General features: G+C 37.9%; 57 protein-coding genes, 2 pseudogenes and 1 other annotated feature (1 of these 60 running past the window's edge). Of the genes and pseudogenes, 45 read left to right on the top strand and 14 right to left on the bottom strand.

All coding sequences use genetic code 11. The features are described 5' to 3' along the window. The 17 genes from cymR to ACI6MV_RS06940 all read left to right on the top strand — a co-directional run. Positions 1-419, top strand: partial view of a cysteine metabolism transcriptional regulator CymR gene (gene cymR / locus ACI6MV_RS07020; RefSeq protein ID WP_407269547.1) — the 3' portion only. 1 nt of this gene lie to the left of the window's left edge; 419 of the gene's 420 nt are visible here — the last part of the coding sequence; its start codon straddles the left edge of the window (only 2 of its three bases are visible, at positions 1-2); its stop codon occupies positions 417-419. Positions 420-595: 176 nt separating this feature from the next. Beyond that, the gene (locus ACI6MV_RS07015; protein ID WP_407269546.1) at positions 596-1,741 is read left to right on the top strand and encodes a cysteine desulfurase family protein; all 1,146 of its coding nucleotides are present in this window, start codon (positions 596-598) and stop codon (positions 1,739-1,741) included. Between the two features lie 18 nt (positions 1,742-1,759). Further along, the gene (gene mnmA / locus ACI6MV_RS07010) at positions 1,760-2,872 is read left to right on the top strand and encodes a tRNA 2-thiouridine(34) synthase MnmA (protein ID WP_407269545.1); all 1,113 of its coding nucleotides are present in this window, start codon (positions 1,760-1,762) and stop codon (positions 2,870-2,872) included. Between the two features lie 116 nt (positions 2,873-2,988). Beyond that, on the top strand, positions 2,989-3,645 hold the full coding sequence (locus ACI6MV_RS07005) for a tetratricopeptide repeat protein (protein WP_407269544.1): 657 nt from the start codon (positions 2,989-2,991) through the stop codon (positions 3,643-3,645). Between the two features lie 34 nt (positions 3,646-3,679). Beyond that, positions 3,680-6,001 carry an SF1B family DNA helicase RecD2 gene (gene recD2, locus ACI6MV_RS07000; RefSeq protein WP_407269543.1) on the top strand — a complete coding sequence of 774 codons (2,322 nt, stop codon included), beginning with the start codon at positions 3,680-3,682 and terminating at the stop codon, positions 5,999-6,001. 103 nt (positions 6,002-6,104) lie between these two features. Further along, positions 6,105-6,293, top strand: a complete 189-nt coding sequence (locus ACI6MV_RS06995) for a hypothetical protein (RefSeq protein WP_407269541.1) — start codon at positions 6,105-6,107, stop codon at positions 6,291-6,293. Positions 6,294-6,316: 23 nt separating this feature from the next. Continuing rightward, positions 6,317-6,472, top strand: coding sequence for a DUF3918 family protein (locus ACI6MV_RS06990; protein WP_407269540.1), 156 nt, complete (start codon positions 6,317-6,319; stop codon positions 6,470-6,472). A gap of 129 nt (positions 6,473-6,601) precedes the next feature. Then, entirely contained in the window at positions 6,602-7,669 is a 1,068-nt protein-coding gene (locus ACI6MV_RS06985; protein ID WP_407269538.1) for an AI-2E family transporter, read from the top strand. A 107-nt stretch (positions 7,670-7,776) separates the two neighbouring features. Further along, positions 7,777-7,989, top strand: a binding site (T-box leader). 54 nt (positions 7,990-8,043) lie between these two features. Next, on the top strand, positions 8,044-10,680 hold the full coding sequence (gene alaS / locus ACI6MV_RS06980) for an alanine--tRNA ligase (protein WP_407269537.1): 2,637 nt from the start codon (positions 8,044-8,046) through the stop codon (positions 10,678-10,680). Positions 10,681-10,777: 97 nt separating this feature from the next. Further along, complete coding sequence (locus ACI6MV_RS06975; protein WP_407269536.1) at positions 10,778-11,050, top strand: IreB family regulatory phosphoprotein; 273 nt, start codon at positions 10,778-10,780, stop codon at positions 11,048-11,050. Further along, positions 11,047-11,463, top strand: coding sequence for a Holliday junction resolvase RuvX (gene ruvX, locus ACI6MV_RS06970; protein ID WP_407269534.1), 417 nt, complete (start codon positions 11,047-11,049; stop codon positions 11,461-11,463). The genes ACI6MV_RS06975 and ruvX overlap by 4 nt, the downstream gene beginning before the upstream one ends. Positions 11,464-11,479: 16 nt before the next feature. Next, a complete protein-coding gene (locus ACI6MV_RS06965; RefSeq protein ID WP_407269532.1) occupies positions 11,480-11,764 on the top strand; it encodes a DUF1292 domain-containing protein in 285 nt (94 codons plus the stop codon). Between the two features lie 152 nt (positions 11,765-11,916). Continuing rightward, a complete protein-coding gene (mltG, locus tag ACI6MV_RS06960) occupies positions 11,917-13,074 on the top strand; it encodes an endolytic transglycosylase MltG (RefSeq protein WP_407269530.1) in 1,158 nt (385 codons plus the stop codon). 81 nt (positions 13,075-13,155) lie between these two features. Further along, positions 13,156-13,791: an O-methyltransferase gene (locus tag ACI6MV_RS06955; protein WP_407269529.1), complete on the top strand. Its 636-nt coding sequence runs from the start codon at positions 13,156-13,158 to the stop codon at positions 13,789-13,791. A 23-nt stretch (positions 13,792-13,814) separates the two neighbouring features. Further along, complete coding sequence (gene udk, locus ACI6MV_RS06950; protein ID WP_407269528.1) at positions 13,815-14,450, top strand: uridine kinase; 636 nt, start codon at positions 13,815-13,817, stop codon at positions 14,448-14,450. A gap of 373 nt (positions 14,451-14,823) precedes the next feature. Beyond that, positions 14,824-15,300, top strand: a complete 477-nt coding sequence (gene greA / locus ACI6MV_RS06945; protein ID WP_407269527.1) for a transcription elongation factor GreA — start codon at positions 14,824-14,826, stop codon at positions 15,298-15,300. Positions 15,301-16,065: 765 nt separating this feature from the next. Further along, entirely contained in the window at positions 16,066-17,778 is a 1,713-nt protein-coding gene (locus ACI6MV_RS06940) for a peptidoglycan D,D-transpeptidase FtsI family protein (protein ID WP_407269526.1), read from the top strand. A 25-nt stretch (positions 17,779-17,803) separates the two neighbouring features. Here ACI6MV_RS06940 and ACI6MV_RS06935 read toward each other — a convergent pair whose 3' ends face one another. Continuing rightward, complete coding sequence (locus ACI6MV_RS06935) at positions 17,804-18,052, bottom strand: hypothetical protein (RefSeq protein ID WP_407269525.1); 249 nt, start codon at positions 18,050-18,052, stop codon at positions 17,804-17,806. Positions 18,053-18,360: 308 nt separating this feature from the next. Between ACI6MV_RS06935 and ACI6MV_RS06930 the strand changes: the two genes are divergently transcribed. The 3 genes from ACI6MV_RS06930 to ACI6MV_RS06920 all read left to right on the top strand — a co-directional run bounded on the left by ACI6MV_RS06930 (position 18,361) and on the right by ACI6MV_RS06920 (position 20,269). Beyond that, the gene (locus ACI6MV_RS06930) at positions 18,361-19,119 is read left to right on the top strand and encodes a YrrS family protein (protein WP_407269524.1); all 759 of its coding nucleotides are present in this window, start codon (positions 18,361-18,363) and stop codon (positions 19,117-19,119) included. Between the two features lie 50 nt (positions 19,120-19,169). Continuing rightward, positions 19,170-19,865, top strand: a complete 696-nt coding sequence (gene mtnN / locus ACI6MV_RS06925) for a 5'-methylthioadenosine/S-adenosylhomocysteine nucleosidase (protein ID WP_407269523.1) — start codon at positions 19,170-19,172, stop codon at positions 19,863-19,865. A gap of 164 nt (positions 19,866-20,029) precedes the next feature. Then, the gene (locus tag ACI6MV_RS06920) at positions 20,030-20,269 is read left to right on the top strand and encodes a YrhC family protein (RefSeq protein WP_407269522.1); all 240 of its coding nucleotides are present in this window, start codon (positions 20,030-20,032) and stop codon (positions 20,267-20,269) included. A gap of 61 nt (positions 20,270-20,330) precedes the next feature. Here the strand turns inward: ACI6MV_RS06920 and ACI6MV_RS06915 are convergent, their stop codons facing one another. The 9 genes from ACI6MV_RS06915 to sda form a co-directional block, all read right to left on the bottom strand. Continuing rightward, a complete protein-coding gene (locus tag ACI6MV_RS06915; RefSeq protein ID WP_407269521.1) occupies positions 20,331-20,537 on the bottom strand; it encodes a hypothetical protein in 207 nt (68 codons plus the stop codon). A gap of 87 nt (positions 20,538-20,624) precedes the next feature. Continuing rightward, positions 20,625-21,326 carry an RNA polymerase sporulation sigma factor SigK gene (sigK, locus tag ACI6MV_RS06910; RefSeq protein ID WP_407269520.1) on the bottom strand — a complete coding sequence of 234 codons (702 nt, stop codon included), beginning with the start codon at positions 21,324-21,326 and terminating at the stop codon, positions 20,625-20,627. Positions 21,327-21,459: 133 nt separating this feature from the next. Next, positions 21,460-21,834, bottom strand: a complete 375-nt coding sequence (gene mnhG / locus ACI6MV_RS06905; protein ID WP_407269519.1) for a monovalent cation/H(+) antiporter subunit G — start codon at positions 21,832-21,834, stop codon at positions 21,460-21,462. Further along, positions 21,815-22,120 (bottom strand): monovalent cation/H+ antiporter complex subunit F, encoded by a 306-nt coding sequence (locus ACI6MV_RS06900; protein ID WP_407269518.1) that lies wholly within the window; start codon positions 22,118-22,120, stop codon positions 21,815-21,817. Before ACI6MV_RS06900 ends, mnhG begins: the two co-directional genes overlap by 20 nt. Next, positions 22,117-22,593, bottom strand: a complete 477-nt coding sequence (locus ACI6MV_RS06895) for a Na+/H+ antiporter subunit E (RefSeq protein ID WP_407269517.1) — start codon at positions 22,591-22,593, stop codon at positions 22,117-22,119. Before ACI6MV_RS06895 ends, ACI6MV_RS06900 begins: the two co-directional genes overlap by 4 nt. Before the next feature lie 6 nt (positions 22,594-22,599). After that, entirely contained in the window at positions 22,600-24,078 is a 1,479-nt protein-coding gene (locus tag ACI6MV_RS06890; RefSeq protein ID WP_407269516.1) for a Na+/H+ antiporter subunit D, read from the bottom strand. Beyond that, entirely contained in the window at positions 24,071-24,418 is a 348-nt protein-coding gene (locus tag ACI6MV_RS06885; RefSeq protein WP_407269515.1) for a Na(+)/H(+) antiporter subunit C, read from the bottom strand. The genes ACI6MV_RS06890 and ACI6MV_RS06885 overlap by 8 nt, the downstream gene beginning before the upstream one ends. A gap of 3 nt (positions 24,419-24,421) precedes the next feature. Then, positions 24,422-26,755 (bottom strand): Na+/H+ antiporter subunit A, encoded by a 2,334-nt coding sequence (locus tag ACI6MV_RS06880; protein WP_407269514.1) that lies wholly within the window; start codon positions 26,753-26,755, stop codon positions 24,422-24,424. Positions 26,756-26,961: 206 nt separating this feature from the next. Next, a complete protein-coding gene (sda, locus tag ACI6MV_RS06875; RefSeq protein WP_407269513.1) occupies positions 26,962-27,102 on the bottom strand; it encodes a sporulation histidine kinase inhibitor Sda in 141 nt (46 codons plus the stop codon). 426 nt (positions 27,103-27,528) lie between these two features. On the opposite strand from sda, the gene ACI6MV_RS06870 reads away from it, so the two are divergent. Genes ACI6MV_RS06870 through ACI6MV_RS06835 form a run of 8 tightly spaced genes read left to right on the top strand, consistent with a single transcriptional unit; the run spans position 27,529 to position 32,577 of the window. Next, positions 27,529-28,044: a YqeG family HAD IIIA-type phosphatase gene (locus ACI6MV_RS06870; RefSeq protein WP_407269512.1), complete on the top strand. Its 516-nt coding sequence runs from the start codon at positions 27,529-27,531 to the stop codon at positions 28,042-28,044. Continuing rightward, a complete protein-coding gene (gene yqeH, locus ACI6MV_RS06865; RefSeq protein WP_407269511.1) occupies positions 28,032-29,147 on the top strand; it encodes a ribosome biogenesis GTPase YqeH in 1,116 nt (371 codons plus the stop codon). The genes ACI6MV_RS06870 and yqeH overlap by 13 nt, the downstream gene beginning before the upstream one ends. 17 nt (positions 29,148-29,164) lie before the next feature. Further along, entirely contained in the window at positions 29,165-30,004 is an 840-nt protein-coding gene (gene aroE / locus ACI6MV_RS06860; protein ID WP_407269510.1) for a shikimate dehydrogenase, read from the top strand. A 2-nt stretch (positions 30,005-30,006) separates the two neighbouring features. Further along, positions 30,007-30,297 carry a ribosome assembly RNA-binding protein YhbY gene (yhbY, locus tag ACI6MV_RS06855; RefSeq protein ID WP_407269509.1) on the top strand — a complete coding sequence of 97 codons (291 nt, stop codon included), beginning with the start codon at positions 30,007-30,009 and terminating at the stop codon, positions 30,295-30,297. Positions 30,298-30,307: 10 nt separating this feature from the next. Continuing rightward, entirely contained in the window at positions 30,308-30,877 is a 570-nt protein-coding gene (locus ACI6MV_RS06850; protein WP_407269508.1) for a nicotinate-nucleotide adenylyltransferase, read from the top strand. After that, positions 30,864-31,466: a bis(5'-nucleosyl)-tetraphosphatase (symmetrical) YqeK gene (gene yqeK, locus ACI6MV_RS06845; protein ID WP_407269507.1), complete on the top strand. Its 603-nt coding sequence runs from the start codon at positions 30,864-30,866 to the stop codon at positions 31,464-31,466. The genes ACI6MV_RS06850 and yqeK overlap by 14 nt, the downstream gene beginning before the upstream one ends. Then, a complete protein-coding gene (rsfS, locus tag ACI6MV_RS06840; RefSeq protein ID WP_407269612.1) occupies positions 31,456-31,812 on the top strand; it encodes a ribosome silencing factor in 357 nt (118 codons plus the stop codon). Before yqeK ends, rsfS begins: the two co-directional genes overlap by 11 nt. A 6-nt stretch (positions 31,813-31,818) precedes the next feature. Next, positions 31,819-32,577, top strand: a complete 759-nt coding sequence (locus ACI6MV_RS06835) for a class I SAM-dependent DNA methyltransferase (protein ID WP_407269506.1) — start codon at positions 31,819-31,821, stop codon at positions 32,575-32,577. 533 nt (positions 32,578-33,110) lie between these two features. On the opposite strand, the gene comER is transcribed toward ACI6MV_RS06835, so the two are convergent. Further along, on the bottom strand, positions 33,111-33,935 hold the full coding sequence (gene comER / locus ACI6MV_RS06830) for a late competence protein ComER (protein WP_407269505.1): 825 nt from the start codon (positions 33,933-33,935) through the stop codon (positions 33,111-33,113). An 81-nt stretch (positions 33,936-34,016) separates the two neighbouring features. On the opposite strand from comER, the gene ACI6MV_RS06825 reads away from it, so the two are divergent. The 3 genes and pseudogenes from ACI6MV_RS06825 to ACI6MV_RS06815 all read left to right on the top strand — a co-directional run bounded on the left by ACI6MV_RS06825 (position 34,017) and on the right by ACI6MV_RS06815 (position 37,589). After that, on the top strand, positions 34,017-34,622 hold the full coding sequence (locus tag ACI6MV_RS06825) for a helix-hairpin-helix domain-containing protein (protein WP_407269504.1): 606 nt from the start codon (positions 34,017-34,019) through the stop codon (positions 34,620-34,622). Positions 34,623-34,826: 204 nt separating this feature from the next. Further along, positions 34,827-35,267, top strand: a pseudogene (locus ACI6MV_RS06820) (ComE operon protein 2); the annotation flags it as partial. Between the two features lie 39 nt (positions 35,268-35,306). Then, positions 35,307-37,589, top strand: a complete 2,283-nt coding sequence (locus tag ACI6MV_RS06815) for a DNA internalization-related competence protein ComEC/Rec2 (protein WP_407269503.1) — start codon at positions 35,307-35,309, stop codon at positions 37,587-37,589. 75 nt (positions 37,590-37,664) lie between these two features. Here the strand turns inward: ACI6MV_RS06815 and ACI6MV_RS06810 are convergent, their stop codons facing one another. Further along, positions 37,665-37,799: a YqzM family protein gene (locus tag ACI6MV_RS06810; RefSeq protein WP_407269502.1), complete on the bottom strand. Its 135-nt coding sequence runs from the start codon at positions 37,797-37,799 to the stop codon at positions 37,665-37,667. 312 nt (positions 37,800-38,111) lie between these two features. On the opposite strand from ACI6MV_RS06810, the gene holA reads away from it, so the two are divergent. Next, positions 38,112-39,170: a DNA polymerase III subunit delta gene (gene holA, locus ACI6MV_RS06805; protein WP_407269501.1), complete on the top strand. Its 1,059-nt coding sequence runs from the start codon at positions 38,112-38,114 to the stop codon at positions 39,168-39,170. A 549-nt stretch (positions 39,171-39,719) separates the two neighbouring features. On the opposite strand, the gene rpsT is transcribed toward holA, so the two are convergent. After that, on the bottom strand, positions 39,720-39,986 hold the full coding sequence (rpsT, locus tag ACI6MV_RS06800) for a 30S ribosomal protein S20 (RefSeq protein WP_407269500.1): 267 nt from the start codon (positions 39,984-39,986) through the stop codon (positions 39,720-39,722). 165 nt (positions 39,987-40,151) lie between these two features. On the opposite strand from rpsT, the gene gpr reads away from it, so the two are divergent. The 13 genes from gpr to deoC all read left to right on the top strand — a co-directional run bounded on the left by gpr (position 40,152) and on the right by deoC (position 57,108). After that, positions 40,152-41,249, top strand: a complete 1,098-nt coding sequence (gene gpr, locus ACI6MV_RS06795) for a GPR endopeptidase (RefSeq protein WP_407269499.1) — start codon at positions 40,152-40,154, stop codon at positions 41,247-41,249. 568 nt (positions 41,250-41,817) lie between these two features. Then, entirely contained in the window at positions 41,818-43,008 is a 1,191-nt protein-coding gene (gene spoIIP, locus ACI6MV_RS06790) for a stage II sporulation protein P (RefSeq protein ID WP_407269498.1), read from the top strand. A 14-nt stretch (positions 43,009-43,022) separates the two neighbouring features. Then, positions 43,023-43,370: a DUF3679 domain-containing protein gene (locus ACI6MV_RS06785; protein WP_407269497.1), complete on the top strand. Its 348-nt coding sequence runs from the start codon at positions 43,023-43,025 to the stop codon at positions 43,368-43,370. A gap of 167 nt (positions 43,371-43,537) precedes the next feature. Then, entirely contained in the window at positions 43,538-45,349 is a 1,812-nt protein-coding gene (lepA, locus tag ACI6MV_RS06780) for a translation elongation factor 4 (protein ID WP_407269496.1), read from the top strand. A gap of 703 nt (positions 45,350-46,052) precedes the next feature. Beyond that, positions 46,053-47,210, top strand: a complete 1,158-nt coding sequence (gene hemW, locus ACI6MV_RS06775; RefSeq protein WP_407269495.1) for a radical SAM family heme chaperone HemW — start codon at positions 46,053-46,055, stop codon at positions 47,208-47,210. Between the two features lie 81 nt (positions 47,211-47,291). Next, complete coding sequence (gene hrcA, locus ACI6MV_RS06770; protein WP_407269611.1) at positions 47,292-48,314, top strand: heat-inducible transcriptional repressor HrcA; 1,023 nt, start codon at positions 47,292-47,294, stop codon at positions 48,312-48,314. Between the two features lie 276 nt (positions 48,315-48,590). Then, positions 48,591-49,169, top strand: a complete 579-nt coding sequence (grpE, locus tag ACI6MV_RS06765; protein ID WP_407269494.1) for a nucleotide exchange factor GrpE — start codon at positions 48,591-48,593, stop codon at positions 49,167-49,169. A gap of 31 nt (positions 49,170-49,200) precedes the next feature. After that, complete coding sequence (gene dnaK / locus ACI6MV_RS06760; RefSeq protein WP_407269493.1) at positions 49,201-51,036, top strand: molecular chaperone DnaK; 1,836 nt, start codon at positions 49,201-49,203, stop codon at positions 51,034-51,036. Positions 51,037-51,385: 349 nt separating this feature from the next. Further along, positions 51,386-52,513 carry a molecular chaperone DnaJ gene (gene dnaJ, locus ACI6MV_RS06755; protein WP_407269492.1) on the top strand — a complete coding sequence of 376 codons (1,128 nt, stop codon included), beginning with the start codon at positions 51,386-51,388 and terminating at the stop codon, positions 52,511-52,513. Positions 52,514-52,572: 59 nt separating this feature from the next. Beyond that, complete coding sequence (gene prmA / locus ACI6MV_RS06750) at positions 52,573-53,511, top strand: 50S ribosomal protein L11 methyltransferase (protein WP_407269491.1); 939 nt, start codon at positions 52,573-52,575, stop codon at positions 53,509-53,511. 17 nt (positions 53,512-53,528) lie between these two features. Next, positions 53,529-54,284 (top strand): 16S rRNA (uracil(1498)-N(3))-methyltransferase, encoded by a 756-nt coding sequence (locus ACI6MV_RS06745; protein WP_407269490.1) that lies wholly within the window; start codon positions 53,529-53,531, stop codon positions 54,282-54,284. A 5-nt stretch (positions 54,285-54,289) separates the two neighbouring features. Next, on the top strand, positions 54,290-55,642 hold the full coding sequence (gene mtaB / locus ACI6MV_RS06740; protein ID WP_407269489.1) for a tRNA (N(6)-L-threonylcarbamoyladenosine(37)-C(2))-methylthiotransferase MtaB: 1,353 nt from the start codon (positions 54,290-54,292) through the stop codon (positions 55,640-55,642). Between the two features lie 794 nt (positions 55,643-56,436). After that, positions 56,437-57,108 carry a deoxyribose-phosphate aldolase gene (gene deoC / locus ACI6MV_RS06735; protein WP_407269488.1) on the top strand — a complete coding sequence of 224 codons (672 nt, stop codon included), beginning with the start codon at positions 56,437-56,439 and terminating at the stop codon, positions 57,106-57,108. A gap of 208 nt (positions 57,109-57,316) precedes the next feature. On the opposite strand, the pseudogene ACI6MV_RS06730 reads toward deoC, so the two are convergent. Then, positions 57,317-57,671: pseudogene (locus ACI6MV_RS06730) on the bottom strand (IS4 family transposase); the annotation flags it as partial.

The following is a 57,671-nucleotide window of genomic DNA, read 5'->3' as shown; positions in this document are numbered from 1 at the left end:
TGAAAATTTCTACAAAAGGACGTTATGGATTAACAATTATGATTGAATTGGCTAAGCATATGGGAGATGGACCAATCTCATTAAAAACCATTGCAACGGATAATAATTTATCGGAGCATTATTTAGAGCAGTTGATTGCACCATTGCGAAATGCATCTTTAGTTAAAAGTGTTCGTGGTGCATACGGAGGGTACATGTTAGCAAAAGATCCTACAGAAATTACTGCAGGCGATATTATTCGTGTTCTAGAAGGACCGATAACCCCTGTTGAAGGAATCGAGGACGAAGAGCCAGCAAAACAAGCCCTATGGATGCGTATACGAGATGCAGTCAAAGATGTTCTTGACACGACAACCTTGGATGACTTACAGAAGCATGGGGATGATGATAGCCAGGAGCCTTACATGTTTTACATTTAAAGAGGTTGTTCAAAAAGGTGCCAAATAATCAGCGGCGAACTCTAGAGTTGGTTTGTCTATCCGGTCCTCATGTAGGAAAAGCCTACACTGCGGTCCTCTAGACTTCACCGCCTCGACCTTCTTGCTGCTAATTCGTCACCTTTTTGAACACGCACTTAAACGAAGGAAGGATCACGATGAAACCAATCTATTTAGACCATGCAGCGACTACTCCTGTTCATCCGGAAGTAATTCAAGCGATGATACCAGCACTTGAGGATATATACGGAAATCCTTCCAGTGTGCACCATTTTGGTAGAAAAGCACGTCAATTACTTGATCAGGCAAGAACAGTGATGGCTAAAAGCATTCACGCTACCGAAAAAGATATAATATTTACGAGTGGTGGCACAGAAGCTGATAATATAGCATTAATAGGTTCTGCGATGGTTAATAAGGATAAGGGAAATCACATTATCACAACAACAATCGAACATCATGCAACGCTTCATGCTGCTGAATATTTAGAAAAACAAGGATTTAAGGTTACTTATCTACCTGTCAATGAGGAAGGGCAAGTAAGTGTCAAGCAGCTAGAAGCAGCGTTAACCGATGATACGATCGTTGTATCAGTCATGTATGTAAATAACGAAACAGGTGTCATTCAGCCTATTAAAGAAATAGGTGCTGTCTTGAAAGAACATCAAGCATATTTTCATACCGATGCTGTTCAAGCATATGGCACGTTGGATATAGATGTAAAAGAACTAGGTGTTGATTTACTATCCGTGTCTTCTCATAAAATAAACGGACCAAAAGGAATTGGATTTCTTTATGCAAGAGAAGGCATAAAAGTACAATCTTTATTACATGGTGGGCAGCAGGAACGAAAGCGTCGTCCCGGGACGGAGCATGTTGCGGGAATTAAAGGCTTTCAGCATGCGGTTGAAATAGCTGTAAAGGAAAGACAAGAAAAAGTTAATACGTACCGCAACTATAAGCAATTATTTATCGATCACTTAGAAAAAGCAGGAGTTAATTTTGCTGTTAATGGAAATCTAGAAAAAATAGTTCCAACTATTATTAATCTGAGCTTTCCCGGTACAAATGTAGAAGCCTTGTTAACAAACTTTGATTTGTCTGGAATTGCAGCGTCCAGTGGCAGTGCTTGTACAGCTGGTTCTGTGGAGCCTTCGCATGTATTGTCGGCAATGTACGGTTCAGAAGATCGTAGAACGGTGAACTCGATTCGATTCAGTTTTGGATTAGCCAATACAGAAGAAAATGTTGTTGAAGCAGCAGAACGGGTAACTAAAATTGTTAAACGATTAACAAAGCATTAATCTAGGAGGTGAATCACCATGAAAGATAATAAAGATACAAGAGTAGTTGTTGGGATGAGTGGCGGTGTTGATTCATCTGTTACTGCACTACTATTAAAGCAACAAGGCTATGATGTTGTAGGAATATTTATGAAAAACTGGGATGATACAGATGAAAACGGCGTTTGTACAGCAACAGAAGATTTTGATGATGTTGTGCGCGTATGTAATCAACTGGATATTCCTTACTACGCTGTTAATTTTGAAAAGCAATACTGGGATAAGGTATTCACGTACTTTTTAAATGAATATAAAGCAGGTCGCACGCCGAATCCGGATGTTATGTGTAATAAAGAAATTAAATTCAAAGCATTTCTAGAGCATGCATTATCCTTAGGTGCGGATTACTTAGCTACTGGTCATTATGCACAAGTGAAAAAAGTTGGTGACCATTATGAAATGCTTCGTGGCGTTGATGACAATAAAGACCAAACGTATTTCTTAAATCAATTATCACAAGATGTGCTTGCGAAAGTAATGTTTCCATTAGGTGAAATCCCGAAGAAGGAAGTAAGAAAAATCGCTGCTGAACATGATTTAGCAACCGCACATAAAAAGGATAGCACGGGTATTTGTTTTATTGGGGAACGCAATTTCAAAGAATTCCTTAGTGAGTACCTTCCCGCACAACCAGGTAAAATGAAGACTTTATCAGGTGTTGAAAAAGGTAAGCATGAAGGACTGATGTACTATACGATTGGACAACGTCAAGGTCTTGGGATTGGTGGACCAGGTGATCCTTGGTTTGTCGTAGGTAAAAACTTGGAAGACAATGTTTTATATGTGGAGCAAGGTTATCATAATGATTATTTATTTTCAGATGAACTAATTGCTACGGACTTAAATTGGATTAATGGTAAGCCGGAGAAAGAAGAGTTCACCTGTACGGCAAAATTCCGCTATCGTCAAAATGATAGTAAAGTTACCATTAACCTATTAGCAGATGGAAAAGTACGTGTTACTTTTGCTGAACCGGAAAGAGCGATCACACCAGGGCAAGCCGTTGTCTTTTATCAAGGAGAAACATGCTTAGGTGGCGGTACGATAGATGAAATTATTAAAAACGATAAGTATTTAGATTATGTCGGGTAGAATCACAGGCAGTAAACGTTAATCGTTTACTTTGAAGGGACAGACGTGTGCGGGAACGAGTATCCTACAATGCCGTCTGTCCTTCTATCTGATTTTAGTGCGAAAGGGTGTAAATTATGGACAAAGTAGAGCAAGGTATTGCATTAATGAAAGAACAGAAACTAGAAGAGGCTGCAAAACTGTTTAACGAGGTGATTGAAGAAGAACCGGCCAACCCAGTTGGTTATATTAACTTTGGAAACCTTCTTTTACATATGAATGATTTAGATAGAGCAGAAAATTTCTTTAGTAAGGCAATCGAATTAGATGATCAAGCAGCGACTGCTTATTATGGACTTGGCAATGTTTACTTCGAACAAGACAAATTAATTAAAGCAAAGAACAGCTTTCAAAAAGCAATTGATGTAGGCTTAGAGGAGGCAGACGTATATTTTATGCTCGGATTAACGCTACAGCATCAGGAACATGAAAAATTAGCACTTCCTTTCCTACAACGAGCGACTGAATTAAATCCTACTGATGAAATTGCATTATTTCAATATGGACTAGCACTTGCTCAAACAGAGTATATTGATTTGGCACAACAAACACTTTATCGTGTGCTTGAAATCGATCCAAGCCATAGTGATGCACATTACAATATTGGTGTGACGTATTTATTCAATGATGATGCACAACAAGCCTTGGAACATTTTACAAAAGCACTAGAAATACAGCCAGAGCATTCACTTGCAGCAAATGGTAAAGCTGCAGTAGAAGAAATGTTAAAATAAGATAAAGTATTGTCGGTGAAACGAGGTGTTAGCAATGGAAAGCGCAGCAGATCAACAAAAAGGATTTATAAAAGGAGAGCTCATTCATAACATTTTTTTTAATGAGAGTGAGCATTTTTCTATTGCTAAAATTAAGGTAACCGAGACGAACGAAAAAATAGCAGACAAAGAAATTGTGATCAAAGGGTATTTTTCTCGTTTAGAACCAGGTGAATCTTATCAATTTGAAGGCGCTTTTGAAAACCACAAAAAATTTGGCATGCAATATAACGTCACTCATTTTACTAGAGATATTCCAACAACGAGAGACGGGCTAATTGCTTATCTTTCAAGTGATTTATTTTATGGTATAGGTAAAAAAACGGCAGCTAGAATAATCGATAAGCTTGGTGAAACAGCTGTTTCTAAAATCTTAAACGATGTTGATTGTTTATTGGATGTACAAGGAATGACGAAAGAGAAAGCGGAACGATTACATCATGATTTAAAAGAACATCAAGGGTTCGAACATGTTGTTGTTAATCTTTCGCAATATGGCTTTGGATTAAAAATGGCGCAAAAGATCTATCAGGCTTACAGAGAAAAAGCGATAGACATTTTAAAAACAGATCCGTATCAATATGTGTTTGATATTGAAGGATTTGGTTTTCAACGTGCGGATGAAGTTGCTAGACAGAACGGAATTGCAATGAATAATCCGAGTCGTATTCGTGCTGCTTGTATTTATACTTTACAGCAATGCATCCAAGAAGGACATGTGTATTTGTCTTTAAAAGACCATTTACAGCGAATTGATGACTTAATCAAAGGGGAGCAATTGGATATATCGTTTGATGAAATTTCCCGAGAAATAATAGAACTACACGAGCAGCAAAAATTAATTTTCATGAATTCTCGTGTATATTTGCCATCGCTTTACTATGCTGAAACAGGATTTGTTTCCAGTGTCGAACGGATTCTTTCTCATCCGGTGGAAGATGAATCAACCGAAGCAGAACTGCTGAAAATTGTTGGTAGTATTGAGGATGAAGAAGGATTAAGTTATGGTGGCGAACAATATACAGCAATTAAACAGGCGATGGCATCGAAGTTGATGATTTTAACGGGTGGTCCTGGTACTGGAAAAACAACCGTTATTAAAGGGATTATTAATGCCTATGCGCAAATTAATAAGCTTTCCTTAGATAAAGGTGATTATAAGGATGACGCTGATTATCCATTTGTGTTAACGGCACCAACAGGTAGAGCGTCAAAGCGTATCTACGAATCTACTGGGTTACCAGCAGTCACCATTCATCGCTTGTTAGGATGGAATGGGCAGGAATCGTTTGAGAAGGATGAAAATAATCCTTTGTCAGGGAAATTGCTCGTTATTGATGAGTTTTCGATGGTTGATATTTGGTTGGCCAATCAATTATTTAAAGCGGTTCCGGATGATATGCAAATTTTAATTGTTGGTGATGAAGACCAGCTTCCTTCTGTTGGACCTGGTCAAGTCTTAGCGGATTTACTTGCAAGTGGACATGTACCGTCAGTAAAACTGACGGAGGTATATCGTCAAAAAGAAGGTTCAAAGATTATTCAAATTGCCCATGCCATTAAGCAAAACAATTGTTCGGACGAATTATTAACGAAGGATCATGATTTTAATTTTATTAATTGTTCGGAGCATCAAGTTGTTGATGTTGTCGTGCAAATTGTGAAGCACGCACATCAAAAAGGGGTAGATATTCGAGATTTCCAAGTGTTGGCACCGATGTATCGGACACATGCAGGAATCCACCGCTTAAATGAAGAAATTCAAAAGCTGATTAACCCGAAATCAAGCCAGCGTCGCGAGATTCGAACACGAGATGCGGTCTTCCGTAAAGGTGACAAAGTAATTCAATTAGTGAATCAGCCAGAAGACGGCGTGTTTAATGGTGACATTGGCGAAATCGCAGCGATCATGGAGGAAGACGAAAATGAGGACAAGACAGAGCAAGTAATCGTCCAATTTGATGAAAAAGAAGTTGCTTACGAGCGTAAAGATTTGAATAATTTAATGCATGCCTATTGTACGTCGATACATAAATCACAAGGCAGCGAGTTTCCGATTGTAATCTTACCTGTTGTCCCAGGATATCGACGTATGTTACGGAAAAATTTGCTTTATACTGCGATAACACGATGTAAAAAATCGTTAATTGTTTGTGGTGACAAACAAGCTTTTCTTCGAGGTGTAAAAGAAGAGGATACGAATAAACGAAATACAACACTATCCGAATTGATGCAGCAATTAAATGCCGATCATAAAACAGAACAGTCACAACAGACAGAGGAAGAGGAAGAACTTTCCCCTTATGATTTTATGTAATTGTCCGCACACTAAGGGTACCATTTGATTTTTGCTTATATTTTTACTAAATTTGGGCATACTTGTTAAAAACTTTTGAAAGAGCAAGGAGTTGCTATACGTTATGCACTGCCCAAATTGTAAAGGTAAGGATATTGGGAAAATTGGTAACCAACAGTTTTATTGTTGGACCTGTTTTATTGAACTGTCTGTCATGGATGGCGCGTTGGATATGCATCAAGTCGAGCCGGACGGAACGTTAAGTTCATTAAACGATCTATTTTCTGAAGAAGAGCGAAAACCTCAATGGTAATCTAAGATGGTGGTGATGATAGAATGAACAAAACTGTAACTTCGTTAGTTGCTTTAGGGATAGGTACGATGGTTTATCGTCAGGCAAAAAAGAATAATTACAATCTTGGAGATGTAATGGATAACCGTACGGTTAAACAAATGCAAAAAGGCATGCGTCGAGTGATGCGTAATTTCTAATAAGACGGACACAGATCATGATAAAAACATCTAAATTGGAAAACCTATATCTAAATCAGTTGGCGGCCCTTGACACTACGTAAGGGTCGTCTCTTAAAGTGATTCATGGATAGGAGGCGCGTGTTATATATGTTTAATCAAAAGAATTCAATGCACTACTTGTATTGGATTTTGATTGGGATATTATCGTTTTTATTTTTGTTTTTGTTAACGAAATTATTTCCATTGTATCAATCTTTCTTTTCTGTCATTTTTAAAATTTTAACACCTTTTATTATCTCAGCAGTAATTGCTTATTTGTTACATCCAATAATTGAAAAGCTCCATGAAAGTAACTTCCCTAGATGGTTCGCAATCATTTTTATTTATTTGCTTTTTTTTGGTGGCGTCGGTTTTATCTTTTACAAGGCGTTTCCAATGTTCATTCATCAATTGCGAGATTTGAATGAAAATCTTCCGCAATTTGTTGATACTTATCGTGCTTCTATTTATGGCATGTACGAACAAACATCGTATTTACCAGAAACCGTTCATGATCGGATGGATGATTTTTTGCATGAATTCGAAGAAGCGGTTACTAATATACTTACTGAAATGGTCAGACAAGCAACAAAAATTATGGATATCGTAATTGTCATTGCTGTTATACCGGTCCTCGTTTTTTACATGTTAAAAGATTTTAGTTTAATAAAATCGAGCTTATTTAAACTAACGCCAAGGAAGTATCGGGAAGATGGTAAGCAGTTATTACAAAAAATTGATAAAAGCCTAGGCGATTATATTCGTGGACAGTTATTAGTGTGTCTGTTCGTCGGGATTACCTCTTATGGGTTATTTTGGTTAATAGGAATTAAATACCCATTGTTATTAGCAATTGTTATCGGCACGACGAATATTATCCCATATTTTGGTCCGATCATTGGCGCAGTACCCGCTGTAATTATTGCTTTTACTGTTTCAATTAAAATGGTGCTTTTCGTTATTTTATCGGTATTCATTGTACAGATTATCGAGGGAAACTTACTTTCTCCATTTATTGTCGGGAAAAGCGTCAACATTCACCCAATCTTAATTATATTTGCTTTACTAGTCGGTGGTGAAATTGGTGGGATTATTGGTATGATTATTGCCATTCCAGTACTGTCCGTTATCAAAGTTGTGCTCGTCCATACGCGAGCATATAGAGCAAGTAATTGACAGGTGTGAGAATTTTGTCTATAATATCGCATAGCAAAGGTGATTTGCATTTTGTGCGAAAGCAACATAATGTGCCTTACTCAAGGCATCACTAAATAACTTTAATAACAAAATCAAAGATGATCACGAGTACATGATTTTCACTTGTCTAAAGAGAGGAATTTCCGAGGCTGGAAGAAGTTCTAGATAAGCATCATGGAAGCTAGGATCGGAGTGTGGCTAATCCCCACCGGTTTGCACCGTTACAGCGCTATAAGGTGATGGAACAAATTTGTGTTCCATAATTAGGGTGGTACCGCGATATTTCTCTCGTCCCTGCATATATGCAGGACGAGAGTTTTTTTATGTTTACATATTAAAAGGAGCTGAAATAAATGAAGCAATTATCTTCTGCAGAGGTTCGTCAAATGTTTTTAGATTTTTTTAAAGAAAAAGAACATAAGGTTGAACCGAGTGCATCGTTAGTACCAAAAGAAGACCCAACATTATTGTGGATCAATAGTGGTGTGGCAACACTGAAAAAGTATTTTGATGGTCGTGTGATACCTGATAATCCGCGTATTGTTAACGCACAAAAATCAATTCGGACGAACGATATTGAAAATGTTGGCTATACGGCACGTCACCACACGTTCTTTGAAATGCTTGGTAATTTCTCGATTGGCGACTATTTCAAAAAAGAGGCGATCGAGTATGCGTGGGAGTTTTTGACGAGTGATAAGTGGATTGGCTTTGATGCTGAGAAATTATCTGTAACTGTTCACCCTGAAGATGATGAAGCATATCAGTTATGGAAAGATGTTGTTAAATTACCAGAAGAACGGATCATCCGATTAGAAGAAAATTTTTGGGATATTGGTGAGGGTCCTAGTGGTCCAAATACAGAAATTTTTTATGATCGCGGAGAAGCATATGGCAACGATCCAACTGATGCTGAGCTGTACCCTGGTGGAGAAAATGAACGCTATTTGGAAATTTGGAATTTAGTTTTTTCACAGTTTAATCATAATCCAGATGATACGTACACCCCGCTTCCAAAGAAAAACATTGATACTGGCATGGGACTAGAACGTATGGTTTGTGTAATCCAAGATACACCAACTAATTTTGAGACTGATTTATTTTTGCCAATTATGAAAGCAACGGAAGCATATGCTAATGTGAAATACAATAGCGATAAGCAGTCAGACGTTGCTTACAAAGTGATTGCTGACCATATCCGTACGGTAACTTTTGCCGTTAGTGATGGGGCACTTCCTTCAAATGAAGGACGAGGCTATGTATTAAGAAGATTGCTTAGAAGAGCAGTAAGATACGCGAAGAATATCGGAATAGAGAAGCCGTTCATGTTCCAATTAGTAGCAACTGTAGCTGAAATCATGGAGCCATTCTACCCAGAAGTAAGGAAGAAGCAAGATTTTATTGAAAATGTTATTAAAACCGAAGAAGATCGTTTTCACGAAACGCTTAGTGAAGGACTAACAATCTTATCTGATATTCTTGAAAAAGAAAAACAAAAAGGTAGTAATGTCTTTCCAGGCGAAGAAGTATTCCGACTGTATGATACGTATGGTTTTCCTAAAGAGCTAACTGAAGAATATGTACAAGAAGCAGGATTTACGATTGATGAAGCAGGATTTGAAGCGGAAATGACAAAGCAGCGTGATCGTGCACGTCAAGCAAGACAAAAAGTAGATTCCATGCAAATACAAGACGAAGTATTTAGCATGATTGAAGCTGATAGCACGTTTGTTGGCTATGACACGCTAAATTCAGCTACGAAAGTACTAGAAATTATTAAAGTTAAAACACTAGTAGAAACTGCTACTACTGGTGATGAGGTTTATCTATTTCTAGAAGAGACACCTTTTTATGCGGAAAGTGGTGGACAGATTGCCGATAAAGGTTGGATTGTTACTGACACCGCTAAGGTTTATGTAGAAGATGTTCAAAAAGCGCCTAAAGGGCAAAATCTTCATCGTGCAATAGTGAAGGAAGGTACAATTGCAAAAGGAGCAGCGGTCTTTACGGAAGTTGATACGATTTCACGTGCATTAATTGAAAAGAATCATACAGCTACACATCTATTGCATCAAGCGCTAAAAGACGTATTAGGTGAACATGTTAACCAGGCGGGTTCTCTAGTAGCAAGTGATCGGTTACGATTTGATTTCTCTCATTTTGGTTCGATTTCTGATCAAGAGTTACAACAAATTGAACAAATTGTAAACGAGAAAATATGGGCTTCAATTAGTGTTAATACAGAATACCATTCACTTGCAGAAGCAAAGGAAATGGGTGCGATGGCACTGTTTGGGGAAAAGTATGGTGACACGGTTAGGGTTGTACAAGTAGCCGACTATAGCCTGGAGCTTTGTGGTGGGTGTCATGTAAACAATACGGCAGAAATAGGCTTATTTAAGATTTCAACAGAAACTGGTATTGGGGCAGGAACACGTCGAATTGAAGCAGTTACAGGCAAAGGTGCTTACCTTTACATGAATCAAAAGCAAGCATTACTGCAAGTAGCTGCACAAGCACTTAAAGTTGCAGTTGATAAAGTTCCAGATCGAATCGATGGCTTGTTCCAAGAATTAAAAGATGTTCAAAGAGAAAAAGAATCACTAAGTGCTAAACTTTCTAGAATGGAAGCATCTACCTTGTTAGACCATGTGCAAGAGATCAGCGGAGTGAAATTACTCGTTCAAAAAGTGGACGTCTCAGACATGAACCAATTAAGAAATATGGTAGATGATCTAAAGCAAAAAATGGGCTCAGGTATCATTTTGCTAGGCTCTGTAAACAATGATAAAGTACAGTTAGCGGCAGGAGTCTCCAAAGACCTTATGGAAAGAGATTTTCATGCCGGAAATCTTATTAAAGAAACAGCGAAACGTTGTGGTGGTGGAGGCGGAGGCCGTCCTGACATGGCGCAAGCTGGAGGTAAAAATCCTGATCAGTTAAAAGACGCGCTTCTCTATGCAGAAACCTATGTTCGTTCTAAGGTATAGTAGTTTCTGATATCATTCGGCCAAACATTATATTATAATGGCAGTAATGCAGATTATATAGAATGCAATCGGTAAAAATTTAGAATGAGGTGATTTTATGGGATCCATGGATAAAACAATGCAGTTTGATTTTTCAGACGGACCTTTTGAAGAAAATGTTAAAGAAGTATTTTTTACAGTTCACGAAGCGTTACAAGAAAAAGGGTATAATCCGATAAATCAAATCGTTGGTTATTTATTGTCTGGTGACCCAGCATATATTCCTCGACATAAGGATGCTAGAAATTTGATTCGGAGAATAGAACGGGACGAGCTTATAGAAGTGTTAGTTAAATTTTACTTAAGCCAACAAAATGAGGAACAAAATTGAAGAAAGTAGGACTAGATGTTGGGCAAAAAACAATTGGGGTAGCAGTTAGCGACGGTCTCGGATGGACAGCACAAGGCTTAAAGACGATCCGTTGGGATGAAAGAGATTATAGCACGGCGCAAGAGGAACTAAAGGCGATTATCGAAGAATATGAAATCACTCTTGCCGTTGTTGGTCTACCGAAGAATATGAATGGCACGATTGGGCCACGAGGTGAAGCTTCCCAGCAATTTGCCAAATATTTAGAAACACAATTTGGAATCGATACGGTATTATGGGATGAACGATTAACAACAATGGCTGCCGAAAGAGTTTTAATAGAGGCAGATGTAAGTAGAAAAAAACGTAAAAAAGTAATTGATAAGATGGCGGCAGTTATGATTTTACAAAGTTATTTAGACGCCAAATCTTAGGACAGGAGGCAATCAAGTGGGATTAGAAGAAAAAGAACGAATTATTATTCCTGACGAGAAGGGTGAGGAACATCTATTTGAGGTATTATTTACCTTTGATGTTGATCAAACAGAACACTCGTATATAGCAGTAGTACCAGCAGAGCAGTCAGAAGAAGAAGAAGTTGAGGTATTTGCTTTCCGCTATGAGGAAAATGCAAACGATGAAGACGATTTTTCCTTATTCCAAATTGAAACGGATGACGAATGGGAAATGGTAGAAGAGATGTTGAACACGCTAACGGAAGAAGAAGACGTCTAATTCCGAAAAATGGTGAGAAAAAACCGGCCCATAATATCTTGGGTCGGTTTTATTATTAAATGATGTAACTTTTTGTAAAAGAAAAATCAATTATTATTAGATATCATGTTATTTTTTGTAGTATAATATATCGGATGAAAGGGGGAGATACTATGACAACTTCCGGAAAAAAGGAAGACAAAAAAAATCAAGTTAACCCTAAGTATATAAAAGGTGAAGAAGCCGGCCTAGTTAGAAAAATAGTAATGATAACATTGACGTGTATTACGTTAATAATTGGGGCAGGAGCTTACTGGGGTTATTCATACATTAAAACAGCATTAGAGCCTGTGGATGCAACAGATGATACAACAACTAAAGTGGAGATACCATTAGGTTCATCAACTTCTCAAATTGCAGCTATTTTAGAAGAAAATAATATTATTAACAATGCTAAAATTTTCAGGTATTATATTAAATTTAATAATGTTACGCAATTCCAAGCTGGGGAATATGATTTTTCTCCTTCTATGACACTTGACGAAGTAATAAATAAACTTCAAACAGGTAAAGTAATGAAAGAGGCTGTTTTAACTGTCACTATTCCTGAGGGAAAAACAATAGACCAAATAGCTGAGATTTACGCGCAAAATGCAGGCATAGATAAGGAAGAATTCATCGAAACGGTAAATGATCCTGCATATATTGAACAATTGATGAATAAATACCCAGCGATCTTAACAGATGAAATTTTACAAGAAGATATACGAACACCGCTTGAAGGTTATCTATTTGCGGCTACCTACGATTTTTATGAGGAAGAACCATCGGTAAAAACGATTGTAACCGCTATGTTAGATAAGACAGAAAGCGTCTTGACGAATTATTTAAGTACAATTTTGGATAAGGATTTTTATGGAGAGAAGATGACTGTCCATGAGGCGATTACGATGGCTTCTCTTGTCGAAAATGAAGCTCGAACAGAAGAAGATCGAAAGCAAATTTCGGGAGTGTTTTATAACCGATTAGCAGATGGTATGAAGCTACAGACAGACCCAACGGTTCTTTATGCGTTAGGAAAACATAAGGATCGAGTGTTATTTGATGATTTAGAAGTGCACTCTCCTTACAATACGTATGTGGTGACGGGGCTTCCGATTGGTCCAATATCCAATTTTTCAGAGAGCTCCTTGCAGTCAGTAGTAGAACCGATTGAATCGGATTACTTGTATTTTGTTGCTGCAAGTGATGGTTCTATATACTATGCAAAAACATTTGATGAGCATAGACAAAATATTGAAACACACCAAGTAAGAGGGGACGGGGAATAGGAGATATCCTGTTCCTTTCTCTTTGTTTGTTTTACCTTTGGAGAATTAAATAATGATTATCATCAGGAGGTCTCTACCGAAGTGGAAAAGCATTTAGAACAATATTTACTAGGTACATTAGATAAACCAAAAGATTGGGTTACGAAATTAGAAGCCTACGCAAAAATCAATAATGTGCCAATAATGGAACCATTAGGTATCGATTTTCTTATGCAAATGGTGCGAATGAAGCAACCGAAGAAAATTTTGGAAATAGGTACAGCTATTGGCTATTCAGCGTTGCGCATGCTAGAGGCTCACCCACAATCAACTGTTGTTACTGTGGAGAGAGATGAACAACGATATAGCGAGGCAGTTAAAAATATACAGGAATTATCAAAACAAAATAAAATAAATGTTATATTTGGTGATGCATTCGAACAAACTAATAAGATTAAGGATCAAGGACCTTATGACATGTTATTCATCGATGCTGCCAAAGGGCAATACCAACGGTTTTTTGAGATCTTTAGTGAATTTTTGACTGAAGATGCGATTATTATCTCTGATAACGTGCTTTTCAAAGGGTTTGTTGCACATGATGTTGGAGAAAATAAGCGAATATCAAAAATAGCAAAAAAACTTCGTACGTATAATGGCTTCTTAACAGAACATCCTTTATACAGGACAACTATTGTACCGATTGGTGACGGCATTGCTGTTAGTGTAAAAAGATAATAGAAAAAGGGGATATAACTAACATGTCTATAAATAAACCAGTAGTAATCGGTGTGGCCGGTGGAACTGGATCAGGAAAAACATCAGTTACACGTTCGATAAGTAAGAGATTTTCTGAAAAAACAATCCTTGTTATTGAGCAGGATTATTATTATAAAGATCAATCACACTTACCTTTTGAGGAGCGGTTAAACACAAATTATGATCATCCACTTGCATTTGATAACGATTTGCTTATCGAGCACGTACATGCATTATTAAATAAACAAACCATCGAGAAACCTGTTTATGATTACACATTACATACACGCTCAGGAGAATTTATTTCAGTGGAATCGAAGGATGTTATCATTTTAGAAGGCATTTTGGTATTAGAAGATCCTCGCTTGCTTGATTTAATGGATATTAAAGTGTTTGTGGATACAGATCCGGATGTTAGAATAATTAGAAGGATATTGAGAGACATGAAGGAAAGAGGGCGCAGTATCGATTCTGTTATTGAGCAATACATAAATGTGGTACGTCCTATGCATCTACAATTTATTGAACCAACCAAGCGATATGCAGATATTATCATACCTGAAGGCGGGCAAAACCTTGTAGCTATTGATATAATGGCTAGTAAAATCAAGACGATCTTAGACAGTAAAGCATTTTAATCAGCTTTCAATAGAAAAGTATTGAAAAATTGTGTAAAATCTGCCATAGTATTGGTTAGTAGTTTTTATTGGTTGTCGAAAGCGCAGGGCGCCGGTTAGCGACGTACGGACTGGACTGAGCCGTAGGAGATAAAGGAAACACGACGAACGTAGTGAGTCGATGTTGACTTATCGTACGGAAGTGAGGGAAGTATCGCTAGTCGCTGGCCGTGCATTGTTATGTATCAAAGTTATCCTCAGACTCATGTTTCATTTACAGGGAATTACTCTTATGTGAATCTGATTATGAAACATCATGTTACAAAACGAATAAATATATGATTGAACTTATCTAAAGGTATTAAATCATAGTTGAATTAAAGGAGTGTTTAGCATGGCAACAGAAAAAAGCTATTACATGACTACAGAAGGTAAAGAAAAATTAGAAAACGAACTATACCTTCTAAAGACGGAAAAGCGTCAAGAAGTTGTTGAGCGTATTAAAATTGCTCGTGGATTTGGGGATCTTTCTGAGAACTCTGAATATGATGCCGCGAAGGACGAGCAAGCCTTTGTAGAATCACGAATTGCTCAAGTTGAAAACATGATTCGAAATGCAGTAATTATAGAAGCTGACAACCAAGATCCAAATAAAGTATCACTAGGTAAAACGGTTACTTTTAAAGAACTACCTGATGGTGATGAAGAGAGCTATACAATTGTTGGAAGTGCAGAAGCTGATCCGTTTGAAGGGAAAATTTCGAATGATTCACCAATTGCAAAAAGCTTGCTTGGACATGAGGTAGGGGAAACACTTAATGTCCCAACACCTGGTGGAGATATGGAAATAAAATTATTAAAAGTTGAATAGGTTAAGAATGAGATGTCTCACTTGTGGGGCATCTTTTTTAATGATAAGAAAGCATTATAAATTTGTACAAGTGTCTAGCTCCGAGCGCCAGAAACTACACGACTTCACGAATCGCCTACGATAAGTCATCATTGATTCGCAAGCTCATCATGATTCCTTTATCTTTAGTCGATTCGCTCCAGTCGCTACGTTTCTAAGCGGCGCTCTGCGCTTTTCATGTGTCTAGCTCCGAGCGCCAGAAACTACACGACTTCACGAATCGCCTACGATAAGTCATCATTGATTCGCAAGGCTCATCATGATTCCTTTATCTTTAGTCGATTCGCTCCAGTCGCTACGTTTCTAAGCGGCGCTCTGCGCTTTTCTTAATAGCAAGGGGGAATTGATTTGGCGGCCACTAGTGCACTTATTTGTGGTAATAGAGACATGATTGGAATTGTGCGGCATCAGCGCTGTTATTTTGATAAAATAGTTGCTATTGTGTCTTTTATAAGCAAATAAGGTCCCTCATGTCCGGCAAATGGTCAAAATTAGATTTGAAGACAAAATAAGGCCTCAACTGTCCGCGTAGAAGATAACTTATGGCATACTTTAGTGTCTCAAGAAAACGTAATCGTTCCAAATTAAGTTCTCGCTCAAAGCCTTACCACGGATGATTCTTGAACAAGATATGCCACATCCGCCATTCCCTTGCTAACTCTTACTGATCATTGTTTATCCTTACTAAATATTGTTGATAATGATAGTAAGGAGAGGTGAATAATAATGAAAAAAACACGTGTATATTTTTTCTCTGTATGTTTATTGATCTTATTTGTATTTATTTTATACAAGCTCGCTGACATTCAATTAATATCAACAGAGAACTATGGAGAGGAACAAGTTAATCTGTTGGATAACAGTGTAAACCAACGCACTACCGAGATTAAATTATCCAGCGGTAGAGGTGTTTTTCTTGATAATCTAGGGGTACCACTTAACAACGTTATCCAAAAAGATATCGTTGTTTTCCCATTTGTATCGACGATAGAACTTCCTGAGAAAGTGAGGGACAAGTTGTCTCATGCTGACTTAGATTGGAAAGAAAAGCTTGCCAATGTCGATGAAGCAATCTATTTATCAAAATTGCTTGATACTTCGATTCAGGAGGGATTATATACAACTGTGAAGGAAGAAGCTATTCCTGGATTAGTTGCAGTTGAACGCACGGTGCAAGGTGATCCAGAGCTTGCTAGTCATTTACTCGGAATTGTCCGATCAAATCCACAGGAATTCCAAGCACGTTACGACGATGAGAAAAATCAGCCACTTGGAATCTCAGGATTAGAGCAGACGTTTGACTCATTCCTTCAATCGAAAAATGAAGAAAAATTAATGTATCATGTCGATGCTAAGGGTTCACCATTGTTTGGTTTGTCGCTACGTTATCTAGGTCAACAAGACCATTTTTATCCGTTGAAAATCCAAACAACCATCGATGCAACAATGCAGCAAATAGCAGAGGAAGTAATCGATGAACATCAGCTAGAAAAAGGCGGTCTTGTATTGCTTGACGTCAAAACTAGAGATGTCTTGGCTATGGTTTCAAGACCCAAAATAGATTCTAATCAGCCATATATAAACAATACAGTGGAGAATCAGATGCTTGTACGACATTTTCCCGGTTCTGTGTTTAAGACGGTTGTAGCTGCGGCCGCAATAGAACAACAGCACAATAGTATCGACAAATCGTATGATTGTAATTTGGATTTATATGGTGAAGGTACAGCCAATCGTGAATTAGGAGTTCTAAATTTCGCAGAGAGTTTCGCGCAGAGCTGTAACTATACATTTGCAAAGATCGGCAATCAACTAGTAGCTACTGATCCAACAATATTGGAAACCTATGCAGATAAATTGGGGTTAATTGGAACTACAGGATGGGTAGGAGATTTGTTTCATTTTAGTGAATTTAAACAATTTCCAGAGGAAGAACAAGGAATTATATGGGGAAATGATGAGGACCGCTATGTTCCAAGAGCAATTGCCCAAACTTCTATCGGTCAAAAAGAAGTGAAGGTTACACCGCTTGCACTGGCTAATATGGCTGCAACAATTGCTCAGGATGGAAAATACAAAGAAGTAAGAGCAGTGGCTAAGATTTTATATAAAGATGGGACTACCATGGCCAATTTCCCGTCACATCAACGACCAAATCAGGGTATTAATGTAGATACAGCAAAACAGCTGCAGCAACTATTAGCTGGGGTAGTTGACAATGGTACAGGCTCTTCGTTTAGTGAATTACCTGTCGCAGGTAAATCAGGAACGGCTGAAACCGGTATTTCTGGTAATACAAATCATTGGTTTGTTGGATATTTCCCTAGAGAAAATCCACAATATGCTATGGCAGTCGTTGATCTGAAACAAACGTCGCGCCAAGCATTAAACTATAAGATTTTTCATGATGTTGTTACGAAATTGTTAGATAATCGGTAGATTAAGGCAAGGATCCCATCCCACCCTAAATGGGATGGGAAACCTTGTCTTTTATTTGTATATACGGATAGCGAGTTAATAAAATTTGTAATAAAAAATTGTCCTTATTAAGTGCTGTTAAAAAGTGGAAAATATCAATTTCTTCAACATCAAACAAATGGATCTGTGTACCGTCAAATAAATAAACTACAAATTCGCGTGCCTTGCGGTTGTAACCTACAGTGTCAAATGATGTTAAATGCCATAATTTACGATCAAATGTAGTAATTTGCAAACTTCACACTCTCCTTTTAAGTTTGTTTCATCTAGATATTTGATGTTTATGCTGATAATCCTTTCTATATGTCAAAACTAGAATTATTTCGACAAAGATTTTAATTTTTTTACAACTAAATCATTCATTGGTCCTATCCATCAATCATAGTATAATAGTAAGGACAGGCATGTACTATACATGAATGAGGGTCTTACTCATTACTTAGGAACATAGACCCGAAAAGGGCTATAAGGCGCAATGCAGAGGTTATAGCCTATGATTATCAAAATAGGAATTGCTAATACATAAGAGGGAGGATACATAATATGGCTTACGAACGTGATCCGTACACAAGAGTTAATCGATTTGAAAAGAAAAGAAAAGGTACAAAAACTATTTCATGGTTAATTGGAGTATCAAGTATATTGATTATTGCCTTAATAGCTGTATTCGTTTTTGGTAATAATGGAGAAGATGACCGTGCAGATACAGCTGCTGACCAAAACAATGGGGAGGATCAACAAGAGCAGAATCCGACTGACGATCAAGAATCATCGGATACTACTGAAGAAAATAATTCTCCATCGGATTCCGAATCGGAACCAGGATCAGAAAATGAAGCAGATGAAGTAACAGAGGAGCAAGAAAGCCCTTCTGATGAAGCAACTGATCAAAGTGATACAGAAGTAACTGAAATTGAAGTAACCGACGATGATAACGTTATTAGGGCTTATACAGGCGATTGGGAACCAGTTCCAACAGAACTTCAGGCCCCATATGCATTTTCTTGGAAGCAAGATTCACAGGATTGGCAGGATGCTATTCAAGCGGTATATCTGGCAACAGGTCTTGTTTCTGATGATATGATTACATGGCGGTTAGAAAATGGCGGAGATAAGAAGATGATTGCCACCGTGAGTAATAATGCACAAACAGAAATTTATCGTGTTTATTTAAGCTGGGCGGATGCTGGAGGCTGGCTTCCAACGAAGGTAGAAGAACTAAATGAAAACGATAAAAAAGAACCGGAAACAGATACTTCTGATGAAACAACAGATAAAAACACAGAAACTGATGCTGAATAAGTAATCAATACAGCATAGAATTTTTCAAACTTTTCTAGGAGGATTTATTAATGACTATTGGAATTATCGGAGCTATGGACGAAGAAGTAGAATTGTTGCAAAAAAATATGACAGATACGAAACAACAAGAAATTGCAGGCTGTGTTTTTACAGAAGGCTTATTAAAAGGAAAACAAGTCGTATTATTAAAATCAGGGATAGGTAAAGTAAACGCGGCGATTGCTACCACAATTTTGCACGAAATATATAAACCAGAAAAAATAATAAACACGGGATCTGCAGGTGGTTTTGCGAAAGAATTAGAGGTAGGAGATATTGTTGTTTCTACAACTGTTGTTTACAATGACGTAGATGTTACTGCCTTTGATTATGCATATGGACAAGTACCGGGATTGCCTGCTGCATTTACTGCTGATGAAACGTTAATATCACAGGCTATGAAGGCAACAGAAATTGCTACAAACTGTAAAGCTATGCAAGGAATGATAGCGACTGGTGATGCATTTATGTCTGATCCTGAGCGTGTTGAATTTATTCGGAGCAAATTTCCTACGATGATTGCTGCAGAAATGGAAGCTGCAGCAATTGCACATGTATGCCATCAATACGATACGCCTTTTGTTATCATACGTGCTTTATCTGATATTGCTGGTAAAGAAGCGTCAGTTTCTTTTGAAACATTTTTAGAAACAGCAGCTACAAATGCTGCTACGTTGATTATGGAAATGGTAAGCAATATCGATTAACACGTAACCTGCTTTTCCATCTTTTACATCCTAACTTCACGCCACTTTTATGATAGAATACTATTATAGGTTATTCAAAGAGGAGCCAAATGTCAGCGACTAATCTCATCGTTGTTTTGTCTTTTTGATCCTCATGTTATAGAAGAAGTTAGGGGGAAGTGAAAGTGGATAGTGAAATGATTAGTATGAAACAGAAGATTGAAGATTATAGTAGATTTTTAGTTACCTTATTAATTTTAAGTTTTTATCTTTATTTAGGCATGCTTATTACTGTGTTTTTTAACCCGAGTGAATTAGCAAACCTAGTCATTGGATTATTGTTAGTGTCAATTTCTATTGCTGGAGCATTTGCGTGGAAATTAAGAAGTATGCAATTTCAATATAATGAGCTTGAAAATAAATAACCCTATGATTCTACTGTTGGAATCATAGGGTTATTTATATGGTTTCCTGTTCCTAAACTAATCATACATAATTGTAATAGTAATAGCCGCCACCAAGAATTAATAATAATACAACCCCAACGATGAATAAGCCAAAACCTATTCCATTATTGGAAGCGTACCCATATCCATAGGAATCATAATATCCATAATTAGGATTGTATCCGTAGAAAGGAAAAGCTTGATTCGGACTATAGGGTTCATACGATTCATATCCCCAATAAGACATTACATTCACCGCCTTTTCAGGAGCGTTTATTACAGTTTATGATTCTAGAAATAAAAGTGTATAGGTGAATGTCCCAGATGAATCAAGTTATCTTTTCTCTTTCCGATAATATTCATGAAATACTTTCATTAAAGCACGCTTTTCAATACGGGAAACATAACTACGTGAAATTTTTAATTTTTTTGCTATTTCTCGTTGAGTTAAGTCATCCTCATTATTTAAGCCATATCTGCAACTAATTACTTCTTTTTCTCTTTCATCCAAGATGTCTAAATACTCTCTAATTTTGGCAACTTCCATGTTTAACTGAATATACTCAATAACATCATCGTTTTCTGACTGTAAAATATCAATCAGGCTAATTTCGTTACCTTCTTTGTCTTGGCCAATTGGATCGTGTAAAGATACATCCTTTTTTGTCTTTTTTAAGGCTCGTAAATGCATCAGAATTTCGTTTTCAATACATCGCGCTGCGTAGGTTGCAAGCTTCGTTCCTTTTCCGCTTGAAAAGCTTTCTATGCCCTTAATTAGTCCGATTGTACCGATGCTTATTAAATCTTCCGTGTCTTCCCCAGTATTTTCAAATTTTTTAACAATATGAGCGACTAATCTTAAATTGTGCTCAATTAATTTGTCTCGAGCGTGATCATCTCCATTATGCATTTTCTCAATGTATTTCGCCTCTTCTTCTGGTGGTAAGGGTTGAGGAAAGGCATGATTTTTAATATACGATACAAAGAATAACGCCTCTTTAATAAGTAAAGCAAGTGCGCTTAAAATACTAGACAAACACATGCACCTCCTGCAGTTTGGGCTTTTGCCTATATAATCACCTTATGAAAGAAGACGTTGTTTCGTGCACGTCCTACTGCAGAATCTAATAAAAAAACCCTTATCTGTTGATAAGAGTTTTTTGAAATTATTAATTGTTTTCTTCTTTCTTATATGCCTCAGCTAAATCATCCTTTGTATATTTGTTGCTCCAAGGCTTAATTCCAATTCGATGGGCAGAACGAGAAATCATGTGCCCGGATACAGGAGCAGTTAATAATACAAAGATAATTCCAAGAATAAGTTTACCACTGACAATTCCATGTTCAATATACAAAAAGATGAATGCACCAATCATGACTCCGGAAACCCCGAGTGTTGATGCTTTAGTAGCAGCGTGCAGTCGTGTATATACGTCAGGGAATCTTATTAATCCAATCGAACTGGAAAATATGAAAAAGGTGCCAATCAATAAACATAATATAATGACGATATCAAAAAATGCTCTAATCCACGTCTCTATCAATGATAACACCCTTTTCTAAAAATTTGGCAACCGCAATTGTACCAATAAACAACAAAATTCCTATTAAGAGGATCACATCGTTTAATTTTGTCGTTACTAATAGAATGGCAACCATGCCTGCGACAGCCATTAAATTAATTCCTGCTACGTCTAATGCCATTGCTCTGTCTGGATTAGTTGGCCCAACGATAATTCGGTATAGAAGTATAAGCAGAGAGATGGATAAAACAAAAATACAAAATATGGCCACATTATCAATCCAATCATGTAACGTATTAATGGTCATCTTGTCACCTCCATGATCGCTTTTTCAAATGTATCTTTGATTGATGTAATCATTTTTTCATCATCATCTAAATCCATCGCATGAATATATAGCACGCACTGGTCCTTAGAAACGGCAACAGATAATGTGCCGGGCGTTAATGTAATTAGATTAGCCAGCATAGTTATTTCCCAATTCGTTTTTAATTCTGTTGGTAACGCGAATATTCCTGGCTCTATATCTAGTTTTGGTTTATATACAAGCTTAACAATCTCAAGATTGGACAATAGAAGTTCCTTGAAGAATAGTAGGACAAGCTTTAATACATTTACAACTCGCCTCATGTAAAAGTAACCTGGTATAAAGCGGCGCAAAAGGAATAACAAGAGTATCCCAACTATATAGCCAGATACAAACGTTAAAAACGTGTAATCCTCGTACAAAAACATCCACATGAATGCAATACTAATGTTAATTACAATTTGAAGGGTCATTAGGCGTTACTCCTTTAAAACAGAATCAATATATACGTCAGGATCCATTAGGTAACTAGAAATATCAGCAATTGTCGGATAAATTAGTTCTGCACCAACTCCGAGCAAAACGGAAAAACAAAGTAAAAAAATGATTGGTAACGAGAATTGATTGGCAGCCTGTTTATTAACCTTAATAGGCGTTTTTTCACCCCAGAACCCACTTACAAAGATGCGCATGAGGCTAAGTAAGATTAATAAACTGCCAATTAATCCGATGATAGCAATCGCGATGTTTCCAGATTCAAAAGCACTATTTAATAATAATAACTTGCCAACAAACCCACTAAAAGGTGGAATCCCCGCAAGAACGAATGCAGCAATGAAGAAGAGCCAGCCTAATAACGGATAGTGATGAATAAAGCCCGACAGCTTTCTTAAATCAGAAGTCCCCATTAAGAAGGAGACAGCCCCAACAAGTAAAAAGAGTGCTGCTTTAATGATCATATCATGAATCAAGTAATAAACCGTTCCGCTAATCGCTGTTTCGGTAAATATTCCAATCCCCATTATCATAAAACCAACAGCAGGAATAATATTATAAGCAATAATGAGCTTTATATTGTTTGTTGAAAGAGCACCGATAACTCCAAAGATTAACGTAAACCCAGCAATCCAAATAAATAATTCATGTGCATAATTGGATTGGTCAACAAAAATTAACGTGTATGTACGAAGAATTGCGTAAATACCCACTTTAGTTAGTAAGGCACCAAACACTGCTGAAACAACCGGATTTGGTACAGTATATGGCTTCGGTAGCCAATAATATAAAGGGAATAGAGCTGCCTTTGTACCAAACACGAAAAATAACAAAATCCCTATTGTTGTTAAAATCCCACCTTGATTACTTTCCTGTACCCGCTCAGCAATTTGCGCCATGTTCACTGTTCCAACGACAGAATAAAGAAAGGAAATAGTTGTAACGAAGATCATCGATGAAAATAAGTTAATGAGTACATATTTGATTGATTCACGTAATTGTACTTTTCCACCTCCAAGGACAATTAATCCATAAGACGCCATTAATAGTACTTCAAAGAAAACAAATAAGTTAAACAAATCACCAGTTAGAAATGCCCCAGAAACACCACTAATTAACATAAAGAAGAAAGCGTAAAAATAGAATGCTTCCTGCTTTTCCGACAACGATTTCGGTGCATAGAATACACAGGCTACAGCGATAATGTTTGTCGTTAACACAAGTATAATAGAGAGCAAATCAGCAACGAGAACAATACCATACGGTGCTTCCCAACCACCTGTTTCTAAGATAATGGATCCATCGTTTATTACGGAATATGCAATGTAGGAAACAACTACTAAATTAATGATAGCGAATAGTTTAGAGATTGTCCGTACAATTTTTATTCGGTTATGTATAAATGCCACTATGATACCGAACAGCAGTGGCAATGCAATTGGTAATACTGCTAAATTACTCATCTTCGTTACTCCTTAATAAATCCATATTGTCTGTTTCGTTAACTTTTGCTGCGCGATATGCAAGCACTAACAACAAGCTTGTTACCCCAAAGCTAATTACGATAGACGTTAAAATAAGCGCTTGTGGTAAAGGGTCCGTATAATGGCTAACATCTGCATCATGACTGATAAGAATAGGCGGAATCCCGCGTCCTAGCTTACCCATCGTTAAGATAAACAAGTGAGCGCCATGCGATATTAAGGCAGTACCAATTATAATTCGCAATAACTGCTTTTGTAATAGGTTATAAATGCCGGTTGTAAACAAAATACCGGCAAGAATAGACATTAAGATTTCCATCTGTTATTTCGCCCCCTTATCACGTAAACGAATTAATCCAAAAATCGCTAACGACGCAATGCCAAGCACTGTTATTTCAAATAACGTATCAAGACCACGCATGTCAACAAGAATGACATTAACAACGTTATCACCGCCACCTAATTTATACGATTGTTCTAAGAAATAAGTAGAAATCGAATCAAACCATTTACTGCTATGTGCAGAAATTGCAATGAGTGTCATTAACGCACCGAAACTAATCGAGATCATCCAATTGGTTGTTTTATAGCCAATTCCCTCTGTTCGTTTTCTAAGTGCTGGTAAGTGATAGAAGCAAAGCAAAAATAATGCGACACTAATCGTTTCGACAACCAATTGTGTTAAAGCTAAATCAGGTGCAGAATACATCACAAACAAAATTGCTAACCCATAACCAACAACACCTAAAATGAGAATCGCTGCTATTTTATTATTAGCAAAAATCGTACCTATTGCAGCAATGGCCATCATTAGTCCAATTAGTACTTGCCCAATTGATATTGGAGCTAAATCATCCGTAGTATACGTAAAGCCATTTGTGAAAAATAAAAAGAGAAGCGTGACAACCGTCATCGTCGAAACAATTAAAGCTACATATCTTCGTAATGAACCATTCATATAGCCATTTGTAATCTTCTCTGAATATGTTTCAACTCTTACTAAGAGACCATCATAAATATCGTTAAGACTGGCTTTACCAGGAAATACAGTGTAAATACGTGTCCAGTATTTTTTAAACCAATACAAGAGAAAACCGATGCCAACAACCGCAAGTGACATGTATAACGGCGGATATTCAAAGCCATACCAGAATGAAATATGTTTATCGATCTCTTGTCCTGTAATAGCCGATGTAGCATGGGCAAGCAGTGTTTCATTAAACAAGTTTGGAATTACACCAATCACAATCACACCAGCAATTAAAATAGCCGGAGCTACTAGCATTCCAAACGGTGCTTCGTGTGGCTTCTTTGGTAGTTGGTCCAACTGTTGCTTGCCTGTAAAGGTTCCAAACAATAAATACATAGAATAAACAAATGTAAAGATACTTCCGAGTACCGCTAAGTAGGGAATCACTTGCTGCAGAATCTCAGCAGCTGCTAAGGATGTGTCAGGTAAATGAATTGCTGTATCAAAGAATAATTCTTTACTGTAAAAGCCGTTTAAGAAAGGTAATGGTACACCAGCCATAGAAAAAGTTCCAAATAGCGCGAGTGTCGCTGATATAGGCATAAGTGTCATTAAGCCACCTAGCTTGCGAATATCTCTTGATCCTGTTTCATGGTCAATGATACCTGCTACCATAAATAGACTACCCTTAAAGGTTGCGTGGTTTAAAATATGAAATACCGCAGCAAAAACAGCAGCCTTCGTACCAAAACCTAACATTGTCATGATCATACCAAGCTGACTAATCGTAGAAAACGCTAGTATACCTTTTAGGTCCGTTTGCCTTACAGCCATATAGGATCCCCAACATAGTGTGATAATACCAAATCCACTAACGACCACGAAAAACCACTCAGAAGCTGCAAGGATAAGTGAAAATCTTGCAATTAAATAAATACCTGCTTTAACCATCGTTGCAGAGTGCAAGTAGGCACTTACTGGTGTTGGAGCTTCCATTGCATCAGGCAACCATATATGAAAAGGGAATTGTGCCGATTTCGTAAATGCTCCTAGAAAGATAAATACTGCAATTAAAGGGAACAAAGGGCTACTTATAATAACATCCACTTGACTAATCATGGCTTGGATACTATTCGAGCCTGTCACAACAGACAAAAGAATAAATCCACCTAATAGACTAAGTCCACCAAAAACCGTGATAATCATTGATTTCATTGCACCATAGCGGGAGCGTTCTCTATGATCCCAATAACCAATCAACAAGAACGAAGAAATTGAGGTTAGTTCCCAGAAAGTGTATAGGACAAAAATATTGTCAGAAAGAACAACTCCTAGCATTGCTGCCATAAACATAAGTAGGTAAACATAAAAATGTCCTAGTTTTTCTGATTTATGTAGATAAAAAATTGAATAAAGTACGACCAATGCGCCAATGCCACTAATTAATAGCACGAATAGTAAGCTAAGGCCATCTAAGTATAAGGAAACATTTATATCTAATGATGGAATCCAAGATATTTGTTGAAGAACTGGTGTAAAATCAGTTCCAACAAATTTAATAAAATAGATGAAGATTGCTAATGGAACGAGAAGTACAAAATAACCTGTATGTATTTTCTCTTTATACTTGCTTAGAAAGGGAATAATAAAAGCGATAATTAGTGGGGCAAAAACTGCAAACAACATCCGATGATCCTCCTTAATGATTATAAAGCACTCGTAATGCTATTGTAATCAGAATCGGCAATAGAATTCAACTAAACATGTTTATGCGCTCACATAATATAAATAAAAAACTCTTGTCATTTATAATAATGACAAGAGTTCGACAGTTTTATGACGAATTTTCGACAATTCTTCGTTATTCAATTAGATGAAGAACTAAAAATTGATTAACTTGTATAGCTGATTTCTCTCGTTAGTGATCTTCTTTTTATCTCTTTTTCAATTAAATCGATGAATTCAACACTAAGCTGTAATTCGTTTGCTTTGTAGTAAGATTCAATTAATAATTCATCTGATAAATGTTCCATTTTTTAGCCCCTCCATTATTGGAAGTCGCCTTCCTACCTGTATTTAAGGAAACAAAGTAGTTCTATCAAGAAGTTATTAATACTTTACCATGAATGGAAAAGTGGGACAACATGGAAGTTATCTACAGGTGATTGTATACAACTTGTTAATAAACTGTGCACTACTTGATGGATTGTTGGTATAGCAATCGTGAAAATGTGTATAAAGTTATCCACAGAATATCGTTTGTCGATTTTTGTCGAAATGTTTATTGAAAATATCTAAGATTATTGCATATATATGATTATTTTTTATTGAATTATGAGTTAAATTAAGATGGGGTACATAATAGGTGAGGTTATTATACTTTGAAACATAGCCGGAAATTGTTTATCATGTAAAGGATAGTATGAGGAAATGAATGGGAAAATTGAGGTGAAGTGTCATTGCTTAAAAGATTTCTACCTAATGAGCATGTGAAAGATGTATTTGAGATAAGGCCAGAGAAATTAAAAGAAAAAGGAATAAAGGGGATCATTACGGATTTAGACAACACATTAGTTGCATGGGATGTGGAATATGCTACTCCTGAAATTATTGAATGGTTTCGTTTAATGCAAGAAAACGATATAAAAGTAACGATTATTTCAAATAATAAAGAGCAACGAGTGAAACTTTTCTCGGAACCATTGAATACACCGTTCGTTTATAGTGCAAGAAAGCCACTTAGAAGAGCTTTTAAAAGAGCGGCAAAAGATATGAAATTATCAAAAGATGAAATAGTTGTTATCGGCGATCAGCTGTTAACGGATGTACTTGGTGGAAATGGAGCAGGTTTTTATACCATTTTAGTAGTACCGATTGTTAAAACAGATGGTAAAATCACTAAAATTAATCGCCAAATCGAACGTCGAATATTAAGCTGGATGCGTAGGAAAGGGATGATTACTTGGAAAGAGTAACAGAAGAGCAATTAAGTTGCCAGGGATGTGGTGCAACTATTCAAACTGAGGACGAAAACAAGGCAGGATTTGTGCCAGCATCTGCTTTAGATAATGATACGATTATATGTAAAAGATGCTTTCGTTTAAAGCATTATAACGAAGTACAAGATGTTTCATACAGTGATGATGATTTTTTAGAAATGATCAGCCAAATTAGAAATACACAAGGACTGATTGTAAAGTTGGTTGATATATTTGATTTCAACGGTACATTCATTAATAGTCTTGGTCGGTTAACAGGGAATAATCCGATTATCTTAGTAGGTAACAAAGTAGATTTACTGCCAAAGTCAACGAATATTGGTAAATTGAAACAATGGATGAAAAAATCTGCTAAGGACTTAGGATTAACTGTTCAGGATGTATTTCTGATCTCGGCAGTTAAAGGTCAAGGAATGGAGCAGTTAAGATCTGCAATTGAAGCTTACAGGAAAACAAAGGACGTCTATGTAGTTGGAAGTACGAATGTTGGAAAATCAACATTTATCAACAAGCTTATTAATGAATCTACAGGAATTGGCGATGCCATCACGACATCTTATTTCCCGGGAACAACATTGGGGTTCATTGACATTCCTTTAGATGATAAGAGTTCTTTATATGATACACCAGGTGTGATTAATCGTAAGCAGATGGCTCACTATATTTCTGATCAGGATTTGAAAATAATAACACCTAAAAAGGAAATTAAACCGAGAGTTTTTCAATTAGAAGATAAGCAAACACTCTATTTTGGAGGTTTGGCAAGGTTAGATTTTGAACAAGGGGAGAAGCAGTCATTTGTTTGTTATTTTTCTAATCAACTTAACATTCATCGTACAAAATTAGCTAATGCTGATGAATTATATACGAAACATGTAGGTGAGTTGCTATCGCCACCTGACGAAGAAACATTAGAAAAGTTGCCAGGCTTTACAAAGCACTCATTTCGGATTAAACAGCCAAAAACGGACATCGTTTTTCCAGGTTTAGGTTGGGTTACGATCACGAATGGGAGTGCAAGTGTTACAGCTCATAGTCCGAAAGGTGTAACTGTGAGTATTCGCGATTCGTTTATATAAAGGTTAGGGGGAGGAGCATGGCATTATCACTAGGATTGATTGGCCAGCCAATTGGTCATTCACTGTCACCATGGATCCATAATCAATTTATGGAAAAGCTCGGTATTGATGGGGAATACCGGCTGCATGAGACAGACCTCGAACACTTAGCGGCACAGGTAGAACTGTTAAAAAATGAGCAGGTTGATGGTTTTAATGTGACGGTACCTTATAAGCAAGCAATTATACCATTTCTTGATGAACTTGATCTTGATGCAAAAAAAATTGGAGCGGTCAATACGGTTGTTTGTGAAAATGGGAAATGGAAAGGCTATAATACAGACGGATATGGATTTGTACGATCGTTAAAGTCTTCCTTTCCAGATGTTTCGGGAAAAGATAAAAAAGTTTTAGTTCTCGGTGCAGGCGGTGCAGCAAGAGGGATTTATCGGGCATTGATGAATGAGTCATTGGAAAGAGTCGACATAGCTAATCGAACATCAGCAAAAGCAGAACTATTATTGGATTTAAAAGAACCAGCTATTGCAACTGACATCCTAACATTCGGTGAAGCAGAACAACAATTGTTTAAATATGATGTGATTATTCAAACAACATCTGTAGGGATGAAACCGAACATAGAAGCACAGGTTATAGCATTAACGAACTTACAAGCACATACAGTAGTCAGTGACATAGTATATCAACCATTAATGACCAAGTTGTTACAAGAAGCGAAACAACAAGGAGCAAGCATCCATTTTGGACATGCAATGTTATTGTACCAAGCGCAATTAGCCTTTGAGATATGGACAGATAAAAAAGCACCTTTAGATACCATCCTTTTCCAACTAGAACAAAGATTGCGAGGAAATTAATCATGTTAACAGGTAAACAAAAACGATTTCTAAGAGCACAAGCGCACCATTTAAACCCGATTTTTCAGGTCGGTAAATCAGGTGTGAATGAAAACATGACCACCCAGATTAGTGAAGCACTTGAAAAAAGAGAACTAATTAAAGTATCAATCTTACAAAATAACATGGAAGATAAAAATGAAGTTGCTGAACAACTTGGAACAGAAACTGATGCAGAAATTGTACAAATAATCGGTAACATTATTGTATTGTATAAAGAATCACAAGAAAATAAACAAATTGAGTTACCTTAAGGAGAGTCATATGCAAAAGGTCGGCTTATTAGGGGGAACATTCGATCCTCCTCATTATGGACATTTAATGATAGCGGAGGAAGTGTTAGAGGCCTTAGATCTTGATGAGGTATGGTTCATCCCTTCTAACGAACCGCCCCATAAAGAAAAATCCGATACAAAAGTCGAATATCGGGTTGAGATGTTACAGGCTGCAATTGAAGATAATACGAATTTTAAGGTTAATCAGATTGAACTTAAACGATCGGGAAAATCATATACGGTTGATACGATCAAGTTGCTTCGTGAACAATATCCAGAGATAACTTTTTATTTTATTATTGGTGCTGATATGGTTGAATATCTGCCGAATTGGTATAAAATTGATGAGCTATCTAAATTAGTTCAATTTGTTGGTGTCAAACGTAGTGATTATCAGTTGAAAAGCAATTATCCAGTTGTTCAAGTGAATATTCCAGGGGTGGATATATCGTCAACGCTGATAAGGGAACGTTTGTCTGAAGGGAAATCAATAAGATATTTTTTGCCTGAGTCAGTAATTGATGTAATAAAGGAGCATCAGATTTATGGATCGAAGTGAAGCATTAGCTTTTGTGCAACCACATTTAACAAAGTCACGGTTCGAACATACAATTAGGGTGACGGACACAGCAATTGAACTAGCTAAGATCTTTGATGCAAGTATTGAAAAGGCAGAATTAGCTGCTGTCTTCCATGATTATGCAAAGTACCGAGATAAAGAAGAAATGAGACGTTGGATAGAGCAGGAATACCTTCCGAAAGATCTGCTCATGTACCATCATGAACTATGGCACGGACCAGTTGGCGCATTGCTAGTAAAGCGAGAAATTGGGTTGGGTGATCCAGACATATTAAATGCAATCCGATGGCACACTACTGGTACAGCACATATGACAATCCTAGATAAGGTAATTTATTTGGCCGATTATATTGAGCCCGGTAGAAGTTTTCCGGGAGTTGAGGAAGTTCGAGAGTTAGCTTCTGAAGATCTTGATGCCGCCTGCTTTGAAGCGGCTAAAAATACAATTTCATTCTTGATGAGCAAAAACCAACCGATTTATCCGGATACGTTCCATGCATATAATCATTTTATAAACGTACTGGTAAAAAAGAATTGGAGGCAACAAAATGGAAAAGTTGGAAAGTAAAGCATTAGCAGAATTAGCTGCAAAAGCATGTGATGATAAACGAGCAACAGACATTATACTATTGGATATGAAGGATGTATCACTGATTGCTGATTATTTTCTTATTTGTGAAGGTAGTAATGAACGACAAGTTCAAGCAATTGCAGAAGAAATAAAGCATCAAGCTGAAGCGAACGAGGTTTTTGTTAGAAGATTAGAAGGGTATGAGCAATCTCGTTGGATCTTAGTCGATTTAGGAGATGTAGTTTGCCATGTGTTTCACAAGGAAGAACGCGCATACTATAACCTTGAACGCTTGTGGGGCGATGCTCCTATCGTTGAATTTACGATTGACCAGGAAGGATAATGTCATATGTCTTATGACAAAATGGCGTTTGTTTATGATTTGCTTATGGAAGATGCCCCATATGATGCATGGGTTGAATTTACAGAAGTGATGCTAGAAAAGTATAAAAAAGAAGTGCGCAACATCGTTGATTTAGGGTGTGGAACAGGTCAAATTACTCGGCGCTTAGCTGCAAGTGGATATGAAATAGTCGGGGTTGATTATTCTGAAGCGATGCTAACACAAGCGAAAAGTGAATCAGATAAGCAGCAATTATCAATTCAATGGATCAACCAGGATATTCGTGAGTTAGTTGGTTTTTCGGATTGTGATGTGGTTGTTAGCTTTTGTGATGTAATGAATTACATAACGGAAGAAAATGAACTCGACAGTGTGTTTCAACGTGTGTATGATATGTTAGCTGATGAAGGGTTGTTCATTTTTGACGTCCATTCCTTAACTCACATAGAAAATGATATGAAGGATCAAACATTTGCTGAAATTTATGATGATGTTAGTTACGTTTGGGTTTGTCACGCTGGACAACGGCAAGGAGAGGTAGAGCATGATTTAACCTTTTTTGTGCAAGATGCCGAAGGTAAATATGAACGATTTGATGAAACACATCAGCAGCGTACCTTTAACGAAGAGGCGTATCGTGGAATGCTAAAGAAAGCAGGCTTTACAGTACGTGATGTTTATGCCGATTTTTCTACATATCCAGATAGTGTAACTGAAAAATCAGAACGTCTTTTTTTTGTTTGTCAAAAAAATCGAGGTAGTTAAATTAACTACCTCGATTTTTCTTTGGTTTTTGAGCTTTTTATTCAAAAAATCATAATTGAAGTAAAATCCGTCGTAAACTGTTGGATGGTGCTTCCACCCGCTTCAGAAATACACTTTGCTTTCCGCGGGGGGCTAGTGAGCCTCCTCGCGCATTCGCGCTGGGGGTCTCACTTACGCCACTATTCCCGCAGGAGTCAAAGTGTATTTCTTACGCTAATATAGGTTTTAAAAAACGACAAGCAATTTCATGTTGGGTGATTGGAGCTCCAGGCAGTCGACTCCAGCGGGACAGCGCGAGCTGAAGATCCACTAGAGAAGCGCACTATGCTTCTGAGTTAGCTGAAGTCGTGCCCGTTTAAAGAAAAACGCTTTAAACTAGCGGAAAGCGACTGCCTGGAGCGGAAATCACGAGCACTACGTTACGACGGAGTTTAGGATATTTACGCAATAACTAAATTTTTTAAAAAACATTCTAATTATAAAAAGGATTTTGAATCTTTATGTCGAATAATATAATCTTATGAAGAGAGGAGCTATTCTTGAAGTGTTTGATGACTTATTTTTTCGATGTCTTCTTCATATTTTGCATGTGTTTTTTGAATTAAATGGTTAAACATCTCTCCAATCTCTGCTTCTAAAACTTTAATTCCTTCTCCAGTTACACCACCCTTAACGCATACTTTTTCGATTAACTGCGGAAGTGTATAATGTCCATCGTCTAAAAGCTTACCAAATCCAATAAACATTTCCTCTGTTAACTTAGCTGCTAGTTCCTTCGTGATTTTCGTCTCTTTTTCTGCCGCATTAATGAAAGCTTGCGCTAAATACCCAAAAAAGGCTGGGCCACATGAAACAATATCAGAAGACATCCGTGTCACGTTCTCAGAAATGATCGTAGGTGTTGAATACAATCTCCAACTTTGTAACAAATAACTTTTCATCAAGTTAGAAATTTGATCACCAAATGATACTAACGTAATTCCTGCGAGCGCTCTATTCGTAATACTAGGGATCATTCTTGCAACTTGACAAGGGACAAGGGATTCTAACCTTTCAATTGAATATGGACTTGTAATTGAAACAATACATTGGTCCTCAGTTAACAAACCATAGAGATCAATCAGTAACGAATGAATCTCCAATGGTTTTACACATATATAAATGATGTCGGCTGCAGCTGCTACTTGATTGACATCTTCACACACATGAATATTAGGATACTTTTCTTGTATCTTATATGCTTTATTAATGGTTCGGTTTGTTACGTACAATTCATCCTGGTTAATTACCTTCGCAGACATCCAAGCATCAATTAGAATTTCTCCCATGTTACCAGTACCGATTATTCCCCACTTCATAAAGCTTCCCTCCTTTACACTTATTCACACCTACATTCTATGTTCTCAAACGTAATCTTATGAAAGGATGTGCAAGAATACATGAATTGGTTAAGAAAATATTGGATTTTTATCGTGATTATTGTAGGGATTGGCGTTTACCTTATTCAGGATAGTTTCCATAGTCAACCGTCAGCTAATCATCCAATCGAGATGGGCGCTGAGGCTGATACAAATGCCCCAGTTGAGATAGAACTTGAACAAGAGGAGATGGAGACCCCTGACAGTAACAAATATGTCGATATAAAGGGGGAGGTGGTACATCCAGGAGTGTTTATTATTCCAGATGAGGATGCTCGTATAAAGGATATAATCGAACTCGCAGGTGGCTTTACAGAGGGTGCGGCAACAGAAGCGGTCAATTTGGCACAAAAAGTAGTCGATGAAATGGTGATCTTTGTCCCCAAAAAAGGAGAGGGCATAGAAATTGTTGATTTTCAAACGCAGCAGTCAACAAAAGTTAGGGTAAATGTTGCTTCCGTAAAAGAAATTGCAGAACTGAATGGAATTGGAGAGGTAAAAGCTACTGCAATTATTACTTACAGAGAAGAAAATGGACCTTACGAAAAAGTGGATGATTTATTACAAGTAACTGGTATTGGTGAAAAAACATTAGAAAAAATAAGACAAGATATTCAAATACCATAGTTTTTCTTACAAAATAAGAAATTTGTGCATGTGTCTAGCTCCGAACGCCAGAAACTAGGCGACTTCACGAATCGCCTTATTATATGTCATCATTGATTCGCTCCAGTCGCTACGTTTCTCGGGCGGCGCTCTGTGCTTTTCTTATTGACGAAATATTTCGGCAAGGGTAAACTTTTAGCAGATGAAGGTGAAAGGGGTAGAATGATGGAACGTATTTCTTGGGATCAGTATTTTATGGCACAAAGCCAATTGTTATCACTACGTAGCACATGTGAGCGTTTAACAGTAGGTGCGACAATAACGCGTGATAAACGAATCATAGCGGGTGGATATAATGGAAGTGTTACAGGAGGTGTGCATTGTATTGACGAAGGCTGCTATGTGATTGATGGACATTGCGTGCGTACGATTCATGCAGAAATCAATGCATTATTACAGTGTGCAAAATTTGGAGTGCCAACAGAAAATGCCGAAATTTATGTGACACATTTCCCGTGCTTGCAGTGTAGTAAATCGATTATTCAAAGTGGTATTTCTGCCGTTTACTATGCATCAGATTATAAGAACCATCCATATGCCATCAACTTGTTTAAAGATGCGAATATTCACGTTGAAAAGGTTCCGTTAACACAAATTGCAATTGATATAAATGCCCAATAATTAAATCTATATCGAGGTGAACAAATGAAGGGGTACTGGCACACAGTAGCGTTTTCTGCCTGTATTGCGATATGGGCATCTTTATTCTATCAAGTATTCCTTGGTTTCATCATCGTTTTGGCATGGTTGGTATGGCTTTATCAAAAACAGCGATTAAACAAGTGGCAGCTTCTTGTTTGTTTTATATGCTTTATTGTATTTCTGGTCCTCTATCAGGATCACCCACCAAAGTCCGATACCAAAATTTCCAATCAGACTTCTTTCCAAGGTGTAATCCAGTCAGCTGTTAGCAATACAGACAGCAAAATAGAGTTTGTAATGGAAGTAGAAAATCAGTCGAAAGTAATGGTGATTTATTTTAAGCAGGTAACAGATAATTATGATTATACTAATTTGCCAATGAAACGAGGCGGAACGTGCGCCGTTGATGGCACGATCGAACTCCCTCCAGAAAGCAGAAACCCCGGACAATTTGATTATCGAAATTTCCTACTTCAAAAAGAGATTCCTTATCAAGTAATTGTAGACGAAATAAGTGACATGGAATGTACTGGTAGTGCTTTGCTTCACAACATTGATGAACTGCGTTATGGCTTGATGAGAAAGACTGATCAAGCACTTTCCGACTTTACAGTAAGTTGGCTATATGCTTTATTGTTAGGTGATGATAGTCATCTGAGTGAAGAAACAATTGAATTATTTCAACGATGGAGTTTATCGCATCTTTTAGCAATCTCTGGGCTTCATGTCGGTCTACTTGTTGCCATCATATACTTTTTGCTAGTGAAATGTAATGTGCTGACAAAAGAAAAAGCACGATTAATCCTAATTTTTGCATTACCAGTATACGCAGTTTTGGCAGGAGGTGCGCCTTCCGTATGGCGTGCTGCACTAATGACCACATTAGGAATGTTGTTGCTTCAGAAAAATATAAGGATAAGTATTACAGATGTTCTTAGTATTATTTTTCTTGTGTTAATAATCTTAGACCCTTATCAGATCTATCAGCTTGGGTTTCAATTTTCATTCCTGATTACCTTTTCTTTATTGCTTTCAAGACAGATATTCCAGCTTTCCCTATCGAAAATTTATATTGGATTCGCGATTAGTTTTATTAGTCAACTTATCATAACACCATTACAGTTGTACCATTTCTATTTCATTAATCCTTTATCTATTGTGGTTAATGTCCTCGTTGTCCCATATTTTTCACTTATAGTTATTCCTGTTATGGTTATTTGTTGTGTGCTTTCACTTATTGTCCCGGATTTGGCAGGTATAATTGATATGCTGTTCACTTCTGTTCATATCGCATTTATAGACGGGCTCACGATGTTTGATCTAGCTGCTTTTCATCCTTGGGTATTAGGTAAATTCCCTTTAAAATTAATGATTCCCTATTATGCTAGCGTGATATTATTTCTTGCGCATTTAATGGACAAACGGTTATGGCACGCTTTTAGATATGCTTGCATTTCTATCTTGTTATTGATTTTTCTTGCCATGAAACCATTGTTTGACCCAAGTGGTAGAGTGACTATGCTTGATATTGGTCAAGGAGATTCGATCATCATTGAATTGCCTTACCGAAAAGGTGTTTTGTTTATTGATGCAGCAGGAAGTATGGAGGCTGATTTTGAGACCTCTTCTACCAAGTTATTTGATCAAATAATCAAGCCTTACTTATATTATCGAGGAATTAATCATGTGGATGCTGTAGTTTTGTCACACGCAGATCACGATCATATTGGAAGTGCAGCGAGCATCATACGAGATTTCGATGTCGCGCAGATGTTTGTTACTCCTTATTTTCAAACTACAGTTGAATTGCAAACCGCTATAGCTGAGACGAATATACTTATCCATGAGATACAGGCGAATGACACATTCACGATCGGCGACCAGCAATTTTCAGCACTTAGTCCGTCCGATGATAAAGGGGAAACAAATGCAAATTCATTAGTGTTATACAGTTTGTTTGGCGGGAAAAGGTGGTTATTTACAGGGGATATCGGTGTAGATGAAGAGAAATCGATAGTGGCAACTTATCCAAGATTACAAATCGATGTGCTAAAAGTAGCTCACCATGGTAGTAATAGCTCTACATCTGAGCAGTTTCTAAAAAAAATGGATCCTAAAATAGCACTCATATCGGCCGGACAAACCAACCGTTACGGACATCCTCATCAGGAAATAGTTGATTTATTAACGAAAAATGAAGTTGTAATGCTACGTACAGATGAACAAGGAGCAATTGTATTTCAATTTAATCAGAAATATGGAACGTTTTTCTCATATTTGCCATAGTATGTTGTAGAGATAAGGTACAAAACAAAAAGAGACTGTCCATGCACAACAGTCTCTTTTATACGTAAGCGATACTTAAGATCCGATTACATCAATGACAACGCCAATGAAGAAAATAATCATGAAGAAGCCAAAGGAATATACAAATCCCTTGCCTGAATCAAGTATGTCATTATTTCTAGATTGCACGTCCTTTTCAAATTCGTTCATAATACCCCTCCTAATTCTATGCCTAGTATACGGGATTATTTTGGAAAAATCCAGAGAAATAAAATTTACTACATGGAATTACAGTTACCTTAGTTAGCAAGAGTTAACACCCATATAATTTGGGGTTTAGGTCAATCTATAGGTAAGTTAAAAATATCGCTTATCGGTAGTATCCTGGGGCTACTTGGTAAGTGTTGATATAGATTGAAGGGAGGAGCAGCAAAGCTGCTTCTCCAAATACATATAAAAGCACTTGCGTTTCGGTATCATTCATTTTACCATAAACATATACCGAAAATGGAGTGATTCTGATTGTTATACTTTGATGCACTAAAAGCGATAAAACAAAAGAAATTTTCACCCATATACTTATTTTATGGCACAGAAACATTTCTCATACAAGAATTAAAACAACAAATTTTATCATCTAGCTTGTCCGCAGAAGATAATGACACAAATGTTTCTATTTATGATTTAGAAGAGACAGCTGTGCAGGAAGTAATTGCGGACGCTGAAACCTATCCTTTTTTTGGTGAACGCAAAGTAATTATTGCCCAAAACCCGAGTTTCCTGAAAGCAAGGGCTGACAGTGTAAGTGTCGATCACCAGTTAGATGTCCTTCAAACATATTTGGAGCATCCGGTTGATTATTCGATTTTGATCTTTATTGCGCCGTATGAAAAACTGGACGAACGGAAAAAAATAAATAAGCTATTTAAAAAACAAGGTGTTGCAGTTGCTTGTGAACCGATAAAGGAATGGGAATTAGCCAAGTGGATTAATACGATGGCGGATGAGCAACAGATAAATATTGAAAAAACAGTTGTTGATTATATGATTCAAGAAGTAGGATCAGATTTAATGCTATTGCAAAAAGAAATGGAGAAGTTGGCACTTTTTGTTGGTGAACAGGGTACGATTTCTATGGAGGTAGCTGAAGAGTTACTGTCACATAATAGTAGTACTTCGGGATTAAAGCTAGTAGATGCTGTAATTAATAGGGACTTACATAAAGCTATTCGCATTTATAAAGATCTCGAAAAGTTAAAAGAGGATCCGATTGCATTAGTTGCATTATTAGCTTCACAATTTCGTACAATATTACATGTTAAATTATTGAAACAAAAAGGCTATACGCAACAGCAGATGGCGCAACAGTTGAAGGTACATCCATATGTTGTGAAAATGTCGCAAACGCGAGAAGCGAGTTTTACATTAGAGGAATTAAAGCAAGTAATCGTTATGTTTACCGAAACAGATGCGTCTATTAAACAAGGTAGAATGGATAAAAATTTGGCCTTTGAGCTTTTGCTTTATCATTTAATTCAAATTAAAAATAGTAATGTCACGGAGCAGGGATTAAAAGTGTAAAAGCTTTTATTCCTGCTTTTTTTTGAAAAAAGATACGGAATTGAAATCAAATCCGTCGTAGTACTCGTGCTTTCCGCTCCGGGCAGTCGCTTTCCGCGGGCACGGCTTCAGCTAACTCAGAAGTAAAAATGCGCTTCTGAGTGGATCTTCAGCTCGCGCTGTCCCACAGGAGTCGACTGCCCGGAGCTCCAATCACCCGACGCAAAGAGCAATCCCGTTAGCAGCGTAGGAAATCCACTTCGACTCCTGAGGCCCGGCAAGGGTCATGCAGGCGTTGTCCGACAAGGACGGGTTTAGCCTGTAGTCCTTAAGAAACGGCGTAAGTGAGACCCCGAAAACATGAGTTCGAGGAGGCTCACTAGCCCCCCGCGGAAAGCGAAGTGGATTTCCGGAGCGGTGCAAGCACTCTCCAAGTTACGACGCATATTAGCTATTTTGCGTAATAACAACAGTTTGTTAAAAAAGTCTTTTCTATAGAACTCTGTGCGCTTTTGGTCAAAATAAAAACGACCCTTGGCTAGGATCGTCTCTTGTTGGTCATATTTGCGATTATGCGCTTAGTTCGTTAACTTTTTTCGTAAGGCGAGCCTTTTGACGGTTACCTTTGTTTTTGTGGATAAGCCCTTTTTGTACAGCTTTATCAATCTTTTGAACTGCAGAGACTAATGCTGTTTTAGCTTTTTCTACATCACTAGCTTCAACTAATGTTTCCACACGTTTGATTTGAGAACGCATATCCGTTTTAACTGAAATATTTCTAGCGCGGTGATCGTTATTAGTACGAACGCGTTTAATTGCAGATTTAATGTTAGCCATTATTTTTTCACCTCCATATCGAACATCAAACATAAAGTTTGAACAAGAGACATTTTACCAAAGCGTGAGGATGTTTTCAATAGTAATCTGTTTATTGCATCACATATTCTCGTATGATTTCCTCTTTACCAGGCAATCCTAATAGAAAAAGGGAGGTCTTTAGTTATGTCAGAGGAATTAGAACAATATCAAGTACGTACGGATCTTGCTGTAGAAGCAAAAGATATGTATGTCGAGCAAGAAAAGCCAGCAAAACAAGAAATAACTGGTGTAAAAGTAACGGAAAAAAAAGATGGTGAGGTAGGGGTCACCTATGTGAAAATCGATGAAACAGGTGCTGAAGCAATAGGTAAGAAAGCTGGCACATATGTTACGATCCACTCCGAGAGCGTTAAAAAGCAAGACACGAAGCTACAAGAGCAAACAGCTAAAGTGCTTGCTAAGGAATTAGTACAACTTTTAAAGGATTGCAATTTACCAAAGGATGCAAAGTGCTTAGTCGTTGGCCTTGGAAATTGGAATGTGACTCCTGATGCGTTAGGTCCAATGACAGCTGAAAAAATCCTAGTTACGAACCATTTATTTAAGCTACAACCCCAATATGTGGCAGACGGCTATCGTGCTGTATCAGCTCTGACTCCAGGGGTAATGGGTATTACTGGTATAGAAACAAGTGATATTATTTATGGAATTATAGAGAAAACAAAACCAGATTTTGTAATTGCGGTCGATGCGTTAGCATCAAGATCAGTCGAACGTGTTAATGCAACGATTCAATTATCTGACTCTGGTATTCACCCAGGCTCAGGGGTGGGTAATAAAAGAAAAGAAATTAGTAAAGATACATTAGGTATTCCTGTTATTGCTCTAGGTGTACCGACAGTTGTTGATGCTGTAACGATCACTAGTGATACGATAGATTTTATGTTAAAGCACTTTGGCAGGGAATGGAATGAAAAAGATCGTCCGTCAAAATCACTTGCGCCAGCAGGTATGAGCTTTGGTACGAAAAAATATACCGAAGAAGATTTGCCGTCACCAGAAAAAAGAAAGGCTTTTCTTGGAATGATTGGAGAATTGTCGGAAGAAGAAAAACGTTCTTTAATTAAAGAAGTATTAACACCGTTAGGACACAACCTCATGGTTACTCCAAAAGAAGTAGATGGCTACATGAAGGATATGGTGCATGTTATTGCATCTGGTCTAAATGCGGCTTTACATGAAAACGTCAACTTAGACAATTTTGGTAACTATACGAGATAGTAATTCTATTGTAATTAATAGTTTGTTTATATAAGGCTCTATTTTATTAAACTTCATAGTTGAAGTAAAATGCGTCGTAGTAGTGATTGCTAATCGGGCGCTGCGGAAAAATACGCCCTTTCCGCGGGGAACGCTCTACTCCTCCTCGATCGCAAAGAGCGCTCTCTGCGGGGTCTTCAGACTGTTCCTTTCCCGCTGGAGTGGCGTATTTTTCCACAGCTTAGGGTGGTTTTCTGTTAAACACCTTTAATGAAGCGTAGTCCCTATACTTTGACTCCTGCGGGACTAGCGGCGTAAGTGAGACCCCGGAGTGCGAAGGCGCGAGGAGGCTCACTAGCCCCCCGCGGAAAGCAAAGTGTAGGGACGGAGCGGTGCACATGTAGGATCAGTGAGCACCTTTGCACTACGACGCATATTAGCTATTATTAGTCTTAAACAACAATCTTTTAGAGAACAGCTTTATATAAAATTGAATTGAAATAAGTTTTACAAATCGTTCGTTCTACTTTCTGAATAACCGTCATAGACTCTACTAGAGTTAATAGACAGATTCGGAAAGGATGGGACGATGAACAAGCGACCATTAATGTCTATATTAAAATATATTAAGCCCTTGTCAAAAAAATTAACTATTCTAGTAGCGGGAATAACAGCTTTATTCTTTGTCATTGGTGTGATAACAACGATTCAACCTGCTTATCGACTTTCTTCTTCTACAATAACAAACTGGACGAGCAAAATAGATGGAGCATCGTTCTTATATTTAATTACTATGGAAAACAGGTTGTTTGAACAGGCATATCCTGCTGACAAGGAAACGATAACATTATCGAATCTTGCATTTGAAATGGCAACCAGTTTAAAACCGAATGATCCAAGAAGTTTGTTAGGTAGAGAATTACCTGGTTTTGATGCATATGATCGTGAAATATTGGTTGCTGGTGAAGGGACGGACTATACGAATCTAACGATGGAGTCCACACCGCCTCTAGATGTAGTTTTGGAAGACAGAGACGTAACTGTACCTGATGAACCGCCGGCAGAGGAACAACCTAGCGACCAAGAGGAAGAGAATCCTGATGAGGATGTACAGCAAACCACAGGAGAGCGACAGGTTGTATTTGTATATAATACGCATAACCGCGAATCATTTTTACCATATTTCCCAGAAGGGACAATACCTGATGAAGCCTTTGATTCAGAGGTTAATATTACCAATGTAAGTGATCGATTAGCCAAAACTTTAGAAGAAAAAGGAATTGGAACACAGGTGGATGATACGGATATTGGCGCGATTCTTCGTGAACGAGAGTGGAATTACTCATCGCAGTCGTATCAAGCATCAAAGCCAGTAGTCGAAGCTGCCCTTGCAAACAATAAAGACATAGCTTATGTGTTTGACCTACATCGCGACTCTATGGGCAGAGATGTTACAACGAAAACGATAAATGGACAAGTATTTGCGAGAACGATGTTTGTTATTGGTACAGAAAACCCAAACTATGAACAAAACTTACAGCTTGCAACAAAGCTACATGAGTTACTAGAAAAAAAATACCCAGGCTTAAGCAGGGGTGTTGAAACTTATGGTGGACCGGGAAAAAATGGTGTATATAACCAAGACGTTTCAAGTAATGCGCTGCTAGTTGAAGTTGGCGGTGTTGGTAACAACTTAGATGAATTGTATCGGTCAGCAGATGCATTGGCAGATGTGTTTAGTTCTTACTATTGGGATGCGGAAAAAGTCCAAGGCAATTAAGAGAGGTGATAAAGATGATAAGGGTAACGATATCAATGTTAATTATGCTTGTGCTCTTTTTAGGTGGTGTTCTTTTCGGGATCACGCAGGCCAATCAAGGAATGGTGGAAACACGAGGATATGAAAAAGCTGATGCGGAGGATGTTGTTAATTCAAGTGTGGAGGAAAACGGAGCCTATCAAATTGAAGTGATGGGACAGGATTTTGAACAGCTTAACTTAGAAAAGAAACAAGAAACATATGAGACAGTCCAAACCGGTCATCTCACCCAAAAGGTTGCTGGAGGACTAGAAACTGGTGTGAAATGGTTTTATAATGGCGTAATTGAAGGAGCATATCAGTTCGTACAAGCATTTTTCTAAACGACAAAAAAAGAATTACGGTTCGTATATAAACGTATAACAACCCCCTCTTATCCTGCTTGAAGGGGGTTGTCTATTTTTTGTAATGCGGTTTTTATTGAATATAGGGGCTTTGACTGCTATAATCAATCCTAGTAATTGTTGCTCAGAATTGGGAGTGATCATCATTGAGTAAAAGAGATCAGAGCAAAGTGCGTAATTTTTCTATTATTGCACATATTGACCACGGAAAGTCTACGCTCGCCGATCGCATATTGGAAAAAACGAAAGCCCTCACATCACGTGAAATGAAGGCTCAGTTTTTGGATGCGATGGATTTGGAACGTGAACGAGGAATTACAATAAAATTAAACGCTGTACAATTAAAGTATCAACGTGAAAATGGGGAAGAGTTCATTTTTCACCTCATCGACACCCCGGGACATGTCGATTTTACTTATGAAGTTTCCAGGAGCTTAGCTGCTTGTGAAGGGGCAATTTTAGTTGTTGATGCTGCTCAAGGTATAGAAGCGCAAACGTTGGCGAATGTATACTTGGCACTAGATAACGATTTAGAAATTATCCCTGTTATAAATAAAATTGATTTGCCAAGCGCTGATCCGGAACGAGTGAAAGAAGAGATTACGGACGTTATAGGAATTGATGGCGATGAAGCAATTCTTGCTAGTGCAAAATCTGGTATTGGAATTGAGGAAATATTAGAAAGTATTGTTGAAAGAATTCCACCACCTTCTGGTGATCCAGATGCACCATTAAAGGCATTAATATTTGATTCACTTTACGATTCATATCGTGGTGTCGTTGCCTATGTGTGTATCAAAGAGGGTTCAGTTAAAGTCGGCGATAAAATAAAGATGATGGCCACTGGAAAAGAATTTGAAGTAAACGAAATTGGTGTATTCAATCCAAAACCATTACCACAAGATGAGTTGACAGTTGGTGATGTTGGTTATTTAACAGCATCGATCAAAAACGTAGGAGATACCCGTGTTGGGGATACAATTACCATGTCTAAAAATCCTGCTAAAGAAGCACTTCCCGGGTACCGACGTCTAAATCCAATGGTATTTTGCGGCCTATATCCTGTAGATGCTAATAAATACAATGACTTGAGAGAAGCATTGGAACGATTAGAGCTAAATGATTCATCGTTACAGTATGAGGCAGAAACATCGCAAGCGCTTGGTTTTGGCTTTCGTTGTGGATTTTTAGGTTTGTTACATATGGAAATCGTACAAGAACGCATTGAAAGAGAATTTCAAATCGATCTAATTACAACTGCGCCAAGTGTAATATATCAGGTTCTCTTGACCGATCAGGAAGAGCTATCGATCGATAATCCGTCATTTATGCCTGATCCGCAAAAGATCGAAGAAGTTCGTGAACCTTATGTAAAGGCAACAATCATGGTTCCTAACGATTTTGTTGGACCTGTTATGGAATTATCACAGAAAAAGCGTGGTGATTTTATCGACATGAAATATTTAGATGAAAACCGCGTCAACGTCGTTTATGAAATTCCTTTATCGGAAATTGTTTATGATTTCTTTGATCAGTTAAAATCACAAACGAAGGGTTATGCCTCGTTTGATTATGAGTTAATTGGCTATAAGACATCTAAATTAGTGAAGATGGATATTTTGTTAAACGGTGAGACGATTGATGCATTGTCATTTATTGTGCACAGAGACTTTTCTTTTGAGCGTGGAAAGCAGATTGTTGAGAAACTAAAGGCTTTAATTCCTAGACAGCAATTTGAAGTACCTATACAAGCAGCTATAGGAAATAAAATAGTTGCACGTTCAACGATAAAAGCAATGCGTAAAAATGTGCTTTCCAAATGTTACGGTGGTGACATTTCGCGAAAAAGGAAGTTACTTGAAAAACAAAAAGAAGGTAAGAAGCGGATGAAAATGGTTGGTTCTGTGGAAGTGCCACAGGAAGCATTTATGGCCGTCTTACAAATGGATGATGAATGATTAAGCAATACACATAGTGAACTATTCAAACCCTTGTCTCTGTCCTATTGACAAGGGTTTCGTTCATATAACATTGTTATTCTTCAATGTTCGGAATTGAAGTGAAATCCGAAGTAGTACTTAGGTGCTCACGATCTTAGATGTGCACCGCTCCGTCCCTACACTTTGCTTTCCGCGGGGGGCTAGTGAGCCTCCTCGCGCTATCGCGCGAGGCCACTGAAAAAGTCTTTGTCTGTTAAAAATGAAGTTTTTTCAAAAACACTATCCCAAAATCTTGCTACTTTTCTATAGAAAAGTGGAGAAACCAGTTCGATTTACTTCTGATTTTTAGGCGGAAAGTGGGGATGGATTTTTTTGGTATTCACTCTTTTCAAAATTTATCGGACTTTTTCAGTGGCCTACTATCGCGCTGTGGGGTCTCACTTACGCCGCTAGTCCCGCAGGAGTCAAAGTGTAGGGACTACGCTTCATAAAGGGTGTAACAGTACCCTAAGCTGTGGAAAAATACGCCACTCCAGCGGGAAAGGAACAGTCTGAAGACCCCGCAGTGAGCGCTCTTTGCGAGGGAGGAGGCTGAAGCGTTCCCCGCGGAAAGGGCGTATTTTTCCACAGCGACGTTGTAGCACACCACTAATTACTACGACGGAGTTTAGCTAATATCAGTCATAAACAACAACAACCCAAAATAGAAAGTGTGAATGCAATGGTTTCATCGGTATACATTCATATTCCCTTCTGTCAGCAAATTTGTCACTACTGCGACTTTACCAAGTTTTTTTATCGTGAAGAAATGGCAGATGAGTATATGGAAGCACTAGAAAACGAAATAGCATCTTATATTGATCACCCAAAGCAAAAGGTGAAAACTATTTTTGTAGGTGGAGGAACACCAACTGCAATAAATAATCAACAACTGAAACAATTGCTCGAGATTATTGACACTTATTTTGATGTTAGTAGCTGTGAAGAATATTGTTTTGAGGCAAACCCAGGAGATTTGGATGAAACAAAAATAAAGCTACTAAAGGATTATGGAGTTTCACGAATCTCTATGGGTGTACAAGTGTTTGATAATCAGATGTTGGAGGAATTAGGCAGGCTCCACCGGATTGAAGATGTTTATAAAAACGTAGATGCACTTGTCCAACATGGCTTAACTAACATTAGTATTGATTTAATCTATGCTTTGCCTAAACAAACCTTGTCACATTTTGAACGAACCCTGAAAGAAGCGTTACAGTTCGATTTGCCACATTATTCGGCCTATTCTTTGCAAATCGAACCAAAGACTGTTTTTTATCAACGTTATAAAATGGGGCAACTACACAAGCCGCAAGAAGAAGAGGAAGCAGCAATGTTTGAGCTTCTCAGAGAGCAAATGAACAAACATGGGAAACAACAATATGAGATTAGCAATTTCGCTGTTCCAGGGTTTGAAAGCAAACACAATCTAACGTACTGGAATAATGACTATTATTTTGGATTTGGTGCAGGTGCACATGGCTACCTGCCAGGTAAGCGGATTGTAAACCTACGACCTTTTCCAGCTTATGTGAAACAAGCAATGAAAGATGGCCGTCCTGTCCTTCATATCGAAGAAATTGGTAAAAAAGAACAGATGGAAGAAGAGATGTTCTTAGGATTACGTAAATTACAGGGCGTTTCAAAAACGACATTTCAACAAAAATTCGGTCTTGAGATGGAAAATATTTACGGAGAAGCAATTACTTTCTTGACTCAAAAAGGGTGGCTAGAGGAAACTACTGACAGAATTAAACTGACAGAAGAGGGATCGTTATTTGGAAATTCGGTCTTTCAAGAATTTTTATTAGATGACGAAGAGTTGAAGCTAACGGATTGACATTTTTAATTGGTTTTGATAATTTAATTAGTAGATTTAGCACTCGATAGATAAGAGTGCTAACAGGGGTGATTATCGATGGTGTTATCTAGTAGGCAATTGCTCGTTTTACAAGTAATTATTGATGAGTTTATTGAGACTGCACAACCGATAGGATCTCGTGCAATCTCAAAAAAAGAACATGTATCCTTTAGTTCTGCAACGATTCGTAATGAGATGGCTGACCTAGAAGAATTGGGCTTGATTGAAAAAACCCATTCTTCATCAGGTAGGGTTCCATCTGAACAGGGATATCGTTTTTATGTCGATCATTTGTTATCACCATTTGACCTTTCTAATAATGAGTTAAGTATTATTAAAGGCACATTCGAAAAAGAAATGGTCGAGTTTGAGCGAGTCGTTCAAAAATCGGCAAAGGTATTGTCTGATTTAACGAATTATACTTCTATCATTTTAGGACCAGAAGTATTTGAAACTAAATTAAGACAGATTCAGATTATCAACTTAACTGATACTACTGCAGTTGCAATTTTAGTTACGAATACTGGTCATGTGGAACATCGTTCTTTCACTGTACCTGCTCAAATAAATGCCAGCGATTTAGAAAAAGTCGTAAATATATTAAATGAACGACTCGTCAATGTGCCTATTGTCCAACTTCACGAGAAACTGTACACGGAAATTGCTGATTTGTTAACTACCTATACTGAAGATTTTGATACGGCGTATCATTATCTCAGGGCAGCCTTATTCGAGGAACAACCGGTTAAGTTATATGTTGGAGGTAAAACCAATATTTTAATGCAACCTGAATTTAAAGATATCGAGAAGGTTCGCTCTTTGTATGCGATGATGGAGCATGAAGAGGAGATGGCACATCTTTTACGTTCTTATAAACATGGCATACATGTATCAATTGGGCAGGAAAACAAATTGGATGCAATGCATGATTGTAGCATCATAACAGCAACCTACAGCCTAGGTACTAGGCAAATGGGTACTATTGCTTTACTTGGGCCAACTAGAATGGAATACTCACGTGTGATATCACTCTTAAATGTAATTTCAAAGCAATTAACGAATACCTTCCATTCGTGGTATTAATTGTGTTTTTTCGGAAATAATTGACAATGTAAAATTCTTTATTTTGTCTAGTAGGAAACAGAACAGAACGCAGTCAATTTCATAATTAACTATATCTATTTGTTCCACATATAGTTTGGAATAGTTTAATTCAACTTTATGGGATGTGAATGTCTAAAAAACAGCAAAGTGAAATTGATTAAACTGTAAAAGAAAATAAATCAAATTGATTTATTTCCTTTTAATTTCATGATAGACTCTACAATGGTTTGAAGGAATTTTGAGGAGGTGACAATCGTGGAGGAAAAAGAAAATCTACACAAAACAGAAGCAGCAGAAAATGATCAAGCTCAAGATATCGTAGAAGAGCCTGAACAAGAGCTTGTAGATGAAGTTGAACAAGATGATGAAGAAATTACAAGCGAACCAACAGAGTTAGAACTATTACAACAAGAAAAAGATGAAATCTATCAACGATTGTTAAGAATACAAGCAGAATACGATAATTTCCGCAAACGAACGCAACGAGAAAAAGAGGCGGATCGTAAATATAAGTCACAGAGCTTAATTACCGAGCTACTGCCTGTGTTAGATAACTTCGAAAGAGCATTAAGTGTAGAAGTTAAAGAAGATAGTTTAAATGGTTTCATTGAAGGGATAAACATGGTTTATCGTCAATTTTCCGATGCCTTAACAAAAGAAGGTGTGGAGGAAATAAAAACTGAAGGTGAAACGTTTGATCCTCATCTACACCAAGCTGTCATGATGGTGGAAGAAGAAGGCTATGATTCTAATGTAGTTGTTGAGGAATTGCAAAAAGGGTACCAATTAAAAGACCGGGTTATTCGTCCGGCAATGGTAAAAGTAAACGGATAGAATACATAGTAAATAAGGAGGAAACGAAGTCATGGGTAAAATTATAGGTATTGATTTAGGTACAACAAACTCATGTGTAGCTGTAATGGAAGGTGGAGAATCAAAAGTTATTCCTAATCCAGAGGGTAACCGTACGACTCCTTCTGTGGTTGCATTTAAAAATGGGGAGCGACAAGTTGGGGAGGTAGCGAAGCGTCAAGCGATCACTAACCCAAATACAATTCAATCGATCAAACGACATATGGGGACAGATTATAAAGTAGAAGTTGATGGCAAAGAATATACACCACAAGAAATTTCAGCAATTATTCTTCAGTACATCAAATCATATGCAGAGGATTATCTAGGTGAACCAGTGGATAAAGCAGTTATTACAGTTCCTGCTTATTTCAATGATGCGGAACGCCAAGCGACAAAAGACGCTGGTAAAATTGCTGGTTTAGAAGTTGAACGTATTATTAACGAACCAACAGCTGCTGCTCTTGCTTATGGTATTGATAAAGAAAACGTCGATCAAACAATTCTTGTTTATGACCTAGGTGGCGGTACATTTGATGTATCCATCTTAGATATTGGTGATGGTACGTTTGAAGTTGTTGCTACAGCTGGGGATAACCGCCTTGGTGGTGACGATTTTGACCATGTTATCATTGATCATATGGTTGCTGAATTTAAAAAAGAAAATGGTATTGATTTATCTAAAGACAAAATGGCATTACAGCGTTTAAAAGATGCTGCTGAAAAAGCTAAAAAAGATCTTTCAGGAGTAACACAAACGCAAATCTCTCTACCATTTATTACAGCAGGAGAAGCTGGTCCATTACACTTAGAAATGAACTTAACTCGTGCGAAGTTTGATGAATTATCTAGTGATCTTGTTGAACGCACTATGGGTCCTACTCGTACTGCTCTTAAAGATGCTAGCATGTCTCCAAGTGAAATTGATAAAGTAATTCTTGTTGGTGGTTCTACGCGTATACCAGCTGTTCAAGAAGCGATTAAAAAAGAAATTGGTAAAGATCCTTCTAAAGGTGTTAACCCTGATGAAGTGGTTGCACTTGGTGCAGCAATCCAAGCTGGTGTGTTACAAGGTGACGTGAAAGACGTTGTACTTCTTGATGTTACACCGTTATCACTTGGTATTGAAACAATGGGTAGCGTAACGACTAAATTAATTGAACGTAATACGACAATACCAACAAGTCATTCACAAGTGTTCTCTACAGCTGCAGATAATCAAACTGCCGTTGATATCCACGTCCTGCAAGGTGAGCGTGAGATGGCAGCTGATAATAAAACGATGGGACGTTTCCAATTAACGGATATCCCACCAGCACCACGTGGAGTACCTCAAATTGAAGTATCATTTGATATCGATGCTAACGGTATCGTAAACGTACGTGCGAAAGATTTAGGTACAAACAAAGAGCAGTCGATTACAATTAAATCTTCTTCTGGTCTATCTGACGAAGAAGTAGAAAAAATGGTAAGAGACGCCGAAGAAAATGCTGAAGAAGATAAAAAGCGTCGTGAAGAAATCGACCTTCGTAATGAAGCGGATCAAATGATTTTTACAACAGATAAGACGTTGAAAGATCTTGGTGACAAGGTTTCTGATGAAGAAAAGCAAAAAGCAGAAGCTGCGAAAGAAGAACTTCAAAAAGCAATAGAAGCTGGTGACATTGATGAAATTAAAGCGAAGAAAGAAGCACTTGAAGAGCAAGTTCAAGCACTTTCTGTAAAGCTTTATGAGCAAGCAGCAGCAGAAGCACAAGCAGCGCAAGGTGGAGCTGAAGGTGCTAATCAAGAAGGCGATGATGTAGTAGACGCCGACTATGAAGAGGTAGACGACAACGATAAGAAATAATATGCAACTACCATGACAAGTGTATACAGCCTATCGATAGGTCTGGTATTACTTTGTTGTAAGATGCAAATTTATATGTAGCTTTAACATCAAAAGTCAAAGTCAGGATCCTCTTGACTTTGACTTTTTTCTCTACTTGCCTGCTTTATGGCAGTAGAAGAAGAATTTAGCACGTTCATAATACTTATTTTAGCCATTTTCATCTCTACATAGTTGGAGTAATCCGTATATCGGGATGCAATAGCGATGCAAGGTAATCATGAGATAGGCTTAGTTGCTAAAAAAACGGATTCAATGTTATGATAAAATTTATGTCTGTGCAAAACAAGAGTCGGGGAGTGATCGACAAGTGAGTAAACGGGATTATTATGATGTTCTTGGTGTATCCAAAGAGTCATCAAAAGACGAAATTAAAAAGTCGTATCGAAAATTGGCACGAAAGTTTCATCCAGATGTTAATAAAGAAGCAGATGCTGCTGATAAATTTAAAGAAGTCAAAGAAGCATATGAAGTGTTAAGTAACGAACAAAAACGTGCGCAATATGATCAATTCGGTCATGCAGGTCCACAAAGTCAAGGCTTCGGCGGTTTTGGTGGTGGAGCAGAAGATTTTGGTGGCTTTGGCGATATCTTTGATATGTTCTTCGGTGGTGGAGGAAGACGCAGAGATCCGAATGCACCTAGACAAGGTGCTGACCTGCAGTACACGATGACAATGGATTTTGAGGAAGCTATTTTTGGTAAAGAAACGGATATTGAAATACCGAAAGAAGAAGAATGTGATACGTGTGACGGTTCTGGTGCAAAGCCGGGTACAAAACCGAAGACGTGTTCCCACTGTAATGGTTCTGGACAGTTGAATGTTGAACAAAATACACCATTTGGACGTGTTGTAAATAGACGTGTATGTCATCATTGTCAAGGTTCAGGAAAAATCATCGAAGACAAATGTAACACGTGTGGTGGAGCAGGTGCTGTGAAAAAACGCAAAAAAATTCACATTCAAATTCCAGCGGGTATTGATGAAGGTCAACAAATCCGTGTATCTGGGCAAGGTGAGCCAGGGGCAAACGGAGGCCCTGCGGGGGATTTGTATGTGGTAATTCAAATTCGACCACATGAATTTTATCAACGTGATGGCGACCATATCTATTGTGAAATGCCGCTTACCTTCACACAAGCTTCTTTAGGCGATGAAGTTGAAATTCCAACTGTACATGGAAGAGTAAAGTTAAAAATTCCAGCAGGTACGCAAACAGGAAAAACGTTCCGTCTCAAAGGTAAAGGAGCACCAAATGTCCGGGGTTACGGTCATGGAGATCAACATGTGAAGATTAGAGTAGTAACGCCTTCTAATTTAACTGATCGTCAAAAAGATCTGTTACGCGAATTTAATGATATTAGCGGTAATAAACCTACCAATGAACATGAAGACTCTTTTTTCCAAAAAGTGAAACGCGCTTTTAAAGGGGAATAGCAATAGCCTGTTCATCTCTATATGGTAAACTTTAAAATCCAATGAAATGAGTTGATCTTTTGAAGTGGTCTGAAATTTGTATCCATACCACCAATGAGGCGATTGAGCCAATTTCAAACATTTTACACGAAGCAGGAGCAAGTGGTGTCGTAATTGAGGATCCGAGTGATCTAATTCAGGAACGAGAGTCTGTATTCGGTGAAATCTATGAATTAAATCCGGAGGACTATCCTGAAGAAGGTGTTTATGTAAAGGCGTATCTTGCGATGAACAGTTTCTTGGGAGAAACAGTAGACGAAATCAAGCAGGCTGTTAACAATCTCTTGTTATATGATATCGATTTAGGTAGTAATCAAATTACACTAAGTGAAGTAAATGAAGAAGAGTGGGCAACTGCTTGGAAAAAGTACTATAAACCTGTGAAGATATCGGAGAAATTTACAATTACGCCAACTTGGGAAGATTATACGCCTGTTTCAAGTGATGAAATTATTTTAGAACTTGACCCTGGTATGGCTTTTGGTACTGGTACACACCCTACAACGGTGCTAAGCATCCAAGCTCTAGAACGGTTCGTATCCAAAGGTGATATGGTTATTGATGTAGGATCTGGTTCTGGTGTGTTAAGTATTGCTTCGATTTTATTAGGAGCAGAACAGGTCTTTGCATATGACTTAGATGACGTGGCTGTCAAAACAACGACCATAAACGCAAAGATCAATAAGGTCGATAGTAAGATTCAATCGAAACAAAATAATTTACTCAACAATGTTGATTTTGAAGCTGATCTGATTGTTTCGAATATTTTAGCGGAGATTATTCTGCGCTTTGAAAAGGACGCGTTTCGCTGTTTAAAACCTGGGGGATTGTTTATTACTTCTGGGATTATTAAAGCAAAAAAAGATCAAGTAAAAGATGGACTTATTTCAGCTGGATTTGAAATTTTGGAAGTCAATCAAATGGAAGACTGGATCTCGATTATCGCAAGGAAAAAGTAAAGGAGCAGGTGCTTTCGGTGCAACGTTATTTTGTTCCACAGACAGGTTGGCAGGACGATTCGAAAGTTATTATTTCAGGCAGTGATGTACACCATATCCTTCGTGTAATGCGCATGGAGACAGGTGATACACTAATTTGCAATCATCCAGACGGAAAAGCTGCACGCTGTAACATAATAGATACAGAAAATGAGCAAGTTACAGTGACCGTGCAGCAATGGTTACATGAACAGGTTGAATTACCAGTTCATGTAACCATTGCTCAAGGTCTTCCCAAAGGAGATAAATTAGAGTATATTTTACAAAAGGGGACCGAGCTTGGCGCATCGGCTTTTTTGCCATTTCAAGCAAAACGTTCGATTGTTAAATGGGACGAAAAGAAAGCTGCTAAAAAGCTAGATCGCTACGAAAGAATAGTGAAAGAAGCTAGTGAGCAGTCACACCGCACACTTATTCCAGAAGTAAAATCGATAAGTTCATTTCCTGCTTTACTAGAGCAGGCTGATGCATATGATTATAAAATAATTGCCTACGAAGAAGAAGCTCGTTCAGCGCACGCCCGTAAGCTGAGTGATATACTAGGTGACATTAGTCTTAATCAGTCGATGCTTGCTTGTATTGGACCTGAGGGTGGTTTTGACGCGGAAGAGGTTGAAGCACTAACAAACGCTGGTTTTCTATCCGTGCGTCTTGGTCCTAGAATACTTCGGACAGAGACTGCATCGCTTTATTTATTATCTAGTATTTCGTATCATTTTGAAGAATTGAGGTGACGAATATGCCTACTGTCGCTTTTCATACATTAGGTTGTAAAGTAAACCATTACGAAACAGAAGGTATCTGGCAGAAGTTTAAGAATGCTGGCTATGAGCGAGTAGATTTTGATCATGGCTCAGATGTTTATGTAATTAATACGTGCACGGTGACGAACACAGGTGACAAAAAGAGTCGTCAAGTGATACGTCGTGCCGTCCGTAATAATCCAGAAGCAGTTGTTTGCGTTACTGGTTGTTATGCACAAACGTCTCCAGGTGAGATTATGGAAATACCTGGTGTCGATGTTGTTGTCGGAACACAAGATCGTGGCAAGATGATTGAGTACATTGAAGATCATAAAGTTACGCGTCAACCGATTAACGGTGTGAAGAATATTATGAAAAACCGTGAGTTTGAGGAAATGGATGTACCTGCGTTTACAGATCGGACGCGGGCTTCTTTGAAAATCCAAGAAGGTTGCAATAATTTCTGCACGTTTTGTATTATTCCATGGTCACGTGGTTTATTGCGTTCCAGAGATCCTGAGAATGTTGTGCAGCAAGCGCAACAGCTTGTTGATGCCGGGTATAAAGAAATTGTGTTAACAGGCATTCACACTGCAGGCTACGGAGAAGATTTAAAAGATTATAATTTTGCTCGTTTATTACGCGATTTAGAAACGAAAGTCGATGGCTTAAAAAGGATTCGTATTTCTTCAATTGAAGCGAGTCAAATTACTGATGAAGTAATCGAAGTACTGGATCAATCGAATAAGATTGTGCGTCATTTGCATATCCCACTTCAATCGGGTTCCGATTCTGTGTTAGAGCGTATGCGAAGAAAATATTCTTCTGCTTTTTATAAAGAAAAAGTGGACAAAGTGAAAAAAGCGTTGCCTCGTCTAGCAATTACATCAGATGTAATTGTCGGATTCCCAGGTGAGACAGACGAGGAATTTGAGGAAACGTACCGTTTTATCCAAGAAATTGGATTCTCGGAATTACATGTGTTTCCATTCTCTAGACGAACTGGTACACCGGCAGCTCGCATGCAGGACCAAGTAGAAGACGATATAAAAAATGATCGAGTGCACCAATTAATCGAACTTTCAAACCAACAAGCAAAAGAATATGCATCAACCTTTGAAGGCGAAGTACTGGAAGTGATTCCTGAAGAACGCTTTGAAAAAGAAGAAAATGTCTATGTTGGTTACACGGATAATTATTTAAAAGTAAAATTAGACGCAACCGAAGATATGGTAGGAAAAATCGTTCGTGTCAAAATTACGAAAGCAGGATACCCATATAACGAAGCACAGTTTGTTCGAGTGATGGAAGAGCCGAATCAAACCGAAACTGTGCGTATGTCCTCTTAAACCCAGCGAATGCTGGGTTTTTTGGTCTAAGGGCAGTTTTGTGACGCGAAATCGAGAGCGAGAGGGATTTTTGCGTCGCAAGTGCGGCAAAGCGACGCGAAATCGAGAGCGAGAGGGATTTTTGCGTCGCAAACGCGGCTAAGCGACACGAAATTGAGAGCGAGAGGGATTTTTGCGTCGCAAACGTGGCTAAACGACGCGAAATCGAGCGTGAGAGGAATTTTTGCGTCGCAAGGGCGGCAAAGCGACACGAAATTGAGAGCGAGAGGAATTTTTGCGTCGCAAGTGCGGCAAAGCGACGCGAAATCGAGAGCGAGAGGAATTTTTGCGTCGCAAGTGCGGCAAAGCGACACGAAATTGAGAGCGAGAGGAATTTTTGCGTCGCAAGTGCGGCTAAGCGACGCGAAATCGAGAGTGAGAGGAATTTTTGCGTCGCAAGTGCGGCTAAGCGACACGAAATTGAGAGCGAGAGGAATTTTTGCGTCGCAAACGTGGCTAAACGACGCGAAATCGAGCGTAAGAGGAATTTTTGCGTCGTAAGGGCGGCAAAGCGACGCGAAATCGAGAGTGAGAGGAATTTTTGCGTCGCAAACGTGGCTAAGCGACACGAAACCGAGGGTGCAAGGAATTTTTGCGTCGCAAACGCAGCTAAGCAACGCGAAATACAGGTGTGGAAATGTTACTACCATGTATTAAGAAAAAAATTTTGCGTCTGATTTATAGCAAACTGGAAAAGCAGTAGGCAAACATGCTATTATGGGGTACGAGAACAAACGGAAGGGAACGACATACATATGGCAAAACATTTAGCAAAATATATTGACCATACACAATTAAAACCAGATACAACGAAAGAAAAAATTGACCAGATCGTAGATGAAGCGATGGAGCATGGATTTGCTTCAGTCTGTGTAAATCCATATTGGGTTGCATATTGTGCCGATCGCCTCAAGGGGTCAGACGTTAAAGTGTGCACAGTTATTGGCTTTCCATTGGGTGCAACTACTTCAGAAGTGAAAGCTTTTGAAACAGAGCAGGCAATCAAAAATGGTGCGACCGAGGTTGATATGGTTATTAATGTTGGTGCATTAAAATCAAATGATTACGATACGGTGGAAAAAGATATTAAAGCCGTAACGGATGCTGCAAAAGGCAAGGCACTAACAAAAGTAATCATCGAAACATCATTATTAACACAGGAAGAAAAAGTGAAAGCATGTCAGCTTGCTAAGCAAGCAGGAACAGACTATGTTAAAACGTCAACTGGTTTTTCTGGTGGTGGCGCTACGATAGAAGATATAAAATTAATGCGTGAGACTGTTGGACCTGACCTAGGTGTGAAGGCTTCTGGTGGTGTCCGTGATCTTCAAGCTACCGAAGACATGATAGCAGCTGGCGCAACTCGTATCGGAGCAAGTGCAGGCGTAGAAATCGTATCTGGGAAACAAGGTACATCTGATTATTAAATCGTAATGTATGCCGGGCATTTGCCCGGTTTTTTATTTGCATAGGAAATTACACTAGCGTTGCATAAAATATAAATAGTTATGTCAAACATCAAGTTTTCGTGCTCAATATATTTTACTGAATTTTCAGATATAATATTTTTCATTTTTAAGAAAAAAGGACAATAGGGCTTTAAAAGTAGTCCTTCATCCATTTTTTTACAGTTATTTAATTGATTGGATCGTAAGTCAGATCATTCAAATGAGAAACATGCCCTGTTTCATATTGCGCTAAGGTTTCTTCAAAGATACGTTGGTGAGAGAGTTTTCGGCGACCATCGGATGATCGATCTGGTTCCTTGATTAATTCTGAAATAAAGATTTCAAGTTTCTTGGACCAGCAGTCACCAATCCAGTTCATCATTTCCAGTAATGTGCCTCTATATCCTAATTTATGCTTCATTAAAAGCGTTAAGCAGAAGACAATCATTGCAATGTAAATCTGGTTGAATACAGCATTTTGGCTTTTACCATACAGCTTTTTCAAGACCAAATGTTGCTTTACCCATTTGAAAAACAATTCA

The organism is Radiobacillus sp. PE A8.2, assembly GCF_045635475.1.
Classification (GTDB): Bacteria; Bacillota; Bacilli; order Bacillales; family Amphibacillaceae; genus JBJGXI01.
Note: the sequence above shows the minus strand (reverse complement) of the source record. Positions and strands in the feature narration are given on the sequence as shown.

Bases quoted from the DNA above. Each gene is read 5' to 3' on its own strand.
- mnmA (WP_407269545.1), top strand. From the start codon at position 1,760: ATGAAAGATAATAAAGATACAAGAGTAGTTGTTGGGATGAGTGGCGGT.
- ACI6MV_RS06835 (WP_407269506.1), top strand. From the start codon at position 31,819: ATGTCTTATGACAAAATGGCGTTTGTTTATGATTTGCTTATGGAAGAT.
- dnaK (WP_407269493.1), top strand. From the start codon at position 49,201: ATGGGTAAAATTATAGGTATTGATTTAGGTACAACAAACTCATGTGTA.
- ACI6MV_RS06885 (WP_407269515.1), bottom strand. From the start codon at position 24,418: ATGGAAATCTTAATGTCTATTCTTGCCGGTATTTTGTTTACAACCGGC.
- udk (WP_407269528.1), top strand. From the start codon at position 13,815: ATGTCTATAAATAAACCAGTAGTAATCGGTGTGGCCGGTGGAACTGGA.
- gpr (WP_407269499.1), top strand. From the start codon at position 40,152: ATGTCAGAGGAATTAGAACAATATCAAGTACGTACGGATCTTGCTGTA.
- ACI6MV_RS06990 (WP_407269540.1), top strand. From the start codon at position 6,317: ATGAACAAAACTGTAACTTCGTTAGTTGCTTTAGGGATAGGTACGATG.
- ACI6MV_RS06825 (WP_407269504.1), top strand. From the start codon at position 34,017: ATGAATTGGTTAAGAAAATATTGGATTTTTATCGTGATTATTGTAGGG.
- ACI6MV_RS06985 (WP_407269538.1), top strand. From the start codon at position 6,602: ATGTTTAATCAAAAGAATTCAATGCACTACTTGTATTGGATTTTGATT.
- yhbY (WP_407269509.1), top strand. From the start codon at position 30,007: ATGTTAACAGGTAAACAAAAACGATTTCTAAGAGCACAAGCGCACCAT.
- ACI6MV_RS06915 (WP_407269521.1), bottom strand. From the start codon at position 20,537: ATGTCTTATTGGGGATATGAATCGTATGAACCCTATAGTCCGAATCAA.
- ACI6MV_RS06900 (WP_407269518.1), bottom strand. From the start codon at position 22,120: ATGACCATTAATACGTTACATGATTGGATTGATAATGTGGCCATATTT.
- sda (WP_407269513.1), bottom strand. From the start codon at position 27,102: ATGGAACATTTATCAGATGAATTATTAATTGAATCTTACTACAAAGCA.
- aroE (WP_407269510.1), top strand. From the start codon at position 29,165: ATGGCATTATCACTAGGATTGATTGGCCAGCCAATTGGTCATTCACTG.
- recD2 (WP_407269543.1), top strand. From the start codon at position 3,680: ATGGAAAGCGCAGCAGATCAACAAAAAGGATTTATAAAAGGAGAGCTC.
- ACI6MV_RS06815 (WP_407269503.1), top strand. From the start codon at position 35,307: ATGAAGGGGTACTGGCACACAGTAGCGTTTTCTGCCTGTATTGCGATA.
- comER (WP_407269505.1), bottom strand. From the start codon at position 33,935: ATGAAGTGGGGAATAATCGGTACTGGTAACATGGGAGAAATTCTAATT.
- ACI6MV_RS06975 (WP_407269536.1), top strand. From the start codon at position 10,778: ATGGGATCCATGGATAAAACAATGCAGTTTGATTTTTCAGACGGACCT.
- ACI6MV_RS06895 (WP_407269517.1), bottom strand. From the start codon at position 22,593: ATGACCCTTCAAATTGTAATTAACATTAGTATTGCATTCATGTGGATG.
- yqeK (WP_407269507.1), top strand. From the start codon at position 30,864: ATGGATCGAAGTGAAGCATTAGCTTTTGTGCAACCACATTTAACAAAG.
- ACI6MV_RS06810 (WP_407269502.1), bottom strand. From the start codon at position 37,799: ATGAACGAATTTGAAAAGGACGTGCAATCTAGAAATAATGACATACTT.
- spoIIP (WP_407269498.1), top strand. From the start codon at position 41,818: ATGAACAAGCGACCATTAATGTCTATATTAAAATATATTAAGCCCTTG.
- mtnN (WP_407269523.1), top strand. From the start codon at position 19,170: ATGACTATTGGAATTATCGGAGCTATGGACGAAGAAGTAGAATTGTTG.
- ACI6MV_RS06785 (WP_407269497.1), top strand. From the start codon at position 43,023: ATGATAAGGGTAACGATATCAATGTTAATTATGCTTGTGCTCTTTTTA.
- ACI6MV_RS06850 (WP_407269508.1), top strand. From the start codon at position 30,308: ATGCAAAAGGTCGGCTTATTAGGGGGAACATTCGATCCTCCTCATTAT.
- alaS (WP_407269537.1), top strand. From the start codon at position 8,044: ATGAAGCAATTATCTTCTGCAGAGGTTCGTCAAATGTTTTTAGATTTT.
- deoC (WP_407269488.1), top strand. From the start codon at position 56,437: ATGGCAAAACATTTAGCAAAATATATTGACCATACACAATTAAAACCA.
- mltG (WP_407269530.1), top strand. From the start codon at position 11,917: ATGACAACTTCCGGAAAAAAGGAAGACAAAAAAAATCAAGTTAACCCT.
- mtaB (WP_407269489.1), top strand. From the start codon at position 54,290: ATGCCTACTGTCGCTTTTCATACATTAGGTTGTAAAGTAAACCATTAC.
- ACI6MV_RS07015 (WP_407269546.1), top strand. From the start codon at position 596: ATGAAACCAATCTATTTAGACCATGCAGCGACTACTCCTGTTCATCCG.
- ACI6MV_RS06940 (WP_407269526.1), top strand. From the start codon at position 16,066: ATGAAAAAAACACGTGTATATTTTTTCTCTGTATGTTTATTGATCTTA.
- ACI6MV_RS07005 (WP_407269544.1), top strand. From the start codon at position 2,989: ATGGACAAAGTAGAGCAAGGTATTGCATTAATGAAAGAACAGAAACTA.
- greA (WP_407269527.1), top strand. From the start codon at position 14,824: ATGGCAACAGAAAAAAGCTATTACATGACTACAGAAGGTAAAGAAAAA.
- ACI6MV_RS06880 (WP_407269514.1), bottom strand. From the start codon at position 26,755: ATGTTGTTTGCAGTTTTTGCCCCACTAATTATCGCTTTTATTATTCCC.
- hemW (WP_407269495.1), top strand. From the start codon at position 46,053: ATGGTTTCATCGGTATACATTCATATTCCCTTCTGTCAGCAAATTTGT.
- ACI6MV_RS06995 (WP_407269541.1), top strand. From the start codon at position 6,105: ATGCACTGCCCAAATTGTAAAGGTAAGGATATTGGGAAAATTGGTAAC.
- rpsT (WP_407269500.1), bottom strand. From the start codon at position 39,986: ATGGCTAACATTAAATCTGCAATTAAACGCGTTCGTACTAATAACGAT.
- ACI6MV_RS06930 (WP_407269524.1), top strand. From the start codon at position 18,361: ATGGCTTACGAACGTGATCCGTACACAAGAGTTAATCGATTTGAAAAG.
- ACI6MV_RS06890 (WP_407269516.1), bottom strand. From the start codon at position 24,078: ATGAGTAATTTAGCAGTATTACCAATTGCATTGCCACTGCTGTTCGGT.